This is a genomic window from Candidatus Competibacter phosphatis (assembly GCF_012939995.1).
Classification (GTDB): Bacteria; Pseudomonadota; Gammaproteobacteria; order Competibacterales; family Competibacteraceae; genus Competibacter; species Competibacter phosphatis.
The window spans coordinates 57133-97628 of record NZ_SPMZ01000040.1; the positions used below are offsets into that span (position 1 = coordinate 57133).

At 60.6% G+C, this 40496-nt stretch carries 35 protein-coding genes and 6 pseudogenes (1 of these 41 running past the window's edge); 25 read left to right on the top strand and 16 right to left on the bottom strand.

Going from position 1 to position 40496, the window contains the following annotated elements; all coding sequences use genetic code 11:
* A protein-coding gene (locus E4P82_RS14000; RefSeq protein ID WP_169249467.1) for an acetyl-CoA C-acyltransferase crosses the window boundary here: on the top strand, positions 1-1030 show its 3' portion. The gene continues 167 nt to the left of window position 1, outside the view; the window shows 1030 of its 1197 coding nt (coding positions 168-1197); its start codon lies beyond the left edge, outside the window; it ends in the stop codon at positions 1028-1030.
* Between the two features lie 348 nt (positions 1031-1378).
* Positions 1379-1948: pseudogene (locus E4P82_RS14005) on the top strand (BPSS1780 family membrane protein); the annotation flags it as partial.
* Between the two features lie 53 nt (positions 1949-2001).
* On the opposite strand, the pseudogene E4P82_RS14010 reads toward E4P82_RS14005, so the two are convergent.
* Positions 2002-2361, bottom strand: a pseudogene (locus E4P82_RS14010) (DUF2237 family protein); the annotation flags it as partial.
* Between the two features lie 299 nt (positions 2362-2660).
* On the opposite strand from E4P82_RS14010, the gene E4P82_RS14015 reads away from it, so the two are divergent.
* From E4P82_RS14015 to E4P82_RS14025, 3 genes are read left to right on the top strand one after another with little or no spacing between them, the layout of a single operon-like run.
* On the top strand, positions 2661-3050 hold the full coding sequence (locus E4P82_RS14015; RefSeq protein ID WP_169249470.1) for a hypothetical protein: 390 nt from the start codon (positions 2661-2663) through the stop codon (positions 3048-3050).
* Complete coding sequence (locus E4P82_RS14020) at positions 2974-6012, top strand: CHAT domain-containing protein (RefSeq protein WP_169249471.1); 3039 nt, start codon at positions 2974-2976, stop codon at positions 6010-6012. Before E4P82_RS14015 ends, E4P82_RS14020 begins: the two co-directional genes overlap by 77 nt.
* Entirely contained in the window at positions 5942-6373 is a 432-nt protein-coding gene (locus E4P82_RS14025) for a tetratricopeptide repeat protein (protein WP_169249472.1), read from the top strand. The genes E4P82_RS14020 and E4P82_RS14025 overlap by 71 nt, the downstream gene beginning before the upstream one ends.
* Before the next feature lie 212 nt (positions 6374-6585).
* Here the strand turns inward: E4P82_RS14025 and E4P82_RS14030 are convergent, their stop codons facing one another.
* From E4P82_RS14030 to E4P82_RS14040, 3 genes are all read right to left on the bottom strand, one after another.
* Positions 6586-6804 (bottom strand): hypothetical protein, encoded by a 219-nt coding sequence (locus tag E4P82_RS14030; RefSeq protein WP_169249473.1) that lies wholly within the window; start codon positions 6802-6804, stop codon positions 6586-6588.
* A gap of 150 nt (positions 6805-6954) precedes the next feature.
* A complete protein-coding gene (locus tag E4P82_RS14035) occupies positions 6955-7314 on the bottom strand; it encodes a PilZ domain-containing protein (protein ID WP_169249474.1) in 360 nt (119 codons plus the stop codon).
* 121 nt (positions 7315-7435) lie between these two features.
* Positions 7436-8065: a YbhB/YbcL family Raf kinase inhibitor-like protein gene (locus tag E4P82_RS14040; protein WP_169249475.1), complete on the bottom strand. Its 630-nt coding sequence runs from the start codon at positions 8063-8065 to the stop codon at positions 7436-7438.
* 574 nt (positions 8066-8639) lie between these two features.
* Here E4P82_RS14040 and E4P82_RS14045 point away from each other — a divergent pair.
* The 15 genes and pseudogenes from E4P82_RS14045 (at position 8640) to dauA (ending at position 25113) form a co-directional block, all read left to right on the top strand.
* Entirely contained in the window at positions 8640-10067 is a 1428-nt protein-coding gene (locus E4P82_RS14045; protein WP_169249503.1) for a potassium transporter TrkG, read from the top strand.
* 105 nt (positions 10068-10172) lie between these two features.
* Positions 10173-11601, top strand: a pseudogene (locus E4P82_RS14050) (potassium transporter TrkG).
* Between the two features lie 2 nt (positions 11602-11603).
* A complete protein-coding gene (locus E4P82_RS14055; protein WP_312915136.1) occupies positions 11604-13178 on the top strand; it encodes a potassium transporter TrkG in 1575 nt (524 codons plus the stop codon).
* Positions 13179-13180: 2 nt separating this feature from the next.
* A complete protein-coding gene (locus E4P82_RS14060; protein WP_169249476.1) occupies positions 13181-14740 on the top strand; it encodes an acetate--CoA ligase in 1560 nt (519 codons plus the stop codon).
* A 132-nt stretch (positions 14741-14872) separates the two neighbouring features.
* Complete coding sequence (locus E4P82_RS14065; RefSeq protein WP_169249477.1) at positions 14873-15097, top strand: hypothetical protein; 225 nt, start codon at positions 14873-14875, stop codon at positions 15095-15097.
* Positions 15094-15489, top strand: a complete 396-nt coding sequence (locus tag E4P82_RS14070; protein ID WP_169249478.1) for a type II toxin-antitoxin system VapC family toxin — start codon at positions 15094-15096, stop codon at positions 15487-15489. The genes E4P82_RS14065 and E4P82_RS14070 overlap by 4 nt, the downstream gene beginning before the upstream one ends.
* 160 nt (positions 15490-15649) lie before the next feature.
* Positions 15650-15895, top strand: a complete 246-nt coding sequence (locus tag E4P82_RS14075) for a helix-turn-helix domain-containing protein (RefSeq protein WP_169249479.1) — start codon at positions 15650-15652, stop codon at positions 15893-15895.
* Positions 15896-15949: 54 nt separating this feature from the next.
* Positions 15950-17962 carry a hydrogenase 4 subunit B gene (gene hyfB / locus E4P82_RS14080; RefSeq protein ID WP_169249480.1) on the top strand — a complete coding sequence of 671 codons (2013 nt, stop codon included), beginning with the start codon at positions 15950-15952 and terminating at the stop codon, positions 17960-17962.
* Positions 17953-18910: pseudogene (locus E4P82_RS14085) on the top strand (respiratory chain complex I subunit 1 family protein). The gene hyfB and the pseudogene E4P82_RS14085 overlap by 10 nt, the downstream one beginning before the upstream one ends.
* Positions 18910-19575 carry a hydrogenase-4 component E gene (locus E4P82_RS14090; protein ID WP_169249481.1) on the top strand — a complete coding sequence of 222 codons (666 nt, stop codon included), beginning with the start codon at positions 18910-18912 and terminating at the stop codon, positions 19573-19575. The pseudogene E4P82_RS14085 and the gene E4P82_RS14090 overlap by 1 nt, the downstream one beginning before the upstream one ends.
* Entirely contained in the window at positions 19572-21029 is a 1458-nt protein-coding gene (locus tag E4P82_RS14095; protein WP_169249482.1) for a hydrogenase 4 subunit F, read from the top strand. Before E4P82_RS14090 ends, E4P82_RS14095 begins: the two co-directional genes overlap by 4 nt.
* Positions 21030-21039: 10 nt before the next feature.
* The gene (locus E4P82_RS14100) at positions 21040-22572 is read left to right on the top strand and encodes a hydrogenase large subunit (protein WP_169249483.1); all 1533 of its coding nucleotides are present in this window, start codon (positions 21040-21042) and stop codon (positions 22570-22572) included.
* Positions 22573-22582: 10 nt separating this feature from the next.
* Positions 22583-23098, top strand: coding sequence for an NADH-quinone oxidoreductase subunit B family protein (locus E4P82_RS14105; RefSeq protein ID WP_169249484.1), 516 nt, complete (start codon positions 22583-22585; stop codon positions 23096-23098).
* Positions 23099-23134: 36 nt separating this feature from the next.
* Positions 23135-23323, top strand: coding sequence for a hypothetical protein (locus tag E4P82_RS14110; protein ID WP_169249485.1), 189 nt, complete (start codon positions 23135-23137; stop codon positions 23321-23323).
* Between the two features lie 14 nt (positions 23324-23337).
* Positions 23338-25113 (top strand): C4-dicarboxylic acid transporter DauA, encoded by a 1776-nt coding sequence (dauA, locus tag E4P82_RS14115; RefSeq protein ID WP_169249486.1) that lies wholly within the window; start codon positions 23338-23340, stop codon positions 25111-25113.
* A 123-nt stretch (positions 25114-25236) separates the two neighbouring features.
* Here dauA and E4P82_RS14120 read toward each other — a convergent pair whose 3' ends face one another.
* Both E4P82_RS14120 and E4P82_RS14125 read right to left on the bottom strand, forming a co-directional pair.
* Complete coding sequence (locus tag E4P82_RS14120; protein ID WP_169249487.1) at positions 25237-26085, bottom strand: hypothetical protein; 849 nt, start codon at positions 26083-26085, stop codon at positions 25237-25239.
* A gap of 290 nt (positions 26086-26375) precedes the next feature.
* Complete coding sequence (locus E4P82_RS14125) at positions 26376-27275, bottom strand: hypothetical protein (protein WP_169249488.1); 900 nt, start codon at positions 27273-27275, stop codon at positions 26376-26378.
* 298 nt (positions 27276-27573) lie between these two features.
* Between E4P82_RS14125 and E4P82_RS14130 the strand changes: the two genes are divergently transcribed.
* Complete coding sequence (locus E4P82_RS14130) at positions 27574-28518, top strand: ribokinase (protein ID WP_169249489.1); 945 nt, start codon at positions 27574-27576, stop codon at positions 28516-28518.
* Here E4P82_RS14130 and E4P82_RS14135 read toward each other — a convergent pair.
* Positions 28490-29260 (bottom strand): GntR family transcriptional regulator, encoded by a 771-nt coding sequence (locus tag E4P82_RS14135; RefSeq protein WP_169249505.1) that lies wholly within the window; start codon positions 29258-29260, stop codon positions 28490-28492. The genes E4P82_RS14130 and E4P82_RS14135 overlap by 29 nt on opposite strands.
* Positions 29261-29429: 169 nt before the next feature.
* Here E4P82_RS14135 and E4P82_RS14140 point away from each other — a divergent pair, with 169 nt between their 5' ends.
* Positions 29430-29618, top strand: a complete 189-nt coding sequence (locus E4P82_RS14140; protein ID WP_169249490.1) for a hypothetical protein — start codon at positions 29430-29432, stop codon at positions 29616-29618.
* A gap of 260 nt (positions 29619-29878) precedes the next feature.
* Here the strand turns inward: E4P82_RS14140 and E4P82_RS14145 are convergent, their stop codons facing one another.
* From E4P82_RS14145 to E4P82_RS14165, 5 genes and pseudogenes are all read right to left on the bottom strand, one after another.
* The gene (locus E4P82_RS14145; protein WP_169249491.1) at positions 29879-30340 is read right to left on the bottom strand and encodes a hypothetical protein; all 462 of its coding nucleotides are present in this window, start codon (positions 30338-30340) and stop codon (positions 29879-29881) included.
* Between the two features lie 98 nt (positions 30341-30438).
* Positions 30439-30705: a hypothetical protein gene (locus tag E4P82_RS14150; protein ID WP_169249492.1), complete on the bottom strand. Its 267-nt coding sequence runs from the start codon at positions 30703-30705 to the stop codon at positions 30439-30441.
* 230 nt (positions 30706-30935) lie between these two features.
* The gene (locus E4P82_RS14155) at positions 30936-32972 is read right to left on the bottom strand and encodes a right-handed parallel beta-helix repeat-containing protein (protein WP_169249493.1); all 2037 of its coding nucleotides are present in this window, start codon (positions 32970-32972) and stop codon (positions 30936-30938) included.
* A 49-nt stretch (positions 32973-33021) separates the two neighbouring features.
* A complete protein-coding gene (locus E4P82_RS14160) occupies positions 33022-33189 on the bottom strand; it encodes a hypothetical protein (RefSeq protein ID WP_169249494.1) in 168 nt (55 codons plus the stop codon).
* A 222-nt stretch (positions 33190-33411) separates the two neighbouring features.
* Positions 33412-35695, bottom strand: a pseudogene (locus E4P82_RS14165) (NADP-dependent malic enzyme).
* A gap of 279 nt (positions 35696-35974) precedes the next feature.
* Here E4P82_RS14165 and nudC point away from each other — a divergent pair.
* The 3 genes from nudC to E4P82_RS14180 are packed head-to-tail and all read left to right on the top strand — an operon-like array spanning position 35975 to position 38496.
* Positions 35975-36802, top strand: a complete 828-nt coding sequence (nudC, locus tag E4P82_RS14170; RefSeq protein ID WP_169249495.1) for an NAD(+) diphosphatase — start codon at positions 35975-35977, stop codon at positions 36800-36802.
* A gap of 27 nt (positions 36803-36829) precedes the next feature.
* Positions 36830-37516, top strand: coding sequence for an HD domain-containing protein (locus E4P82_RS14175; RefSeq protein WP_169249496.1), 687 nt, complete (start codon positions 36830-36832; stop codon positions 37514-37516).
* A gap of 32 nt (positions 37517-37548) precedes the next feature.
* The gene (locus E4P82_RS14180; protein ID WP_169249497.1) at positions 37549-38496 is read left to right on the top strand and encodes an adenylate/guanylate cyclase domain-containing protein; all 948 of its coding nucleotides are present in this window, start codon (positions 37549-37551) and stop codon (positions 38494-38496) included.
* Between the two features lie 14 nt (positions 38497-38510).
* Here E4P82_RS14180 and E4P82_RS14185 read toward each other — a convergent pair whose 3' ends face one another.
* From E4P82_RS14185 to E4P82_RS14200, 4 genes and pseudogenes are all read right to left on the bottom strand, one after another.
* On the bottom strand, positions 38511-39116 hold the full coding sequence (locus tag E4P82_RS14185) for a DUF938 domain-containing protein (RefSeq protein ID WP_169249498.1): 606 nt from the start codon (positions 39114-39116) through the stop codon (positions 38511-38513).
* A 14-nt stretch (positions 39117-39130) separates the two neighbouring features.
* Positions 39131-39865 (bottom strand): amino acid ABC transporter ATP-binding protein, encoded by a 735-nt coding sequence (locus tag E4P82_RS14190; protein ID WP_169249499.1) that lies wholly within the window; start codon positions 39863-39865, stop codon positions 39131-39133.
* Positions 39858-40232: pseudogene (locus tag E4P82_RS14195) on the bottom strand (amino acid ABC transporter permease); the annotation flags it as partial. The pseudogene E4P82_RS14195 and the gene E4P82_RS14190, both read right to left, overlap by 8 nt.
* Before the next feature lie 4 nt (positions 40233-40236).
* Positions 40237-40496 (bottom strand): transposase (locus E4P82_RS14200; RefSeq protein ID WP_211203154.1); only part of this gene is annotated, 260 nt, incomplete at its 5' end.

Below are 40496 nucleotides of genomic sequence, written 5' to 3' on the forward strand. Positions count from 1 at the left end.
GATCGTCGGTTGCGCCATGCCGGAAGGCGAGCAGGGCATGAACGTGGCCCGCATCGGTCTGCTGTTGGCCGGATTGCCCGACAGCGTGCCGGGCATGACCCTCAACCGTTTCTGCGCGTCTGGAGTGGAGGCGGTGGCGCGGGCCGCTGACCGTATTCGGCTGGGCGAGGCTGACGCGATGTTGGCCGCTGGTACGGAAACCATGACCATGATCCCGATGGGCGGCAACAAACTCGCCCTCAATCCCGAGATATTCGCCCGCGATGAAAATCTTGGTATCGCCTACGGCATGGGTTTGACCGCCGAAAAGGTGGCGGAGCAGTGGAACATTTCGCGCGAGGATCAGGATGCCTTTGCGGTGGAGAGCCATCGACGCGCGACCGCCGCCATCGCCAAGGGCGAGTTCCGACAAGAAATTCTGCCCTACACGGTGATGGAGCGACTGCCGGACCAGCGGACCATGCAGGTGCGAATCCGCGAGCGAGTGGTGGAGAACGACGAAGGTCCACGTTCCGACAGCAGCTTGCTAGCCCTGGCCAAGCTCAAGCCCGCGTTTGCGGCCAAAGGCAGCGTCACCGCCGGCAACAGTTCGCAGATGAGCGACGGCGCCGGGGCGGTGCTGCTGATGAGCGAGCGCCTGGTCAGGCAGTTGAACCTGACGCCGCTGGCGCGTTTCGTCAGCTACGCCGTGGCCGGCGTGCCGGCGCGGATCATGGGCATCGGTCCCATTGCCGCCATTCCGAAGGCGCTCGATCTGGCTGGGTTGCGCAAGGACGATATCGATTGGTTCGAGCTGAACGAAGCGTTCGCCGCGCAGAGTCTGGCGGTGATGCGCGAGCTGGAACTGGACCCGTGCAAGGTCAATCCCTTGGGTGGGGCGATTGCGCTGGGCCATCCACTGGGCGCGACCGGGGCGATCCGTACCGCCACGCTGGTCCATGGTCTGCGCCGACGCGGCGGCAAGTACGGCATGGTGACCATGTGCATCGGCACCGGCATGGGTGCGGCGGGGGTGTTCGAGGTGCTGTAAGCGATTTTTCCCAGCGCCCAGTGATCGAGCCCGCCGAGATAAGCCCCGGCGGGCTTTTTTTTTATTGGGGCTCGGTCTGGACGAGGGTTGCCGGGCGGCGGCATTTCGTTATGCTGCCGACTTGAGTTAAAGCAAATAGAAGGAGATTGCGCATGACTATGACTGCGATACGTGCGGACGCCGGCCAGGGCTGGGGCTGGATCGTCGAAGGCTGGGGGCTGTTCGTCAAAGCGCCTGGAGTCTGGATCGTGATGTTGCTGATTTATCTGGCCATCAGCGTGGTGTTGTCGCTGGTCCCGTTCGTGGGGATGATCGCCCAGGCGTTGCTGAGTCCGGTGCTGGTCGGCGGGATGTTGTATGGGGCGGCGCTACAGGCACGGGGGCGAGACTTTGGAAATCGGCCATTTGTTCCAGGGCTTTCGGGACCAGGAGCGGATGGGGCCGTTGGTGATGCTGGGCTTGATCAGCGTGGCCGGTTACGTGCTGATCACGCTGGTATTGGTGATGTTCGTGGGGGGCGGCATGATGATGGGGGCGATGATGGACGGCGCCAACACGGGCATGCCGCGCGAGGCGATGGGCGGACTGTTCGTTGGCGCCGGCCTCGTGGCCTTGTTGATCGTAATGACCATCGGTCTGGCGATCGCCATGGCCCTGTTCTACGGCGTTCCCCTGGTCATGCTGGCGGGGCAGAATGCCTGGCCCGCCGCGCAAGCCAGCGTCGCGGCCTGCTGGATCAACATGTTGCCCTTGCTGGTGTTCGGCTTGGTCTATATGGTGCTGGCGGTGGTGGCGATGATTCCGCTCGGACTTGGGTTCCTGATCCTGCTGCCGGTGACGATCTGCGCCGTGTACGCCAGCTATCGGGAGGTCTTCGAGGAAACGCCGCAGCCGCCGGGTATCCGGCTGGCCAAGTAGCGGGTAGGCGAGGGGGGCTGTGATTTCCCCCCTGCATGGAGAGGTGGGTTGAGCTAGTTCAGGTCCAACGCGTATGGCTTGAGATCCTTCAGCGAGACCACCTCCAGCGCCGCTTCGTGCGTCGCCGTCAACAGCACGCGTGGCGCCATGCCGGCGTCCAGCGCTTCCTTCCAACGGGCGGCGCACAGGCACCAGCGGTCGCCGGGACGCAAGCCGGGGAAGGCGAACGCCGGCACGGGGGTGCTCAGGTCGTTGCCGCGCGATTTGCTGAACGCCAGGAACTCGGCGCTGACTTGGACGCAGATCGCGTGAAGGCCAGGGTCCAGGGGGCCGGTTTCGCATTTGCCGGTACGGGTGAAGCCGGTCATGGGTGAAGTGCAGCAGGTTTCCAGCATGCCGCCGAGTGCGTTTTTTTGCGGTTGTCATGACGCTTTCCAGGATGAAGGGGTAGGGGAAGGAGTCGTTGTGGCTTGAGTTGGCGCGCAACGTGTAGCCCGACGTGCCCAAGAGAAATCCTTTTGTGCATTGTAGAGCCGAATCGACCGGTTACGACGGTTCGCGATCGATGCTTGTTCACCGAATCGTCCGCGAGCATGAGTCTCTCTCCAGGCTAGCGGCGGCTGGATTCTCGCGGTCGAGACGCACTATCCTTAAATAGTGACAGCAAGGTTCCGCTGGTTACGATCCCTCATCCATCAAGAGACAATAGGCGATGTCCGATCTCGAATTTCACCTCCAAGGCGAGCAAGCCGCCACGACCGCCGCCGCGCTGGAAACCTTCTTTGCGGAAACCTTCGGCGCGGAGATTCGACGCGAAAACCCACCGCCGCCCGCCGTTGGCGAAGCCGAGAAAGCCGTCGATTCCATCGCGGTCGCGGCGCTGGTTCTGAGCATCCCCGGCGCGTTGCTAGCGGCCATGGATTTGGCCGAACGGCTAAAGCTCAAGCAGAAAGTCGATCGCCTGATTACGCTGGCCCGCCGCGAGTGGCGGGAGCACGGCACGCGCATTTGGCTCCGGCGGCGAAATGCGACACCGCTGGCGCTGGACGAGATCGAACCCGCCGCAGTTCTGGACGCCGCTGAACAAGCCCGAGAGCCATAACCCGCCACCGGCCAAGGAGTTGGACAAGGCCATGACCACCCTTTTCCGCATTGAACCGGATCGGTTGTGTTTGCGTTGCGAGCAGGCCGGTCTGGATGAATTCCGCCCGCTGACCCCCGCCGACGAGTCCCGGTTTCGCGGCTGGTTGCAGGGTTATCACGATTCGTTGCGGGGGTACGGGGACGAGCCGGCGCGCTTGCGCCTGGGTCGGGAACTGTATGCCTGGCTGGATGGCGATGCCGGTTGGTTGGCCCGTTCGCGGGCCACGGCGCTGGTGCCCTGGATCGTCGATTTTCGCGGGCCGCGCGATCCCGATGGTTTGACCCGGCTGTTTCTTCAGTTGCCCTGGGAATTGCTGGCCGACGACCGGGGTCATCTGGCGGCAGACTTGGCGTTGCGCTATGCGCCGGTGCGTCGCTTGGGCGAACCGGCTCAGCCGGAGGCGCCTTCGCCCTGTCGATTGTCGCTAGTGTTCATGGCCGCCGCGCCGCGCGACCAGCGCCGCCTGAATTACGAGGCCGAGGAAACCGCTATTCTGAACGCCACGGCGAAGACCGGTCTGGATTTGACCGTGGAGGAAAGCGGCGCGCTGGAGTGGTTGGCGGCGCGCGTGGCGGAGGAAGCGCCAGTGGATGTCCTGCATCTGTCCTGTCATGGCAAGGGCGGCGCCAAACCGGCCTTGTGTCTGGAGACCGATGAAGGCGCCACCGACTTGGCCAGTGTCGAGCATCTGATCGGGGAACTGTCCACTCATCGGCCCCGGTTGTTGTTCTTGTCGGCTTGTCACACCGCCGAAGGCGCGGAAACCGGGGATGGGACCGGGATCGTGGATTCGCTGGCCCTGGCGTTGTTGCGGGCGGGCATGCCGGCGGTGATGGGTTGGGACGGGCAGGTGTCGGACGCGGAAGCGATGGAGTTCGCCGCGCATCTCTACCAGCAATTGTCGCGCAAGGCCGATTTGCAAGCGGCGCTCGCCGAAGCCCGTTTCGCCTTGCTGAACCGGCCCGGAGCCGATCCGCTGGCGCGGTCGCGGGACTGGCATCTGGCGCGATTGTTCCTGGGGCCGACCGGGGGTGGGCCGCTGGTAAAAGGCGATCGCGCCCGGCATCGCAAGGGCATCGAAGGCGGACACAAGGAGTTTCTGGACGCCAAGGGGCAACAGGTGCCGGTCGCCGGGCGTTTCGAGTTCGTGGGACGCCGCCGACCGCTGCAAGATGCGCTGCGCGAATTACGGCAGCGCAACCATGCGGGAGTGCTGATTCACGGCATGGGCCGGCAGGGCAAATCCAGTCTGGCGGCGCGGGTGGCCGACCGGCTGCATCACCACGAGCCGGTGGTGGTGTTCGGGCGTTACGACGCGCCGGCGATTTTGGAAGCGTTTCGGCGCTCCATCGGTGGCCGGGAGGTGCGGGACATCATCGATGCCTATCGGGATCGGGTGCGCCAGCATCCAGATGAATTGGCGGATGGCCTGCGGGAATTGCTGGAAGGCCCTTGCCGGGAGCTGGTGAGGGATGGCCATGGGCGAGTCGTGAGCCAACCGGTGTTGCTGGTGCTGGACGATCTGGAACGCATCCTGTGCGATCCCGGCTCCACGGGGTTGCACCGAGTGCAGCCGGAGTTAGTGCCCGTGTTGCGGGCGGTGGTGGAGGCGTTCGCCAAAGCGGACGGTGATTCCCGTTTGCTGATCACCAGTCGATTCCAGTTTGCCCTGCCTCAAGACGATCGCGATCTGGCCGATTCGCTGTTTGCCTTGCATTTGCCGCCGATGGGAGCGGTGGAAAGCCGTCAACAAGCGGCTCGGAAAACCCGCCCCGCCAGTCAGGCCAAGACCGCCGCGCCGGACGAAGCCCGCACCCAACGTTGCATCAAGTTGGCGCAAGGCAATCCGGGTTTACAGGACCGCTTGTTTTCCTTGTCCTTGGAAGATCCCGCCGCCTGTGATCAAGCCTTGACGGCGATGGAGCATTATCTCGCTGGCCAGCTTCCCGATCAGGAAACGGTGCGGACGTTTCTGGAGAATCTGGCCATCGATCACTCGCTGGCGTTGCTCAAGTCGGGCGAGCGCGAGTTGTTGCGGGTCATGACCTTGTTCGAGTTGCCGGTGCCGCTGGCGGTGTTGGAAGCGCTGGCCGAGGCGTTGGCGCTGGATGCGGGCGAACCGTGCGGCGTTCGGTTGTTTGGTTTGGGTTTATGGGATGTTTATCCCGATGTGGTGCGGTATGCGGAACCGGCCGCTGCCATCAATGCCTTGGTACGGCCTGTGGCGGGGACGCTGACCGACAGCGAAATCCAGGCGTTGGCCGGCGTGGCGCTGCCCGAGTTGTTGGCCTGTTGGGGCGGCGCTGACAGCGGCCGTCGTCCTTATCCGGCGAATCACGAACTGGCGCGGTTGGCGGTGCTGACCGATCAAGCCCTTGGACTGGACGTGACGGCGGAACCCGCCATCCGCTGGCTGGGCGATCAGTTTCGCTATCGTGACGCCGCCCAACTGGCCCGGCAGGTGATGGCATGTCTGGATCGCCATCAGGTGGAGATTCCGCTCGCGTTATTGCGAGTGGCCGGCGAAGCCTACGTTCAAGTGGGCGATACGCCGGCGGCGCGCGGCGCTTACCAGCGAGCGCTCGCTCGGCTGGATGCTTTGTTGGCTCAAGGCCAAACACCCGATACCGAAGACCATGCCTACCTGCTGGCTGTTCATGGCCGGCTATTGAACCAGGATGGTGACCCGGATCGGGCGCTGGATTTTCTGGAACAAGCCAAGCAACTCTTGAGCACCAACCCGCGTTTTCAGCGCGAGCACAGCATCGTGCTGGGCGACATCGCGCGGATCAAGGTTTCCAAGGGCGAGGTGGACGAGGCGCTGAAGCTGCATCAAGAAATCGCTGACGGTGTTCCAAGCCTTGGGCGACCAGCGCGAGCGGGCGGTGACGCTGGGCGACATCGCGCGGATCAAGGTTGACAAGGGCGAGGTGGACGAGGCGCTGAAGCTGCATCAAGAGGAGCTAACGGTTTACCAAGCCTTGGGTGATGTGGTTGGTAATGCGCATGTTTTATGGTCCATTGCCCAGATCGAGATGCAAAAAGAAGACTACCCGAATGCTTTCCCACACTTGCAGGAGTCCTACGCCATCCTGCTCAAGCTGGGTCGGTTGGACGGCATCATATACGTGGGTTTGGACTTGGGGCAGCTTCTCTGCGCCGGTGGCGCAAAAGAAGAAGGCATGGCGATCTTGAGCCGCTCGCGGGATGGATTTCGGAAACTGGGCCAGGAAGCGCAAGCCCGGCAGGTGCAGGCATTGCTGGACTCGCTTTCCTCCTAATTCCAGTGTGGGAGTTAACCCTGATCCCGACTCAAACTGGTCCGATCCAATTTGACTGGGATTGTGCGGGAACGAGTCGCGACGAGTGACTTGGGAAGGCCGAGGCGGCGGCAGCCCGAGCGAGTCAGGCTGCGCCAAGTCGATGATGAATTGAAAGGTCGGTGGAAAACGGACGGGATGGGAAAGAGGAGACCATGAGAGTGTCAGCCTCTTCAGCCAACCCCTGAGAGCAGCGACTTGATCAAACGTTCTCGCAACAGTTGCGCCGCCTCGAAAATTTCCTGGGCGGTTTCCACGTACAGCGGCCCGGCTTCGCGATAGATGCTACCTTGGTTGCCCACCAGGCGAACCGCTACCCGGGTTTTTTGCACCATTTTGGTTTGCTGCTGGTCCCAAATCAGCGCCTTGTCGGCGGTAATGGCTAACGACATGGTCGTATCCTCTCGGTTTGCGTGATCGGAACCGGCTCGACACTCCAGCGTTCGAGCCGGTCGACGCACAGGCGTCAAACAGAGAGAAGCACTATTCATACCAATAAATAAAGGAGCCGAGCCCACAATGGCTGGCGGGTCCGGCCGGCTTCAGAACTTGAACTCGTCGATCAGCAACTGCATCTGCAACAGCGTCTGCGTGTTGATGTTCTGGATGCGGAAGCCGGTGTCGTAGAAATCGGGATTGATGTCTCGACCGCTCCACAGGCTTTCCGCCTCCAGCGGGATGCGTTGTCGCGAATTGCCTTCCCTGGGAACATCCACCCATAACCGGAAAACTTGGTTGACCGGGATGGGACGATCGCTGACCAGTCGCATGCCTCCCTTGTTGATATCGACGATGTGGCCCAACAGCACTTGATCGTCCTGATTGTAGACACGCAAATACATCACCAGATACCAGCGTTTGAGCTGGCGTTTTTCGGCTCCGGGCGGATCGGGAGGACTCATGACAACCTCTTGGCCTGTTTGCGTTGCCGTTGCGCCACTTGCGGTAAGCGTCCGCGGAGCGCGCAGGCCGTTGGAGGAAAAGACCGTGCCTGGTCGAGCGTGACGTTCATCGTCGGGCGTTTCAGGCCGGTACGGCTGGATTCAAGCTGTAAGTGACCGTCAAACTGGCTTGATCCAACACATGTCCGGCGATCGCGTCGAGCACGTCGGGGCCGGTGAATTCGCCCTCCACCGGACAGCGTTCCACATCGAGCGCGTATAACGTGAAAATGTAATGGTGCACGATGCTGTCGTTCCAGGGCGGGCATGGGCCGTCGTAACCGAAGTAGCGGCCCGCCATCGCCGGGTCGCTGGCAAACCATTCCCGATAGTTGTTGATGCCCTGGCGGGTGCCGCGCGGGCCGTCCGGCCCCGGCTTGCCGCCGGGCGCGATGCCTTCGGAGAATTCGCCGGCCAGAATCTGCGCGGGTTCGGGGAGCAGGTCCACCAGTATCCAGTGATGGAAATCGGTGCGCGGCAAACTGGCCGGAACCTCCCGCCCTTCCTGATTGACGTCGTCCGCCTGGGTCGGTACGTCCGGGTCGTGGCAGATCAGCACCAGCGAGCGGGTTTCCGGCGGCAGGTCGCTCCACTGGAGCGGTGGGTTGGTGTTGGACCCAAGCACGACGTGCTGTTGGGGGTCGGCAACGCCGAAGGCGAATTCGGCGGGGATCGGTTGCTGATCGCGCAAGACGGGGCTAGTCAGTTTCATGAATTTTTTCCTTCAATCAGAGCGTGGCCGGGAATGGTATCGATGCGTCGGCGCGAGAGGCGCGACCGATGTATCGGGAGCCGGAATTGCTCTGGCAATCGACCGATCAAGGTAGCGGTATTCGCTTGACCGATCTTCGCCGTTCTTAAAGAATTGCCGTGGCTCGCGAACTATCCGGGCAACGGGTTTACTTTTTATCAACCTATGATAACGCATACAACATAGCACGTTAATTCGCGATGCCGGCAAATGGAATTTACCGTCGCCGCCGCGAAGTCGCCACGGAAGCCATGGTGGCGGCGACGGTCCGGACGGATGCTGGACTGGCGAACCGATCCGGCATTTTGAACGTGGTTTCCGCACCAGAGGATGGAGGTCGATTGGACCCATGAGCGATCGAAACGCGCGTGGTGGACTCACGGGGAACGCGTTCCCGGACGGCGATGGCGTTGGACCCGAAACCGAGGAACGGCTGGAAGGCAGCCCGCCGGCGGCGACGGCATCTCCGAAGCTGCCCGGCGATGCTCGATCAGTCGGTTATTCGCGGCGGGCACCGTTCAGGACGACGCTGCACATGGTGGGGTTGTTGCTGGTCCTGTTCAGCACCACCATGCTGCCACCAATCGCGGTGGCATGGTGGTACGACGATCGCCATGTCGTGATGCCGTTCGCGGAAACCCTGGCCGCGACCTTGGGACTGGGCTTGCTGTGCTGGTTGCCGGTATGCCGGTTCAAGGTCGATCTGCGCAACCGCGACGGCTTCGTGGTGGTGGTGGCGTTCTGGGTGTTGCTGTCGCTGCTGGGCACCTTGCCGTTCATGCTGGCGGAACAACCGGATATTTCTTTCCTGGATGCCTGGTTCGAGACCACCTCCGGGCTGACCACCACCGGCGCCACCATCCTGTCCGACCTCGACGCCTTGCCCAAGGCCATCTTGTACTACCGGGCGCAAATGCACTTTTTCGGCGGCATGGGCATCGTGGTGTTGGCGGTGGCCTTGCTGCCGATGCTGGGAATCGGCGGGATGCAGCTTTACAAAGCCGAGACGCCGGGGCCGATGAAGGATGAGAAACTGACCCCGCGCATCACCGAGACCGCCAAGAACCTCTGGTTCATTTATGTCAGCCTGAACGTGGTTTGCGCGCTGGCGTTCTGGGCGGCGGGGATGAGCCCGTTCGATGCGATTTGTCATGCCTTCACCACCATCGCGCTGGGCGGTTTTTCCACCCACGACGCGAGCATCGGCTATTACCAGAATCCGCTCATCGAACTGATCGCGGGGACCTTCGCACTGATCGCGGCGGTCAATTTCGCCCTGTACTTTCTGGCGTGGCGCCGGGGCAGTGTCAGGATGGTTTTTCGGGACGCCGAATTCCGCTTTTTCTTGACGGTGGTCGGCGGGATCGTCGCGATCGCTTGCGCCTATCTTTACCTCGACGGCAAATTTCCATTTTGGGAAGCGCTGCAGCACGGCTATTTCCAGAGCGTGATGATCGTCACCGGCAACGGTTTGACTACCGCCGGTTACTCGGCCGACTGGCCGGTTTTCGTGCCGCTGCTGTTGCTGCTGGGCAGCTTTTTCGGCGGCTGCGTCGGTTCGACCTGCGGCGGCATCAAGGCGATCCGCTTTCTGCTGCTGTACAAGCAAAGCCTGCGCGAGGCCCGATTGCTGATCCGGCCCACCGCGCAAATCGCGGTCAAGGTGGGTGGCCATCCCGTTTCCGATCGAGTGATGCAGGCGGTGTGGGGGTTTTACTATCTCTACATCTTCTGTTATTGCGCACTGTCGCTGGCGCTGACCGCGACCGGCGTGGATCTGGTGACGGCATTCGGATCGGCGGCGGCCGGCTTGAACAACATGGGCGTGGGTCTGGGCGATACCGCCTCCAACTTCAGCCCGTTGAACGACACCGCCACCTTCCTGCTGGCGCTGTCGATGGTGGTCGGCCGGCTGGAGATCTTTCCACTGTTGCTGTTATTCCTGCCAGACTTCTGGAAGTGAGCGAGTATGGAAAAGGCGGAGTACGTCGGCGAGCTGTCGTTGGCGATGACTGAAAAGGCGCGTTGGGCCGGCCAGCGGCGAGCGCCGCTCAGAACGGCGTTGTACATGGTCGGGCTGTTGACGATCCTGTTCAGCGCGACTCTGCTACCGCCGATGGGGGTGGCGTGGTGGTACGACGGCATGACAGTGGTGATGCCGTTTGCAAAGGCGTTGGGGGCCATGCTGTCCCTGGGGCTTTTGTGCTGGCTGCCGGTGTGCCGCTTCAAGGTCGATCTGCGCAACCGCGATGGCTTCGTGGTGGTGGTGGCGTTCTGGGTGTTGCTGTCGCTGCTGGGCGCGCTACCGTTCATGCTGACGGAACATCCGCACATGCGTTTGGTGGACGCAGTGTTCGAAACCGCCTCCGGTCTGACCACCACCGGCGCCACCGTCCTGTCCGACTTGGACAAGTTGCCCAAGGCCATCGTGTATTACCGAGCGCAACTGAATTTTCTGGGCGGCATGGGCATCGTGGTGCTGGCGGTGGCCTTGCTGCCGATGCTGGGAATCGGCGGGATGCAGCTCTACAAGGCGGAGACGCCGGGGCCGATGAAGGACGAGAAGCTGACCCCGCGCATCACCGAAACCGCCAAGAACCTCTGGTTCATCTACGTGGGACTGAACGTGGTCTGCACGCTGGCGTTCTGGGCGGCGGGAATGAGTTTTTTCGACGCGATCTGCCATAGTTTCGCGACCCTGGCGCTCGGCGGTTTTTCCACTCACGACGCTAGCATCGGCTACTTCAACAGCGCCCCGATCGAGCTGATCGCCGGCTTTTTCTCGCTGGTGGCGGCGGTCAACTTCGCCCTGTTCTTCCTGGCGTGGCGCTCCCGTAGCTTGACGGTGGTGTTTCGCGATGCCGAATTCCAGTTCTGCATGGTGGTCATGGCCGGGATCATCGCGCTCACCTGCGGTTATCTGTATATCTCCGGCAAACTTCCGCTGTGGGAGTCGATTTATCACGGCTTTTTCCAGACGGCTTCGATCATCACCGACAATGGTCTCGTCACCACCGGCTATCCGGGGGACTGGCCGTTCGTCGTGCCGCTGTTGCTGCTGCTGGGCAGCTTTTTCGGCGGTTGCGTCGGTTCGACCTGCGGCGGCATCAAGGCATTCCGCTTCCTGCTGCTGTTCAAGCAGAGTCTGCGCGAGGCCCGATTGCTGGTGCGACCCACCGCGCAAATCGCGGTCAAGGTCGGTAACCGACCGATGTCGGACCGAGTGATGCAAGCGGTGTGGGGGGTTTTATTTCCTGTACATTCTCAGCTACTGCTTTTTCTCCTTCGCGCTGGCGATGACCGGCGTGGATCTGGTGACGGCGTTCGGCTCGGTGGCGGGTTGCCTGAACAACATGGGGGTGGGATTGGGCGAGACGGCGGTCGGTTTTGGCCCGCTGAACGATGCCGCCACCTGGTTGCTGTCGGCGTCGATGGTGGTCGGGCGGCTGGAAGTCTTCCCGCTGTTGTTGCTGTTCCTGCCTGACTTCTGGAAGTGAGCATGAGCGAGCAGGCGGAGCACCCGGAGGCGGAATCAAAGTCGACCTTGGAAGAATCCCCCGGTTTTGCTCCGCCACGGCCCGAAACCGGTTGGAACCCGTGGCAAGCCCGTCAGCGACGGGCGCCGATCAAGACGACGCTGTACATGGTCGGGGTGCTGATGGTCCTGTTCAGCGCCACCCTGCTGCCGCCGATCGCGGTGGCTTGGTGGTACGACGGCATGTCGGTGGTGATGCCGTTTGCGGAAACCCTGGCCGCCACCCTGGGGCTGGGCTTGCTGTGCTGGCTGCCGGTATGTCGGTTCAAGGTCGATCTGCGCAACCGTGACGGCTTCGTGGTGGTGGTGGCGTTTTGGGTGCTGTTGTCGCTGCTGGGCGCGATACCGTTCGTGCTGGCCGAACATCCGCACATGCGCTTGGTGGACGCGGTGTTCGAGACCGCTTCCGGTCTGACCACCACCGGCGCCACCATCCTGTCCGACCTCGACGCCCTGCCCAAGGCGATCCTGTATTACCGGGCGCAATTGAATCTGTTGGGTGGCATGGGAGTGGTGGTGCTGGCGGTGGCGCTGTTGCCGATGCTGGGCGTCGGCGGGATGCAGCTCTACAAGGCCGAGACGCCGGGGCCGATGAAGGACGAGAAGCTGACCCCGCGCATCACCGAGACCGCCAAGAACTTGTGGGTGATCTACTTCGGCTTGAACGTCGCGTGCGCGCTATCGTTCTGGGTGGCCGGCATGAGTCCGTTCGATGCGGTTTGCCACAGTTTCTCCACCCTGGCGCTGGGCGGTTTTTCCACCCACGACGCCAGCATCGGTTATTTCCATAGTTTACCGATCGAGTTGGTCTCGGGTGTTTTCACGCTGATCGCGGCGGTCAATTTCGCCCTGTACTTCATGGCGTGGCGCCGACGCAGCCTCTGGCTGGTGTTTCAGGACGCGGAGTTCCAATTCTTTCTGGTGGTGATCGGCGGGATCGTCGCGCTGACCTGCGCTTACCTGTATTTCAGCGACACCTTTCCATTGGTGGACTCGCTGGTACACGGGTTTTTCCAGAGTCTTTCGATCGTGACCAGCAATGGCCATACCTCGGCCGGTTATTCGGCGGACTGGCCGTTTTTCGTTCCCTTGCTGTTGTTGCTGGGCAGCTTTTTCGGTGGTTGCGTCGGCTCGACCTGCGGCGGCATCAAGGCGGTTCGCTTCCTGCTGCTGTACAAACAGAGCGTGCGCGAAATCCGGCTGCTGATCCGTCCCACCGCGCAGATCGCGGTCAAACTGGGTAACCGACCCATCCAGGATCGGGTGATGCAGGCGGTGTGGGGATTTTATTATCTCTACATTTTCTGCTATTGCGCGCTGTCGCTGGCCCTGGTGGCGACTGGCCTGGATCTGGTGACGGCGTTCGGTTCGGCGGCGGCGGGCTTGAACAACATGGGAGTGGGTCTGGGCGATACCGCGTCCAATTTCAGCCCGCTGAGCGATACCGCCACCGTCTTGATGACGATGGCCATGGTGGTGGGTCGGCTGGAGGTATTCCCCGTGTTATTGCTGTTCCATTCGGATTTCTGGAAAGGCTGATCATGAATCCAAAACGAGGCTACACCGGCGAGTTGCCGCCGGCCCGGTTCAACATGGCGCGCTACTGTCTGCAGGCAGCGGCGCGGACCACGCCGGACAAGGTGGCGCTGATCGTGGTTTCCGATGCCGGTGCGCCGGTCGAAGCGGCCGAGCACTGGACTTACGCGCAACTGGATGAGGCGGTGCGACGCACGGCGGCCGGACTGCGCCGTCTGGGCCTGGAGGCGGGCGCGCGGCTGATGATCCGCATGGGTAACACCAGCGATTATGCCCTATTGTTTTTCGGCGCCATCGCCGCCGGTTGCGTGCCGCTGCCGTCCTCGGCGCAACTGACCGAGGAGGAGGCCGCTTTCCTGCTGGCCGATTCCGGCGCGCGGCTGCTGGCCGTGGCGGATGAATTGACCATCCGGCCACCGCCGGGCGTGCAAGTGCTGGGCATGACCGATGTCGCCGCGCTGCGGGTCGGTCACGAGCCGCTGGACTACGCCGATACCGCCGCCGCCGATCCGGCGTTTCTGATCTACACCTCCGGCACCACCGGTCAGCCCAAGGGCGTGTTGCACGCCCAACGCTCGGCTTGGGGTCGGCGGCCGATGTACCAGGGTTGGTATGGCATCCGCCCGGACGACGTGATCCTGCATGCCGGCGCGTTCAACTGGACCTATACCCTGGGGGTGGGGTTGACCGATCCCTGGGCCAACGGCGCGACGGCGGTGCTCTACAACGGCCCCCGCGATGTCACGGTTTGGCCGACGCTGATGGAGAAGTACCGGGCGACCCTGTTTGCGGCGGTGCCGGGTCTGTACCGGCAGATCCTGAAATACAACGACCTGCGCGCGTACGATCTGTCCAGTCTGCGCCACGGCCTGACCGCCGGCGAAGCGCTGAGCACCGCTTTGCTGGAGCAGTGGCGGACGACGACCGGCAAGGCGCTGTACGAGGCGTTGGGGATGAGCGAGTGCTCGACCTACATCTCTTCGGCGCCGAGCGAGCCGGTCAAGCCCGGCAGTCCGGGCAAGGCCCAGCCGGGTCGCTGTGTGGCGGCATTGCCGGTCGAAGGCGGCGAGGAACCGCTGCCGCCGGGCGAGACCGGGCTGCTGGCGGTGCATCGCAGCGATCCGGGGCTGATGCTGGGTTACTGGAATCGCCCCGAAGAAGAGGAGTTGGTCTACCGGGGCGAGTGGTTTCTCGGCGGCGATCTGGTGCACTTCGACGCCGACGGCTACATGATCTACCACGGTCGCAACGACGACGTGATGAACGCCATGGGCTATCGGGTGTCGCCGCTGGAGGTGGAACATTGCCTGAGCCGGCATCCGGCGGTGGCGGAGGTGGCGGTCACCGAGCTGTCGGTGCGCGAGGGCGTCAGTGTGATCGCCGCCTTCGTGGTGCCGCGCGATCCCGACGAACCGGATGGGATGGACGCCGCGCCCTTGCTGACCCATGCCCATGCCCATCTGGCGGGTTACAAATGTCCGCGCGAGATCATTTTCGTCGATAGCCTGCCGCGCACCGCCAATGGTAAGGTCCGCCGCCGCGATCTGGCCCGATGGCGGCGGTGAATCAGGCTATTCTCGCGCCGGTTTCGCTACTTCATGGCATCCAGAACGGTACTCAACGATTTTTCTAGGCTCATGAAAAACCGCTGATGTACTACGACATGGCCAGCATGCGGCTGGAGGAGGAATGAAATCATGTATGCTGAACGCCTGCTGATCGAAACCGACCCAGAGGGCAAACCCTGTCATTTGCCTAAACTACCGCCGAGCGCCAAGGTCGAATTGATCGTCTTGGTGTTGGAAGAAACCCCAGCATTGCCCCGCCGCCAGCCACCGCCCAGTATTGCCGGGCAAGGCGAGATTCTCGAAGATTTGATCGCCCCAGCCGTTTCCGAAGCCGACTGGGACGCCTTGCGATGATCATTCTGGACACGCATGTCTGGTTACGATGGATCATCCAGAGCGGTCGCGGATTACCCCCTGACATCCTGGCCGCGATTCAATCCGAACCGTGTGTCGCCGTTTCCGCCATCTCCTGTTTCGAGGTTCCCTACCTGCTGAAACGGCGTCGGATCTTGCTTCCCTTGCCGGTTGAAACGTGGTTGCGGGACGCGCTGTCGCCGGCAGGCATCGAGAGCCTGCCGGTTTCCTGGGAAATTGCCCTTCGTTCCGCACAATTGCCGGAACACCATCGCGATCCCGCTGACCGCATCATCATTGCCACGGCGCTGGCATACGATGCCCGCCTGGCCAGCTTGGATGGCGCTTTTCCATGCTATGCGGAATTGGCCGGTCGGTTGATCAGCGCCTAACCCACAACATGGATGGACAATTCGAAAACTGGGCCACCGAAATCATGTGGAGTATGCTTCACTATGTGATGTTTAATATATCAATATGCAATTTTTATCATTGCATTTAAACTTCTTGTTATTGATAATTCATGCCTGTCTTGAAACCTGAATTTTCATCATGCTCACAGCGGCTCAGTTGAAAGCGGCGCGCGCGCTGTTGGGTATCGATCAGCGAACGCTTGCCGAAACCGCCGGTTTGTCCCTGCCGACCATCCAGCGGATGGAAACCAGCGAAGGCACGATTCGCGGCAATGTGGATTCCCTGGTCAAGCTCATCGCCGCGCTCGACGCCGCCGGCGTGGAACTGATCGGAGAGGGCGCCGCCAGCGAAGGCGGCGGGCGCGGAGTTCGGCTGAAGGGCTGAACCCCTCAGACAGTCCGTAGTGATCGTGAGTCGGAAGGAGTGGAATTCGTCACCATGCCGTTGTCGCTGTCATTGGGCTTGGCCATGGCCCTGTTCGCCGTCGGTCTCCATGCGATCGCCACATCGCGCCGGGCGAGTTGCACCCGCCAGGTCTACGGGGTCAGTCTGGCCGTCTGCATCATCTTGTTGGGGATGGCGCTGGCGCATCTGCTGGGCGACCGAACGCCGATCACGCTGACCTTACCCATTGGTTTGCCCTGGCTGGGCGCGCATTTCCGCCTGGACGCGCTGTCGGCCTTTTTCCTGATCGTGGTCAATCTCGGCGGCGCGGTGGCCAGCTTGTTCGCCTTGGGCTACGGCCAGCACGAGCAGGCGCCCGAACGGGTGTTGCCGTTCTACCCGGCCTTTCTGGCCGGCATGAACTTGGTGCTGCTGGCCGACGATGCCTTTACCTTCCTGTTCGTTTGGGAATTCATGTCGCTGAGTTCGTGGGCATTGGTCATGGCTCACCATCGAGAGCCGGCCAACGCCCGCGCCGGTTATCTGTATCTGGTCATGGCCTGTTTCGGTACCTTGGCGTTGCTGCTGGCCTTCGGACTGCTGGCCGGTCCCAATGGTGGTTACGATTTCGCCGCCATCCGCGCCGCTCAGGTCACGCCGGGCGCGGCGGCGTTGGTGCTGGCGCTGGCGCTGGCGGGAGCCGGCTCCAAGGCTGGCCTGGTGCCGCTACACGTCTGGTTGCCACTGGCGCATCCGGCCGCACCCAGCCAGGTATCGGCGTTGATGAGCGGGGTGATGACCAAGGTGGCGGTGTACGGTTTCATCCGCATCGCCTTCGATTTGCTGGGCGAGCCGGCCTGGTGGTGGGGCGGCCTGGTGCTGGCGCTGGGTGGAATCACCGCCGTGCTGGGCGTGCTGTACGCACTGATGCAGCACGATCTGAAGCGACTGCTCGCCTATCACACGGTGGAGAACATCGGCATCATCTTCATCGGTCTGGGACTGGCGCTGGCGTTTCAGACCAATCATATGTACGCGAATGCCGCGCTGGCGCTGACCGCCGCGCTGTTTCACATCCTCAACCATTCGTTGTTCAAGAGTCTGCTGTTTCTCGGTACCGGCGCGGTGCTGACCGCCACCGGAGAGCGCGACATGGAGCGACTGGGCGGCTTGATTCACCCGATGCCATGGACTGCGCTGGCGTTTCTGATCGGCGCGGCGGCGATTTCGGCGTTGCCGCCGCTGAACGGTTTCGTCTCGGAATGGCTGACCTTCCAGGCCATCCTGGCCAGCCCGGAACTGCCGCAATGGCTGCTCAAGTTCCTGGTGCCGGCGGTTGGCGCGCTGCTGGCGCTGTCCGCCGCGCTGGCCGCCACCTGCTTCGTGAAGGCTTTCGGCATCACCTTCCTGGGACGGCCGCGTTCGCCCGCCGCCGCCGAGGCGCGGGAGACCGATCGCTATTCACTGGTTGCGCTGTTCGTTCTGGCGGCGCTTTGCCTGCTGGCCGGCATCCTGCCCGGACTGGTGGTGGACGGCCTGTCGCCGGTGGTGGGCATGCTCAATGGCGATACCCGACTGACGGCGCAGAGCAGCCAACCCTGGTTGACGCTGGTGCCGGTGGTGGATGTCAAAAGCAGCTACAACGGCTTGCTGGTGTTGCTGTTCATGGCATTTTCCGGAATCGCCGCCGCTTTCCTGATCCATCGCTTTGCCTCCGCCGTGGCGCGGCGCGGCCCGGCCTGGGATTGCGGCTTTCCCGAAGCCAGCCCCGCAACCCAGTACACTGCCGGCAGCTTTGCCCAACCGATCCGCCGAGTGTTCGGTAGCGTGGTGTTCCAGGCCCGGGAACGGGTGTTCATGCCGCCACCGGGCGACTCGCGCGCGGCGCGCTTGGAGGTCGAACTGCGCGACCCGGTCTGGGAGCGTGGTTACGCCCCGATCGTCGCGGCCGTGGTGGCGCTCTCCAGCCGTTTCAACGCTTTTCAATACCTCACCATCCGTCGCTATCTGAGCCTGGTATTCGGCGCGCTGGTGCTGCTGCTGCTGGGGATGGTGCTATGGCGCTGACCGCCGATCATGGGGTGCAGGGCTGCCAGATGCTGCTGACGCTGCTGTTGGCTCCGCTGCTTACCGGTTTTGTCCGCACGATCAAGGCGCGACTGCTGCGTCGGCGTGGCCCGACCCCGCTGCAACCCTACCGCGATCTGCTCAAGCTGTTGCGCAAGGATGTGGTGCTGGCCGACTCCGCCTCCTGGCTGTTTCGGGTGGCGCCCTATCTGATATTCGCCGCCATCTGGGTGGCGGCGTCGCTGGTGCCGACTTTCGCCAGTGGCCTGCCGTTCAGTTGGACGGCCGATCTGATCGCCATCGTTGCCCTACTGGGCACTGCCCGCTTTTTTTCTGGCCTTGGCCGGACTCGACGTCGGCACCAGCTTCGGCGGCATCGGCGCCAGCCGCGAGATGATGATCGCCTCGCTGGCCGAACCGGCCATGCTGATGATGGTGTTCACCTTGTCGCTGCTGGCCGGCACCACCGAACTGTCGGCGGTCGCCCGTTTCATGCTGAATGCCGATGTTGGCCTGCGGGTGTCGTTGGCGCTGGCGTTGCTGGCCTTGGTCATGGTGGCAATCGCCGAAAATGCCCGGATCCCGGTCGACAATCCGGCCACCCACCTGGAACTGACCATGGTGCATGAGGCGATGGTACTGGAATACTCCGGCCGCCATCTGGCACTGATCGAGTTGGCCGCTTCCCTGAAGTTGTTGCTCTATCTGTCGCTGACGGCCTGCATCTTCGCGCCCTGGGGCATGGCGACCGCCGGCGCGGGTTTCGTGGATTACCTGGTGGGCGTGGTCGCGTATCTGGCCAAGCTGGCGGCGGGCGGCCTGTTGTTGGCGCTGTTCGAAACCAGCATCGCCAAGATGCGAGTGTTCCGGGTCGGCGAATTTCTGGGCGCGGCGCTGATGCTGGGTTTGCTCGGCACCCTGTTGCTGTTCGTGTCCCGGAGTCTGTGATGCACGGTCTGGCCTTCGATATCGCCCATTTTCTGGCGGGCGGCATGGTGGTGGCGAGCTTTCTGCTGCTGTATCAGGATCGCCTCTACGCCCTGATCCACGTTTTCGCCCTGCACTCGCTGGTGCTGGCGCTGGCGGTCGGCTGGCAGGCCGCCGTTCAGGGCGCGCATCACCTGTACATCACGGCGGGCATCGCGCTGGTGTTCAAGGCGATCGTCATTCCGGTCGCGCTCCACCGCATCGTCCGGCAACTCGGCATCCATCGCACGCTGGAGACGGTGCGGGGCGTGGGCCGGGACATGCTGGCCGGTACCGGGTTGGTGGCGCTGGCGATTCTGGTGATGCTGCCGGTGACGGCCACCGCCGACGCGCTGGCGCGCGAAGATCTGGCCTTCGCCCTGGCGGTGGTGTTGCTGGGGTTGCTGCTGATGGTCACCCGCCACAACGCGGTCAGCCTGGTGATCGGTTTCATGTCGCTGGAGAACGGGCTGGTGCTGGCCGCCGCCGGGGCGCGCGGCATGCCGCTGGCGGTGGAAATCAGCGTCGCTTTCTCGGTACTGATCGCGTTGATCGTGATCGGCATCTTTCTGTTCCGCATCCGGGAGCGCTTCGATAGCGTGGACATGCAGGCGATGGATACCTTCCGGGAGGAGCGGCGGCGATGAGCGGCGCGGATCTCGGTCTCATGGCGATGGCCACGTTGTTGGGCGTTCCGGCCATCGCGGCGCTGGTGCTGGTGTTGGTGTCCGGTTACCGGTTCGGCGCCCGGCTGAACGTCGGCGCGGCGCTGTTGTGCCTGCTGGCCGCCGCCGCCCTGTTCCAGGCGCGACCCGAGGCCAATCTCTACCTGCGGGTGGACGACTTCAACATCTATCTGATCGCGCTGAACAATTGGGTCAGCTTCACCACCAGCGTGTTCAGTGCCGGCTACATCGCCCACGAACTGGAAACCGGCAGGCTGACCCCGGCGTATCTGCGCTTCTATCACGCCATGTATCAGGCGCTGCTGTTCGCCATGAACCTGGCGCTGCTGGCCAACAACATCGGACTGCTGTGGGTGGCGATCGAGTTGGCGACGTTGGTGACGGTGCTGATGGTCGGTCTCTACCGGACCCACGCCGCGCTGGAAGCCGCCTGGAAGTATTTCATCCTGGGTAGCCTCGGCATCGCCCTGGCGCTGTTCGGCACCATCCTGGTGTACCTGGCGGCGCAGCCGGCGATCGGGCAGGGGCTGCCGGCCATGGCTTGGGACCGATTGCTCGCGCATGCCGATGCTTTCGATCCGGCGCTGCTCAATCTGGCGTTCATATTCCTGTTGCTCGGTTACGGTACCAAGGCCGGTCTGGTACCGCTGCACGCCTGGCTGCCGGACGCGCACGCCGAGGGTCCCACGCCGATCTCGGCGGTGCTGTCCGGGTTGTTGTTGAACGTGGCGCTGTATGCGGTGCTGCGCTTCAAGATGCTGATGAGCGCCAATCCGTCCGCGCTGGCGCCGGGGCCGCTGATGGTCGGTCTGGGGCTATTGTCCCTGCTGTTCGCCGGCTTGATGCTGTACCGCCGGGGCGATATCAAACGCTTGTTCGCCTATTCCTCCATCGAACACATGGGCATCATCACCTTCGCCTTCGGCATGGGCGGGCCGCTGGCCAACTTCGCCGGGTTGCTGCACATGACCCTGCACAGCCTGACCAAGTCGGCGATTTTCTTCACCGTGGGCCATATTTCCCAAGTCAAGGGCACCCAGCGGATTTCCACCATTCGCGGCTTGACCGTCACTCATCCAACCCTCGGTTGGGGGCTGGTGGCGGGCGTGATCGCCATCGCCGGGATGCCGCCGTTCGGGGTTTTCATGAGCGAGTTCCTGGTGGTGAGTTCCACCTTCGCCCGCCAACCGTTGCTGGCGCTGCCGCTGGTGGTGGGGTTACTGCTGGCGTTCGGCACCCTGCTATGGCGGTTGCACGGCGTGGCGTTCGGCCAGCCGGACAACGCCGCGTTCGTGCCGGTGCGGGCCAGCACCTTGCCGACGACGGTGCATCTGCTGCTGGTGCTGGTCGCCGGATTCTGGTTGCCCGAGCCGCTGGTGGCCTGGTTCCGCCATGTCGCGGTGTTGCTGGGGTGAGGGCGGTACGATGAGCGCGACCAATACCAACTCCGCCTTGCTGACCGTGCTGGGGGTCGGACATCTGGTCACCGGGCATCGACCCTGGCTCCGGTTCGTGGTGACCGCCGAAACCTGGAACGTGCTGCTGGCCGGTTTGGCGAAAAGCAGATGGAGTCTGCTCGGATTATGGGGCGAACCCGGCATGGTTCACCTGGCGGCTCATGAGTTCGAGACCGGTACGCCGGGCATCGCCAGCCTGCCCTGTTCGGCCGGCGAGTTTCCCTCGGTGGGGCGCTGGCATCCGCCGGCGCAACGCTTGGAACGCGCCATCGCTGATCTGGTCGGTCTGCAACCGGCCGCCGGTCCCGATCTTCGTCCCTGGCTGGATCACGGCTGCTGGCCGCTGCGTCATCCTCTGGGTTCTCCAACCGCGCCGGCCGAAGCGCTGCCGCCTTATCCGTTTCTACCGACGGAGGGCGAAAGCCTGCACCAGATTCCGGTGGGGCCGGTTCACGCCGGCATCATCGAACCCGGCCATTTCCGCTTTACCGCCAACGGCGAGGCCGTGGTCCGGCTGGAAGAGCGGCTGGGTTATGTCCACAAGGGTATCGAGAGCCTGCTGAACGGTGCGTCGCTGGAACGGGCGGCGCGGTTGGTGGGGCGGGTATCCGGCGACAGCACGGTGGCTTATGCCTTGGCCTTCGCTCGGGCGGTCGAGGCGGCGACGGAAACTGAGATTCCCGCGCGCGCGCATTGGTTGCGGGCGCTGATGGCCGAATTGGAGCGCTTGGCCAATCACTGCGGCGACATCGGCGCGATCTGCAACGACGCCGCCTTTGCCTTGATGCTGGCCCATTGCGCGGTGTTGCGCGAGCGGGTGCTGCGCGCCAGCGCCGCCTGCTTCGGTCATCGTCTGCTGATGGATTGCGTGGTTCCGGGAGGCGTGACCGTCGATTTGCCGGCGGATGGCGTGCCGATCTTGCGAGCCCTGCTGGCCGAGATGCGCCGCGCGTTTCCACCCTTGGTCGAGTTGTATGACAACACCGCCTCGCTGCAAGATCGCGCCGCCAATACCGGGACGCTCAATCCGACGCTGGTCCAGCAGTTCGGTTGCGGCGGCGTGATCGGCCGCGCCGCCGGCCGTGCCTTCGACGCTCGCCGCGAGCCGGGTTACCCGCCCTACGATCAGCTTGAGTTCGAGGTGCCGGTGCGGCGCGAAAGCGACGTCAACGCCCGGGTGTGGATTCGCATCCGCGAGGTGGAACAGAGTCTGGCCCTGATCGAAGGGATTCTGGAGCGATTGCCATCGGGTCCGGTGCATGGGGCACTGAATCAGTCTGGCCGGCTGGTCGAAGGCATGGCGCTGGTCGAGGGCTTTCGCGGCGACATCCTGGTTTGGTTGCGCTTGGCCGCCGACGGCACGGTGGCGCGCTGTCATCCGCGCGATCCCTCCTGGTTTCAGTGGCCGCTGCTGGAAGCCGCCATCGAAGGCAATATCGTGGCGGATTTTCCCTTGTGTAACAAATCCTTCAACTGCTCGTATTCGGGCCACGATCTCTAGGCGCTCCGTCATGCGCAAGCTGCTGTTGCAAAATGGGTGGCGGTCGCCGCTGACCCTTCCCGCTCCGGCGCCTTCCGAATCCGCCCTGACCGAATTGGGCGCGAAGGTCGATCGAGCCGCCCGCCGCCGCCTGGGTCGCAGTCTGGCGATCCGCGAGGTGGATGCCGGCTCCTGCAACGGTTGCGAGCTGGAGATCCATGCGCTGAACAATGCTTTTTACGACCTGGAGCGCTTCGGTTTCCACTTCGTCGCCTCGCCGCGCCATGCCGATGTGTTGCTGGTGACCGGGCCGGTGACGGTCAATATGCGCGAGGCGCTGGAGCGCACCTATGCCGCCACGCCCGATCCGAAATGGGTGGTCGCGGTGGGCGATTGCGGGCGGAACGGCGGGGTGTTCGCCGGCGGCTACGCCTGCGTCGGCGGGGTGGCCGAGGTCATTCCCGTCGATCTGCACATTCCCGGTTGTCCACCCAATCCCATGCAATTACTGGAAGGCTTGCTGGCGTTGTTGCAAGTGGTCCGATAGTTGTTTACCGCCAACCCATCGATTTGGAGGCATCCCATGACCATTACCGTTGCCGAACTGCAACGCTTCAAGGATTCCATGGTGTACCTGAGTCAACTCAGGTCGATCCCGCTGGAAATCATCGAGTTTTATCTGGAAAACGAGCGGGGCTACATCATCGAGGAGTCCAAGTCCGGCGATGAAAAGACTGTGATCGTTCAGCCCCCGCGTTCCCAAAACGGATAAAGAATCCGCTCTTCATGAAACCCGACCGGGAGCATTCACTTTATCTGCCGTTTGGTACCGCCCTGCGCGACAAGCTGCGCGGCGGTTATAACCTGTCCAAGTTGCGAGAAGACTTGCTGGCCGGCATTACCGTCGGCATTGTCGCGGTGCCGCTGTCGATGGCGTTGGCGATCGGCAGCGGGGTGCCGCCGCAGTATGGCTTGTACACCGCCATCGTCGCCGGGTTGCTGATCGCCCTGACCGGCGGCTCCCGCTACAGCGTGTCCGGGCCGACCGCCGCCTTCATCGTCATCCTGCATCCCATCGCTGAGAAATATGGCCTTGGCGGGTTGGTCACTGCCAGTTGCATGGCCGGTATCATATTGATCGGCATGGGTGTGGCACGGATGGGCAAGCTGATCCAGTTCATTCCCTATCCGGTGACCACCGGTTTCACCGCCGGCATCGCGGTGGTGATCGCCAGCCTGCAATTCAAGGATTTCCTCGGCCTGCAACTGGCTGCCCAGCCCGAGAATTTCGTGGAGCGGTTATGGCTGGTGGGGCAGGCGCTGCCCGGTTTGCACCTGCCGGATTTGCTGATAGGCGCCCTGACCTTGGCTCTATTGATCCTATGGCCGCGCCTGAAAACCGGCTTGCCGGCGCCGCTGGCCGGTCTGGCGATCGCCACCGTATTGGCTTGGCTGCTCGGTCGAACCGTGGACGGTTTCGAGGTCGCTACCATCGCGTCGCGGTTCAGCTATACGTTGGGCGGAGAGACCTTGCCGGGCATCCCGCCATTCCTGCCAAGTTTCGGGTTGCCGTGGCAATTGCCCGGCCCGGACGGACCAGTATTGGGGCTGTCGCTGGGATTGATCAAGGATTTGCTGGGTCCGGCGATGGCGATCGCCATGCTGGGGGCCATCGAGTCGCTGCTATGCGCGGTGGTGGCCGACGGCATGACCGGCACCAAGCACGATCCCGACGCCGAACTGATCGGGCAGGGCATCGGCAACGTCGTGGCGCCGTTTTTCGGCGGTATCGCCGCGACCGGTGCGCTGGCTCGCACCGCCGCCAACATCCGCGCTGGCGCCCGAGGTCCGTTGGCCGCCGTCTTCCACGCCTTGTTCGTGCTGTCGGTCTTGCTGGCACTGGCGCCGCTGCTGGGTTATCTGCCCATGGCCGCGTTGGCCGCCTTGCTGCTGCTGGTGGCATGGAACATGAGCGAACTCAAGCACTTTCGTCATATCATTCAGGTGGCGCCCGGCAGCGACATCCTGGTATTGCTGGTCTGTTTCGGGTTGACGGTGCTGTTCGATATGGTGGTCGCCATCAGTGTCGGCGTGGTGCTGGCCGCGCTGCTGTTCATGAACCGCATGGCGGCCTTGACCGGCGGCAAGCATGTGGAGGCCGATCATCCTCATCTTGAAAGCCCGCTGCCGGACGGCGTGCGCTTGTATGAAGTTTCCGGTTCGCTCTTCTTCGGCGCGGCGGAAAAGGCAATGAGCGCCTTGCACGACATCGGGGTCCGGCCGCGAGCGGTCATCATCGATATCGAAGCAGTGACAGTCATGGATGTGTCGGGATTGGTGGCGTTGGACTCAGCCATCGAGCGGCTGCGGAGCGACGAAGTGCTGGTGGCGGTGGCGGGCGTGCACGGTCAGCCGGCACTGCTGATGCGCCGCGCCGGGTTGCACAACGTTCCCGGTAAATTGCTACTGTCGGCCAGCCTGCCACAGGCACTGGCGCGAGTGCGGCATTATTTGGGCGAAACCGCGACCGGTCGGCCCTTGCTGACCGAGCAGATCTCCTGAACGGTTGAGGGGTACCCTGTCCAGGGCTGATGCGTTTCAGAACAGCAAGATTTCGCCGCACCGGCCGATATGTCGGCCAATTAGCTGCGGATTTTCAGTGTTCGTAGGGAGTTAGACTGCGTCTTAAAGCGGCAAACGCACCAAATGGGTCCAAGCGCCGGGCGATTTATCGAGTTCAAACTGGCCCTTCGCCACGACGCCAAGATCGGTGTCCGCCGCTTCGATGATGGTTCCATTGGCCGCGACCCAGGCGATGTGATGGTCGGCTTTCACCAGAATATCGCCATCCATCAAAGTTTCAGGCTTACGTCCCGCGCTGAAATCGTAAACCTTCGAACCCGTCATAGGTTGGTTGGGCGTGCGCCATTGCGCGATTTCAAGCTGGATGACCTTACCGGTCGCCTGCCACAAACAGTAGCTGATAAACCCAATACAATCGAAATGGCGAATGCCCTTGCAAGACTGCCCCCACACCAGTTTGCCGCCAATGTCGCCACCACGCGCTGGTCCGTAGACGCGGCGTGGAGTGAACTGCCCGTAGTAATTGATCCAGGCTGTGGGATGCTTGTCTTTGAGGGAAGTCAGGTAATTATTGAGGTCCCAGTCCGAGGGTGAGGCGTGTCGAGCGCCAACGAAATTATTGTAGTTACCGCCGCAAATGCAGTGTCGCTTGACGAACATCTGCGCGGCTAACACTGCCAAGTCCTGCGTTTTATCCTTCTGCTTATTAGGATCAAGGCGCTTGGAGTTGGCCACCAACTTGAGGTCTCGTCGTATCGGCAAGGGAGTGCCGTCATTGCAGCCCGGCGTTGCGCCGTACGCCCCGTTGATGTAATGGCATCCAACCAGTCCAAGCGCGATTTGGACGATGCGCCCGCCGAGAGTGGGTTTTTTTGGCCTGATTGTGTCATCCCGCTTGGTGTGGGTCGTCTCGACCGTGCGCGGTTCGCGATGACGATGGAAAGTTTCCATGGTTGCCTCCTCGGTTCGGAATACTTGTAGGAAGCGGATCGTATTTCACTACATCTTACTGTTGGTTACTTGGCGCTCCGACAATTCACATGAAACTAATCGTCACGTCGCCAGCAGTAATTCCCAAGAGTCATTAAGCCAGCACTGTCTCCTGAAACGAGGATCACTTGTAGATTAGCGGTGCGGCATCAAGTGGGCAAACCGTTCGTCCAGATCGACTTCATAAAAAAATCCATAAAGTTAAAATCTCGCCGCTTCCAGCAAGCATCAATACTCGTATCGCTGTTTTCTCAACGTAATGTTTTGGGAGGGAGAGTCTTTGCCAAAGATGCGCGCCAACCTTGCAAACCGATGCCAGTATGGGAGGTAACACGGCTGGCCCAAGGCATGATGTTCCATAGCGCTAACTTATCCCCCGCCCCCATGATATTCTCGGTGTCGGGATACGTTGGGCCGCGATAACAAGCCGCCGCACCATTCCCTGTGACCGAATTCTTTTTCAATTCTTCCATACACGCTGGAGTTTTCAGGAATTGACCGACGTGATCCAATCCCAGCAGGTGCCCGACTTCATGGCAGACCGCCTCATGGGCCAGCTCCTTATCGCAACGGATTGTCTTCGTTGTCATGTTTCCAAGTGGGTCACCGACATTCACTGTACATTCTTTGCCACCGGGAATAACGAAATCCCCTGGAAAGGCGACTAAGTCATAGCATGTCCAATGTCCGCCGAGAGCCCCTTCTGCTGGGTGACTGACATAGGGTCTATAACGATGCGGCCGAATGGGGCAAAAGCAATCGATGATGGCATGAGCATCGTCTCGTCCATCAGCCCAGACAATTTTAAACTTGCATTCGATATTCGGCCGCATCTTTGGGTTGCCGACCGGATAGTCCAATCCACGGTAGTCTGGCGGCGGCACTAGCCAGAAGTTGGTGTTGTTCCAAAATCCCTCCGCGTGTTCCTTTACTTTTTGCTTGAATTCAGCAAAGTTATATGCTTTGCCGATACCGGTCGGAGTACCCCATGGCACTACTTCCAGGTCGCGACCATCGTCCTGCTTTGGTCTGGGATTGATTTCTTCAATTCGGTCGCGCCGCACAAGGTACAGACGAAGATAGATAGTGAGCTTGGCATTGCCGCCAGTTCCAGAACCGCTCGTCAGTAATTCCGAGTTAAAAAAAGGCACGGTTCTGTCCAAAACGCTCGGACCCCGACACAAACGACTTGAAGACACCTGGCATTGGCATCGAGCTTGGCATCAGTGAACTAGGCGCAATGTAGGGATTGTTCATAGAGGCATCTTTCAAACAACGAGCTACGCAAAGACGGGTTCGATATCGAGCAGTCGCTCACCCGCGATTCGGTTTGGTAAACATACTTTTATGATCACTCAATAATACCATTTAAATACCTTAAGCAATCCTTAAAGTCAACTAATCTCAGGCGCAACGCTGAATGATTATCAGCACTTGCAGGGGGAATTTATGCGCGCCTTCGTGCTTGGCAACTACATGAACGCTAACTTTTTATACGTGGATCGCCTGCCTCTGGCTGGCGAATCCTTGGCGGCCACGCGCATCTTCCAGGAACACGGTGGCAAAGGCTTGAACCTGGCCGTGGGACTGCACCGTTTGGGCGTTACCGTGGACTTGCTGATGGCGGTAGGAGCCGACGAAGCGGGCGCGGCGGTCAAGCGCCGGCTTGACGAGGAAGGGATGGACACCACGCGGGTTTTAACTTTGGGACCAAATTCCGGTTACGGCGTCGGCTTCATCGCCCCGGACGGTCGGAACTTCCTGGCGATCCACCTGGGTGCGAACGCTCTGTTAACCGCCGAACATGTTGATCAGGCGCGCGATGTCTTCGTCCATGCGGATTGGGTGGTGGCACAGTTTGAAATTCCCGATCCGGTCGTCCTGCACGCTTTTCGCCAAGCCCGTCGGCTCGGCAAACACACCTACCTGAATCCCTCTCCATGGCGTCAAATCGATAACGAGTTACTGGCGCTAACCGATGTGCTGGTGGTCAATGCCAATGAAGCAGCGTTGATGTTCGATCAGTCGGATCTGGAGAAGCTGACCCCGCAGGATTGGTCGGAGCAACTGCCCAAGCTGGCCCGACAACTCGGCTGGATGGGTCGGTTGCTGGTCGTCACCCTGGCCGAAGCGGGCTGCGTGGCGCTCGACGCTGTGGGACGAGTCGTAAGCCAACCTGCCTACCTCATCCAGCAGATTGACGCCACCGGTGCGGGAGATGCTTTTGGCTCTGGATTGGTATGGTCGCTGCTACGTGGTCTGTCCCTGACCGAAGCGTTATGCATAGGCAATGCTTGCGGCGCGCTCATCGCCGCCCGTGAAGGCATCCTGGACGGCCTGCCTCGATGCGCCACAGTGGAGGCTTTTATGGCAGCGGCGGCTGTTCCAGGTTGAGCGTGAGGCGGTAAGCATAGGCATCTCCGCGAAAAGTGCCTTCGACATATTCGATCATTTGCCGGGAAGCGCTATACGTTTTACGCTTCAGGAGCAGGCACGGGCCGGGTTCGGCGAATTCGAACACCGCCATTTCCGTGGGAGAACTCATGATGGCCTCAATCGTTTGTTCGCCACAGGTCAGGGCAATACCACAATATTCATAGAGATACTGGTAGATCGAACCCACGACATTCCATTCGGTCAGCGCTGGTGCGGCGCTTAGATCATACCAGGCCACTTCCCGCGACAGCGGCGTGCCATCGCCCAGTCGCACCCGCACCAGACGCAGAAATTGCGCGGTGGTCGGGCGCTCAAACAGCGAAGATAGGGTGCGATCCGTCACGATGTCTCGTTCCATCAGGCGGGTAGAGGGCTTCATGCCCAGTTCCCGCATTTCCTCGGTAAACCCTTTGAGGCGTCCCAGGCGCGGGGACAAGCGCGGCGGCGTTTTGACAGCTACGCCCGCGCGGCCATGGGTGGATAAATAATCCTTGGCCCGCAATTCGTCGTAGGCCCTGCGTACCGTGGTGCGACTGAGCTGTAGTTTTTCGGCTAATACCCGTTCAGATGGCAGGCTTTGGCCAGGGGGGATCTCTCCCGATTCGATGAGTTGGGTGAGCTTATCCGCTACTTGTAGATAGCTGGGCGCAGCCATTTCGCGGTCGGGGACTAAATGCTCGATCAGTTGCTCTGACTTCATGGCGGTCACGGAATGAGACTATACGGATAAAAATCAAACTGTGAGTATTTCGGGCCAAATTGTCCACTGATTCTGGGACAAATCACCCATGCGATGCGGTGGTCCGACCAGGTGTACTGACCTCGATTATTTGGACACTCAAATCGAGATATTTAAAAACGTCCGGGCAGTGTCATCACTGGTGGCGGTGGCGGGCGTGCACGGTCAGCCGGCATTGCTGATGCGCCGCGCCGGGTTGCACAACGTTCCCGGTAAATTGCTACTGTCGGCCAGCCTGCCACAGGCACTGGCGCGAGTGCGGCATTATTTGGGCGAAACCGCGCCCGGTCGGCCCTTGTTGACCGAGAAAATCTCCTGAACGGCTAGCGTGTTGGCTGAGGGCTTGCGCGCTCCAGGTTTTGGATCGCACAGGCCCGTCATCGGTGGCCGGTGTTTTTGCAGGTGCCGAGCTTCCTAAACCCTAATCTCAAGGTAACTTCGTCCAACTCACCGCGCCGGCCGCAATGACGCGGAACTCTTTGAGCGTTTGGCCGCTTGAGTCGCTAAACCGGGTAGCGCTCTAGATCTACTGTACGGGCAGGTGGGTGGAAGTCGGCGAGTGGATCTCGGTCCAGAACGTTACCGTTCCATTTGGTCACTCAAAGCACTCATTGGAACACCTGTCATACGAGCCGACATTTTATACTGAGTTTCGTACAATCGGTCGCTTAAATCGAGCAGACGCTTTTGCAAGCGAGGATCGGAGATGGTTGCCGCTCGCTCCCGAAGCTGTTGTTCCTTATTCCCAAGTTGCTCCATGTGAGTGAGCATTTGCTTTTGAACAGAACGATTCATCCCTATTGTCTGTCCGATTTGAATGGATCTTGTATCACTCTTGGTGTCGGTATTACCAGATAGAATACAATTAGCGATATTGCCTGGTATATTGTCCTTACAAATAAGACCATCTGTTATATTGTTGGAAATGTTTGCTTGCACTTCATTATTGACGACTTCTGCATTAAGTTCACGTTCACCGCCATAAATCTTGATCCCTATATTAGAGGAGTTTTCTACAGAATTATTAAGAAGCTCACCCAATACTTTATTACCAATAGAGTTATCATTTTGTGAATACCCACCAGCAATATAAACCCCGTTTTTTTAGGTTATTGAAATCATTGTTAGCAGTCAATACATCAGCAATATTTTTGAGTTGCTGCGTATGTTTTGCTATTATAACCAAGACCTCCGTAAATTGTTAAGCCTTTTTTACTGTCACTACCATTGTTATCGGTGGCATTAATTTTATTATTTGTAATTTCGCCTGTGATAATACTGTTTGATGCTCCAGCCAAACCTCCATTAATGTAAATACCAAAAAAATATTTCCCCATAGGAAGCTCGTCAGACAATTCATTGTTATTAATTTTTACAATTGCCTTGTTGTTTTTTCGTGCCAACACCCTCGCCGCCTGCTAATGTAATTAGCGATTTACCACCATAAGATGTTGATCTTGATATCAATTGATTGTTTGTAATATCAAGCATCATCGTATTGTTCTCGCCGCCCGGCCATGTAAGAACTCCTCCATTAATGATGCGATTTCCCCTGATAGCGGCTTGAATAATCCGATTGGTTTGATCACTCCAATTCCCTAAATTGAGTGAGCAGGAAATAGTATTATTGATCACATCAGTAAGTTGTGTGCCATCTAAAAATTATGCAAATACTATCATTATTGGGCTTATTTATAGAGTTTCCTATAATTACACCTTCAAATACTGTTCCTGTGCTGCTGTGAATATCTAAAGCAGGTGTACCAATTTCTATGCCACCAATAATATTATTATCAATAATATTTACACCATGAATAATGGAATCATTGTTACTCGAATCAATATTAATATCTGCATTTTCAATGTTGTTATTCGCTATTATTAAATTCTCGTAATGATCCTGATCATCCAAAGATGATTCGATATTTATTACATTATCATTGTCATCCTCATTACTTATCAAGTTATTACTAATAAGCAAGTGACTAAGCGCCAAACGATTGTATGGATCAACTGAAAATCCATGATATACATCAGTCATTTTATTATTTAGGATGGCTATATTAGAAATATCTGAAATATGTTTATCAATATTTATTGCTTCATAATAAATATCCGCGCCTCGGAAATATAATTGCTGAATAGTCACATCACTGCTATTAATACTGAAAGTGCGCTCCCGTTTTCCACCCTGGATGTCAATATCTGGACTGCCATTGCCATCAATATCCCCATTAATTGAAATAGGTACGTTTATTTCAGGAATAGTGTCCGAACAGGTTATACTGCCCTCACGGTCAAATCCAACGAACACTCGCCCTAATGAAGTTGTTCTTCTATTAATAGCGGTGATGAGTTCCACCAGCGATATGCCAGACGGTCCGGGATTGCGCTTGAGGTTCTCAAGGCTGCTGGTATCCCCATCCACCTTGCAGGTCAAATCCGCAACAGTCGCATCCTGCACGCTTTCCTCAGTCAGCGTGAACGCTTGCGCGGGCGTGTTCCAGTGGAAACGCAAATTGCGCTGGGCGGTTTTGCCTGTCGCCTTGTCCCGGGCCAGAGCGCCTTCGATCACCAGTTGTCCGCCGGCGATCCGTACCTGAGCGGCGCCAAGGTCCAGTTGTTCCAGGAAGCTGAAATCGCCAGGATTGCGTACCAGAATGCCACGCACGAACTTCCGCAATGCCCCGCTGCTGTCCTCGATCTCGACGGTCATGGAATGCACTCCCACGCTGAGATTACCGTAGTTGAAGGTCACACCAAAGCCACTGTTGGCGGCGTTGGGTTCGCCAGGCAGGGCGGAGGCCACATCGCTGCGATACGAACAACAGGGGATGGTCATCGAGGGTTCGCCATCGACGAACAACTGCACCCGCTGAATCGAACGGTCAGATGGCGCAACCGCCCAACCTCGCACGACGGCGATGCCGGAACCGGTATCACCATGGTTAGGGCTTTCCAGCGCGGCGTATTGGATGCTGGCCGCAGCGCTCGTGGCCTGGACCTTTTTCCCCGCTAAGGGCATCTTCAGCTTATTTGCAGGCGTCATGACCTGAGTGGCGGCGGTGGTCGATGTTTCCACCAATCCCAACGATTGCATGTTCTGAAACCAGTGCAACCGGGCATTGACATACTGTTCCTGCTGACTGTCCTTATCGCGCACCCGCAACCCAGAAATAACCACATCTTGCCCTTGGCGTTCGGCGCTGGCACCGTTCAGGTCAAGCTGGTCGATGTAGGAAAAATCACCGGCTTTGACCACTGTGACCGTGTGCGTACGCTCAAATTGGGCGCCACTACTATCTTGAATAGCCACCGCGATGGTATGCGTGCCGGATGTTAGATTGCCGTAATTGAATGTGATACCGAACCCACTATTGCGGGTATTCTCAGCGGGAAACTGTGGAAAAGCGTCCTGCACATCCGCCCGCACGCTACAGCAAGGAATAGCGGTAATATCCTTGCCATCGATGCGTAAAGCCGCTTGACTGATCCATACTCCGGCGCTATCCGAAAACGCCCACCCTCGAATAATTCCGATTCCCGAGACCGGTTGCTGATTCGCGGGTCCTTCCAAGTCCGCCATCAGAGCGGCACGCGCTGCTTGCATCGAAACCAAATACAGGAACCCCAAAACCAAAACTACAAACATGCCAATTCGCTTAGTATTCATCAATCACCCACATTGTTTATTGTCAACGCTCCAGACTGAGCGCCACCGTCTACCTGTTCCAGTTCGCCTCGGCTAGCGCTTGGCGCACCCACGGCTCCAGCAGCACCGGACTGGAGAGCAATGGATTCTTCAGTAACCGGCGCAACCACTGCTCGCACATGTCCCGCTGCTCGGTGGCCAACGGCAACCCGATGACCTGTTCCGCTGTGTTCGGCATTCGCCGCTCGCGCATCGCCCTAATCGCAAAGTCTACCTTATCCCTCACATGTTATGCATAGTTTATGTAACACAGTTCTCGGTTCCGGTCCTACTTCCTCCGCTAACCGCCCCACCATTCCCATTATTGTTACCTCCTGTCCCAGTCCACCTGGCGCGGAAGCTTAGCTCAATTGATGGGTGGTAAGGGCGAAAGTCCTGGATGGGGATGCTCCGTTTCGGATCAGACAGGCTGCCGGTGGAGCAGGTGTTCCTGCGCATCGACCGCGGCAATGGCGGTCATGTTGATGATCCGCCGGGCGGTCGCCGAGCGAGTCAGAATGTGCGCCGGCTTGGCCAAGCCGAGCATGATCGGCCCCACCGAGACGCTGTTGGTCACCTCCTTGAGCAGGTTATGGGAGATGTTGGCGGCATCGGCATTAGGCATGATCAACAGGTTGGCTGCGCCCTTCAGTTGCGAATGCAGGAATACCCGACTGCGCAATTCCTCGGACAAAGCGGCATCGCCGCGCATTTCGCCGTCCACCTCCAGATCGGGCGCGCGCTGGCGGATGATTCGCAGTGCTTCCGCCATCTTGCGCGCCTGTCGCGACTTGTGCGAACCGAAGCTGGAATGGGACAGCAGGGCGATTTTCGGCGGCAGGAAACGGCCGACTTCCTCCGCCGCCAGCAAGGTGATGTCGGCGATTTCCTCGGCCGTTGGGTTGGTGTTGATGTCGGTGTCGCAGAAGAACAACGGTCCTCGCGAAGTAATCAGCATGTTCATGGCCGCCGGGGTCTTGACGCCTTCGCGCAGACCCACGATGTCCAGCACATATTCCACATGATCGGGAAAACCGCCGATCAATCCGCACAGCAGGGCGTCGCCGTAACCGAGGCGCAGCATGAGCGACCCGATCACTGTGGCGCGGGTGTTGACCCGGACCCGGGCTTTGTTGGGGTCGACCCCATAGTGCCCGCGTAACTTGTGGTATTCCTGCCAGCATTCCTCGTAGTAGGGGTTGTTCTGGGGGTCGATGATCTCAAAATCCTGATCGGGGCGGATGCGCAGACCCAATTCGGCGATGCGTTGTTCGATACGCCCGCGCCGCCCGATCAGAATGGGTTTGGCGAGACCATCGTCGATGACGCCTTGCACCGCCCACAGCATCCGTTCTTCCTCGGCTTGGGCATAAATCACTCGCTTGAGATCGGTCTTGGCGCGATCGAACACCGGACGCATGATCAGACCGGAACGGTAGACGCGCTGGCTGAGCTGCGTGCGGTAGGCGGTAAAATCCTCAATCGGGCGGGTGGCGACGCCGCTGTCCATCGCCGCCTTGGCGACCGCCAGCGGCAAGGTGAGCAGCAAGCGCGGCTCGAACGGTTTGGGAATCAGGTATTCCGGCCCGAAGGTGATTTGCTGATCGCCGTAAGCGGCGGTTTCCTCCTGGGAATGCGGCTCGCGCGCCAGTTCCGCCAGGGCACGGACGCAGGCCAGTTGCATCTCCTGATTGATCGTGGTGGCGCCCACGTCCAGCGCGCCCCGGAAAATGTAGGGGAAACAAAGGACGTTGTTGACCTGGTTGGGGTAATCGGAACGGCCGGTGGCGATGATGGCGTCGGGCCGCGCGGCCAATGCCTCCTCCGGCATGATTTCCGGCACCGGATTGGCCAGCGCCAGAATCAGCGGCTGATCGGCCATGGTTTTCACCATATCTCCGGTGAGCACCCCGGCCTTGGACAGCCCCAGGAAAATATCCGCGCCGACGATCGCCTCGCCCAGGGTGCGCGCCGGAGTGTCGGCGGCATAGGCGGCTTTCTCCGCATCGAGATTGCCGCGTCCCTGATAGATGACGCCCCGGCTGTCGCAGACGATGACGTTTTCCCGCCGCAGGCCCAAACCGAGCAGCAAATCGAGGCAGGCGATGCCGGCCGCGCCGGCGCCGGAGGTGACCACCCTGACCTCGGCGATCTTCTTGTTGACCAGCGACAGGGCATTGAGCACGGCGGCGGCGGTGATGATGGCGGTGCCGTGCTGGTCGTCGTGGAACACCGGGATTTTCATCCGGTCGCGCAGCCGGCGCTCAATCTGGAAGCATTCCGGCGCCTTAATGTCTTCCAGATTGATGCCGCCGAAACTCGGTTCCAGGCTGGCGATGATCTCGACCAGTTTGTCGGGGTCGCGCTCGCTGATTTCGATATCGAACACATCGACGCCGGCGAACTTCTTGAACAGCACGCCCTTGCCTTCCATCACCGGTTTGGCCGCCAGCGGGCCGATGTCGCCCAGGCCCAGCACGGCGGTGCCGTTGGTGATGACCGCCACCAGATTGCCGCGAGCGGTGACGGTGGATACCTCGCGGGGATCTTCGACGATCACCTCGCAGGCGGCGGCGACGCCGGGGGGAGTAAGCCAGCGCCAGATCGATTTGGTTGGCGAGCGGCTTGGTCGGGGTGACTTCGATCTTGCCGTAGGGAGCCATGCGATGGTAGCGCAGGGCGCGTTCGTCGAAATTGTCGGCCATGGGGATTCGAGCGATTCCTGGTGAGATGATGGTGAGGTGAGATCCCAAATTCTCTAAAAAGACAGAGAATGGAATATCTTAGCAATTTACGTGCCGCGTTTTGCGCTTGAATTGATTGGCCAAAAGTTTCTGGCCGGTGGCTTGGTGGTTGTTGGCCCACCGTCGGCCAATCCAACGCAAGCGCTGGCACGGTGCGGTATGATTTGAGTGAAGCCTGATCGACTGGTTCTTGCTGGCCGAGCAGATCGTCTGAAAATCGCTTGAAGAGGAGATCCGCCGATGCTGGTGTTGCCCGACGATTTCGAACCCGGTCTGGTTCGCTCGCCGGTTGCCAGGGAAGCCGGCTGGTGGTTCGTGTTCGGAGGCAGCGAGCTGCTGGTGCGATTCGACGGAGCCAAGGTCGAGCTGCCGGTGGCGGTGGACTGGCCGTTTGCCGGCTGGCCGGTGGTGCGCCGCCTGTATCTGGGAACGCTGCGCGGCCGACCCTGCCATGCCGTCGAGGTGGCGGAGGTGCCTCCGCCGCCGGGGATGGCGTTCGAAGGTTTGCGCGGTTTGTGGTCGCGGTTGGACGAGACCCTGTTGGGGGTGGCCGGTCATGCCCTGCAATTGATCGAATGGGACCGCACGCACCAATATTGCGGTCGTTGTGGCACGGCCACCCAGCGGCGTGACGATGAACGCGCCCGATGCTGCCCGGCCTGTGGGTTGGCCGCCTATCCGCGGCTGTCGCCGGTGGTGATGGTGCGTATCAACCGGGGACGCGAGATCCTGCTGGCCCGCGCACCGCGCTTCCTGCCGGGGGTCTACAGTGTGCTGGCGGGCTTTGTCGAAGCCGGCGAGACGCTGGAGCAGGCCATCCACCGAGAGGTGGCGGAGGAGGTGGGCGTTCGGGTCAAGAATCTGCGCTATTTCGCCAGCCAGTCATGGCCGTTCCCACATTCCCTGATGATGGCCTTCACCGCCGACCATGCCGAAGGCGAGCCGCGCGCCGACGGGCGGGAAATCCTGGAGGCCCGCTGGTTTGCGCCGGAGAATCTGCCGGGGTTGCCCAGCCCGATGAGTATGGCATGGCGCCTGGTCGAGGACTTTGTGACACGCGCCGGGTAGGGCGCAAGCGACTCTTGGAGGCCCGCGATGTTCGAGCGATCCAGCAAAACCGCCGTCGCGCCGGCGGACCATGACCCGATTCGGGAACGGGTGCGTTTCGCGGCCTTGTGGGAACGGCGGCTGAGCGGCGGTCGCGCGTTGGCGGAAACGATGCATGCCCGGCTGATCGAGCTCTATGGGGAACCGCATCGCCGCTATCATACTTTGGATCATGTCCGGCATTGCCTGGAAGAATTCGACCGAGCGGCGGCGTTGATGGACGATCCCGACGCCGTCGAGATGGCGCTGTGGTTCCACGATGCGATTTACCGGTCGGGCGCGATGGATAACGAACGGCGCAGCGCCGATCTGTTTCGGCAATGGTCGGAGGGACACGCGGACGCCGCTTTCCTGCAACGGGTCGACGATCTGATCATGGTTACCACCCACCGCGATCCGCCCACCCAGCGGGACGAACGCTTTATCGTCGATATCGACCTTTCCAGCTTTGGGTTGCCGTGGGAGGCGTTCGAACGGGATGGCCGCCGGATTCGCGCCGAATGCGCGGATATCGTTGACGAAATCTATTGCCCAGGCCAGTTACGTTTTCTGCTATCCCTACAAAATCGGCCGACTTTCTTTTTGACCGAATTTTTCCAGCAGCGTTACGAGCGGATCGCGCATGACAATATCCGCCGGGTCATCGAAAACTTGCATGCGCGCGGCTACGGCTGAAACCAGCGTCGGTATTTTCCGGGGGGCGGGGCATGAAATTGAAATTCGGTAACCGGAGGGCAACGGGAGAGCAGACGGCATCCCAGCAGCAAGTGATGGCCGCCATCCTGTTCGCCGATATCTGCGGCAGTACCCGATTGTTCGAAAAATACGGCGACTGGCGGGCACGCCAGATCGAAACGCGGGTGCTGGATGTGCTGATTTCGGGCACCGTCGCGTATGACGGCGCGGTGATCAAAACCATCGGCGATGAAATCATGAGCCGGTTTGCGAGCGCGCGGCAGGCGGTGAACGCCGCCTGCGAGATGCACCGGGCGCTCAAGGAGGATCAGGAACTGGCCGCATTGAACATCGCCGTCAAGATCGGTCTGCATTACGGGCCGGTCCTGGTCGAAAAGAGCGACCTGTTCGGCGATGCGGTCAACATCGCCGCTCGGATGGTGGCCCTGGCCAAGGCCGATCAGATCATCACCACGCGGGAAACCGCGGCGTGTCTGCCGGCCGATCTGGCCCAGTCGACCCGCGATCTCGGACGGTCGTGGGTGCGGGGCAAGCAGGACGAGATGGACATCGTCGAGATCATCTGGCTTGAATCCACCAGCCTGACCCAAATGGCCGGCGGCGGCCAAGAAGAGCTTCGCAGCCTGTTGTTCGCCCGACTGATACTGGATTATCGCGAACGGACCATTGAGGTGGTACCTGGTTCGCAAGCTTTCACCATGGGTCGCGGCGAGCGAAACAATCTGGTGGTGGAGCGGGAACTGGTGTCCCGCAGCCACGCCGACATCGAGTTCCGGCAGGGCAAGTTCGTTCTGGTGGAGCACAGTACCAACGGGACTTATCTACTGCTGGAAAACGGTGCACGTTTTTTCGTGCGGCGCGAGGAGTTCGCTTTGCACGATCGTGGGGTGATTGGTTTGGGCCAGGCGATTGCCGACGGCGATCCCGATCTGATCCATTTTCGGTGCGTGCATGGGTGATGCGCGCCGAGTGACTAAACGTGGCGAGTCCAGACCAGAATGCGGTTGTTGACCGGCATCGGATAATCCCGCCGAAATTGTAGGCCGTTATCCCGCGCGAGTCGGTCAAGGTCGTTGAAGTCCCGAATCCCGCTGGCCGGATCGCGCTGTTTCAGCATTTGGTCGAATGCGGCGTTGCTGGCGCTGGTATGGCGACCGTCATCATTGAACGGCCCGTACAGGCAGAACGCTCCGCCAGGTTGCAGCACCTGGCCGATGCCCCGAAACAAGCCTTCCACTGCGGGCCAATGCATGATGTGGGTGGTGTTGGCGGAAAATGCGCCCGCCGCTTGCGTGACCGGCCACGGTGTGCGGCGGGTGTCCAATGCCAACGGTTGGTGCAGATTCGGCAGACCCGCTTCGTCGATCCATAGCTGAATGCCGGGCAGGTAGTCGGCCTGATCGGTCGGTTGCCAGTCCAGGTGCGGTAATTCCCGCGCAAAGTGGACGGCGTGTTGCCCGGTGCCGGCGCCGATTTCCAGAATCAGGCCCGGCTCGGTAAAGACCTCCCGCAGTACCGCCAGAATAGGCGCTTTATTCTGTTCGCAGGCTTCGGAATAGGGTTTGGCGTAAAGGCTCATGGCACTTTTCGGTATTAGAGCACCTGCTTCAGGAATGCCTGGGCCCGAGGCTCTCGCGGTGCGGTGAAGAATTGCGCCGGCGGCGCGTCTTCCAGAATGCGACCGGCGTCCATGAACAGCACCCGATGGGCAACCTCGCGGGCAAACCCCATTTCGTGGGTCACCACCGCCATGGTCATGCCTTCGCTGGCCAACTGTTTCATCACGTCCAGCACCTCGCCGACCATTTCCGGGTCCAGCGCGCTGGTCGGTTCGTCGAACAACATCACCTTGGGGTCCATGGCCAGAGCGCGGGCGATGGCCACTCGTTGTTGCTGACCGCCGGATAGTCGCGAAGGATACTCGTTTGCTTTCTCGGCGATGCCGACCTTGGTCAGCAGCGCCATGGCCTTCTGGTTGGCCTCGCTGGCCTTGCGCTTGCGCACCACCCGCTGCGCCAGGGTGACGTTCTCCAATACGGTCTTATGCGGGAACAGGTTGAAGTGCTGGAACACCATGCCCACCTCGCGACGTACGGTATTGATATTGGTTTTGCTGCCAGTGAGGTCGATGCCGTCGATGACAACCCGTCCGTCGTCGAACTCTTCCAGGCCGTTCAGACAACGCAGGAAAGTGGATTTGCCCGACCCGGACGGGCCGATGATCACCACCACCTCGCCCTTGGCGATCGCGGTACTGACGTTGTCCACCGCTCGCACCGTTTGGCCGCGTCCCTCGAACACCTTGAGCAGATTGCTGACTTCAATCACTGCGGGCGAACCTCCGTTCCAGCCAGAAGAGCAGTTGCGACAGTACCGAGGTGACCACCAGGTAGAGCAGGGCGACCGTGAACCAGATCTCGAAGGTGGCGAAGCTGGCGGTGATGATCTCGCGCCCGCTCTTGGTCAGGTCGGTGATGGCGATGACCGACACCAGCGAAGAATCCTTGATCAGGCTGATGAACTGTCCGGCCAACGGCGGCAACACCCGTTTGAAGGCTTGCGGCAGCACGATGTAGGCCATGTTCTGGAAGGCGCTCATCCCCAGCGAGCGCGCCGCTTCGGTCTGGCCCTTGGCAATGGACTGGATGCCGGCGCGAATGATTTCGGCGATGTAGGCGCCGACGAACAGCGCTAGTACCTCACCCGACCTGGATTGACGGATAGAGGCGTTTGAGTTTGATGCGTGCATCTGCGGTGGTGAAGCGCCAGTTCACCGGCCGAGGATCGGCATTGCGAGCCTGTTGCCAAGCGGCGACCTCTCGGACCAGGGTGGTGGCGTCGGGGATACGGCGATTCAAGCACTGTTGGCTCAGGACACTCAATTCGATCTCGGCCATGTTCAGCCAACTGCCGTGCTTGGGGGTGTGATGGATTTCCAGTCGTTCGAGGAGACGCCAAG

Bases quoted from the DNA above. Each gene is read 5' to 3' on its own strand.
- E4P82_RS14095 (WP_169249482.1), top strand. From the start codon at position 19,572: ATGAGCGGCGCGGATCTCGGTCTCATGGCGATGGCCACGTTGTTGGGC.
- E4P82_RS14045 (WP_169249503.1), top strand. From the start codon at position 8,640: ATGGTGGGGTTGTTGCTGGTCCTGTTCAGCACCACCATGCTGCCACCA.
- E4P82_RS14185 (WP_169249498.1), bottom strand. From the start codon at position 39,116: ATGAGCCTTTACGCCAAACCCTATTCCGAAGCCTGCGAACAGAATAAA.
- E4P82_RS14015 (WP_169249470.1), top strand. From the start codon at position 2,661: ATGTCCGATCTCGAATTTCACCTCCAAGGCGAGCAAGCCGCCACGACC.
- E4P82_RS14030 (WP_169249473.1), bottom strand. From the start codon at position 6,804: ATGTCGTTAGCCATTACCGCCGACAAGGCGCTGATTTGGGACCAGCAG.
- E4P82_RS14155 (WP_169249493.1), bottom strand. From the start codon at position 32,972: ATGAATACTAAGCGAATTGGCATGTTTGTAGTTTTGGTTTTGGGGTTC.
- E4P82_RS14100 (WP_169249483.1), top strand. From the start codon at position 21,040: ATGAGCGCGACCAATACCAACTCCGCCTTGCTGACCGTGCTGGGGGTC.
- nudC (WP_169249495.1), top strand. From the start codon at position 35,975: ATGCTGGTGTTGCCCGACGATTTCGAACCCGGTCTGGTTCGCTCGCCG.
- E4P82_RS14040 (WP_169249475.1), bottom strand. From the start codon at position 8,065: ATGAAACTGACTAGCCCCGTCTTGCGCGATCAGCAACCGATCCCCGCC.
- E4P82_RS14055 (WP_312915136.1), top strand. From the start codon at position 11,604: ATGAGCGAGCAGGCGGAGCACCCGGAGGCGGAATCAAAGTCGACCTTG.
- hyfB (WP_169249480.1), top strand. From the start codon at position 15,950: ATGCCGTTGTCGCTGTCATTGGGCTTGGCCATGGCCCTGTTCGCCGTC.
- E4P82_RS14135 (WP_169249505.1), bottom strand. From the start codon at position 29,260: ATGAAGTCAGAGCAACTGATCGAGCATTTAGTCCCCGACCGCGAAATG.
- E4P82_RS14075 (WP_169249479.1), top strand. From the start codon at position 15,650: ATGCTCACAGCGGCTCAGTTGAAAGCGGCGCGCGCGCTGTTGGGTATC.
- E4P82_RS14090 (WP_169249481.1), top strand. From the start codon at position 18,910: ATGCACGGTCTGGCCTTCGATATCGCCCATTTTCTGGCGGGCGGCATG.
- E4P82_RS14105 (WP_169249484.1), top strand. From the start codon at position 22,583: ATGCGCAAGCTGCTGTTGCAAAATGGGTGGCGGTCGCCGCTGACCCTT.
- E4P82_RS14130 (WP_169249489.1), top strand. From the start codon at position 27,574: ATGCGCGCCTTCGTGCTTGGCAACTACATGAACGCTAACTTTTTATAC.
- E4P82_RS14070 (WP_169249478.1), top strand. From the start codon at position 15,094: ATGATCATTCTGGACACGCATGTCTGGTTACGATGGATCATCCAGAGC.
- dauA (WP_169249486.1), top strand. From the start codon at position 23,338: ATGAAACCCGACCGGGAGCATTCACTTTATCTGCCGTTTGGTACCGCC.
- E4P82_RS14160 (WP_169249494.1), bottom strand. From the start codon at position 33,189: ATGCCGAACACAGCGGAACAGGTCATCGGGTTGCCGTTGGCCACCGAG.
- E4P82_RS14175 (WP_169249496.1), top strand. From the start codon at position 36,830: ATGTTCGAGCGATCCAGCAAAACCGCCGTCGCGCCGGCGGACCATGAC.
- E4P82_RS14120 (WP_169249487.1), bottom strand. From the start codon at position 26,085: ATGGAAACTTTCCATCGTCATCGCGAACCGCGCACGGTCGAGACGACC.
- E4P82_RS14060 (WP_169249476.1), top strand. From the start codon at position 13,181: ATGAATCCAAAACGAGGCTACACCGGCGAGTTGCCGCCGGCCCGGTTC.
- E4P82_RS14035 (WP_169249474.1), bottom strand. From the start codon at position 7,314: ATGAGTCCTCCCGATCCGCCCGGAGCCGAAAAACGCCAGCTCAAACGC.
- E4P82_RS14020 (WP_169249471.1), top strand. From the start codon at position 2,974: ATGCGACACCGCTGGCGCTGGACGAGATCGAACCCGCCGCAGTTCTGG.
- E4P82_RS14180 (WP_169249497.1), top strand. From the start codon at position 37,549: ATGAAATTGAAATTCGGTAACCGGAGGGCAACGGGAGAGCAGACGGCA.
- E4P82_RS14110 (WP_169249485.1), top strand. From the start codon at position 23,135: ATGACCATTACCGTTGCCGAACTGCAACGCTTCAAGGATTCCATGGTG.
- E4P82_RS14065 (WP_169249477.1), top strand. From the start codon at position 14,873: ATGTATGCTGAACGCCTGCTGATCGAAACCGACCCAGAGGGCAAACCC.